The 55,099-nt window shown below is 68.1% G+C and carries 53 protein-coding genes and 1 tRNA gene (1 of these 54 cut by a window edge); 28 read left to right on the top strand and 26 right to left on the bottom strand.

The window, feature by feature from the left end; translation table 11 throughout:
* Positions 1–243: 243 nt before the first annotated feature.
* Positions 244–320: transfer RNA gene (locus tag OXQ95_RS11550), tRNA-Arg, on the bottom strand.
* 60 nt (positions 321–380) lie between these two features.
* Here OXQ95_RS11550 and OXQ95_RS11555 point away from each other — a divergent pair.
* Positions 381–1,124 (top strand): queuosine precursor transporter, encoded by a 744-nt coding sequence (locus OXQ95_RS11555; RefSeq protein WP_242096738.1) that lies wholly within the window; start codon positions 381–383, stop codon positions 1,122–1,124.
* Here the strand turns inward: OXQ95_RS11555 and purQ are convergent.
* From purQ to OXQ95_RS11575, 4 genes are all read right to left on the bottom strand, one after another.
* On the bottom strand, positions 1,121–1,789 hold the full coding sequence (purQ, locus tag OXQ95_RS11560) for a phosphoribosylformylglycinamidine synthase subunit PurQ (RefSeq protein WP_242096739.1): 669 nt from the start codon (positions 1,787–1,789) through the stop codon (positions 1,121–1,123). The genes OXQ95_RS11555 and purQ overlap by 4 nt on opposite strands.
* Positions 1,789–2,019, bottom strand: coding sequence for a phosphoribosylformylglycinamidine synthase subunit PurS (gene purS / locus OXQ95_RS11565; RefSeq protein WP_242096740.1), 231 nt, complete (start codon positions 2,017–2,019; stop codon positions 1,789–1,791). Before purS ends, purQ begins: the two co-directional genes overlap by 1 nt.
* Positions 2,019–2,798 carry a phosphoribosylaminoimidazolesuccinocarboxamide synthase gene (gene purC, locus OXQ95_RS11570; protein WP_267381663.1) on the bottom strand — a complete coding sequence of 260 codons (780 nt, stop codon included), beginning with the start codon at positions 2,796–2,798 and terminating at the stop codon, positions 2,019–2,021. The genes purS and purC overlap by 1 nt, the downstream gene beginning before the upstream one ends.
* Positions 2,799–2,946: 148 nt before the next feature.
* Entirely contained in the window at positions 2,947–3,321 is a 375-nt protein-coding gene (locus tag OXQ95_RS11575; protein ID WP_242096742.1) for a response regulator, read from the bottom strand.
* A gap of 190 nt (positions 3,322–3,511) precedes the next feature.
* Between OXQ95_RS11575 and OXQ95_RS11580 the strand changes: the two genes are divergently transcribed.
* Positions 3,512–4,060 carry an AAA family ATPase gene (locus tag OXQ95_RS11580; RefSeq protein ID WP_267381664.1) on the top strand — a complete coding sequence of 183 codons (549 nt, stop codon included), beginning with the start codon at positions 3,512–3,514 and terminating at the stop codon, positions 4,058–4,060.
* Between the two features lie 15 nt (positions 4,061–4,075).
* Here OXQ95_RS11580 and OXQ95_RS18820 read toward each other — a convergent pair whose 3' ends face one another.
* Positions 4,076–5,983, bottom strand: a complete 1,908-nt coding sequence (locus OXQ95_RS18820; protein WP_267381665.1) for a methyl-accepting chemotaxis protein — start codon at positions 5,981–5,983, stop codon at positions 4,076–4,078.
* Between the two features lie 179 nt (positions 5,984–6,162).
* Between OXQ95_RS18820 and OXQ95_RS11590 the strand changes: the two genes are divergently transcribed.
* The 4 genes from OXQ95_RS11590 to phaR all read left to right on the top strand — a co-directional run bounded on the left by OXQ95_RS11590 (position 6,163) and on the right by phaR (position 12,955).
* Positions 6,163–7,746: an MFS transporter gene (locus OXQ95_RS11590; protein ID WP_267381794.1), complete on the top strand. Its 1,584-nt coding sequence runs from the start codon at positions 6,163–6,165 to the stop codon at positions 7,744–7,746.
* 42 nt (positions 7,747–7,788) lie between these two features.
* Positions 7,789–8,847 carry an alanine racemase gene (alr, locus tag OXQ95_RS11595; RefSeq protein ID WP_267381666.1) on the top strand — a complete coding sequence of 353 codons (1,059 nt, stop codon included), beginning with the start codon at positions 7,789–7,791 and terminating at the stop codon, positions 8,845–8,847.
* A 109-nt stretch (positions 8,848–8,956) separates the two neighbouring features.
* The gene (locus OXQ95_RS11600) at positions 8,957–12,205 is read left to right on the top strand and encodes a TonB-dependent receptor (RefSeq protein WP_267381796.1); all 3,249 of its coding nucleotides are present in this window, start codon (positions 8,957–8,959) and stop codon (positions 12,203–12,205) included.
* Between the two features lie 162 nt (positions 12,206–12,367).
* Entirely contained in the window at positions 12,368–12,955 is a 588-nt protein-coding gene (gene phaR / locus OXQ95_RS11605) for a polyhydroxyalkanoate synthesis repressor PhaR (RefSeq protein WP_242096746.1), read from the top strand.
* Positions 12,956–12,959: 4 nt separating this feature from the next.
* On the opposite strand, the gene OXQ95_RS11610 is transcribed toward phaR, so the two are convergent.
* Genes OXQ95_RS11610 through OXQ95_RS11625 form a run of 4 tightly spaced genes read right to left on the bottom strand, consistent with a single transcriptional unit; the run spans position 12,960 to position 18,746 of the window.
* Positions 12,960–14,459: a hypothetical protein gene (locus OXQ95_RS11610; RefSeq protein WP_267381667.1), complete on the bottom strand. Its 1,500-nt coding sequence runs from the start codon at positions 14,457–14,459 to the stop codon at positions 12,960–12,962.
* Positions 14,456–15,628, bottom strand: coding sequence for a hypothetical protein (locus OXQ95_RS11615; RefSeq protein WP_267381668.1), 1,173 nt, complete (start codon positions 15,626–15,628; stop codon positions 14,456–14,458). The genes OXQ95_RS11610 and OXQ95_RS11615 overlap by 4 nt, the downstream gene beginning before the upstream one ends.
* 48 nt (positions 15,629–15,676) lie before the next feature.
* Positions 15,677–17,257, bottom strand: a complete 1,581-nt coding sequence (locus OXQ95_RS11620) for a hypothetical protein (protein WP_346731949.1) — start codon at positions 17,255–17,257, stop codon at positions 15,677–15,679.
* The gene (locus tag OXQ95_RS11625) at positions 17,220–18,746 is read right to left on the bottom strand and encodes a CpaF family protein (protein WP_242096751.1); all 1,527 of its coding nucleotides are present in this window, start codon (positions 18,744–18,746) and stop codon (positions 17,220–17,222) included. The genes OXQ95_RS11620 and OXQ95_RS11625 overlap by 38 nt, the downstream gene beginning before the upstream one ends.
* 100 nt (positions 18,747–18,846) lie before the next feature.
* On the opposite strand from OXQ95_RS11625, the gene OXQ95_RS11630 reads away from it, so the two are divergent.
* Positions 18,847–20,409, top strand: a complete 1,563-nt coding sequence (locus OXQ95_RS11630) for a serine protease (RefSeq protein WP_267381669.1) — start codon at positions 18,847–18,849, stop codon at positions 20,407–20,409.
* Here the strand turns inward: OXQ95_RS11630 and ada are convergent.
* The gene (ada, locus tag OXQ95_RS11635) at positions 20,388–21,416 is read right to left on the bottom strand and encodes a bifunctional DNA-binding transcriptional regulator/O6-methylguanine-DNA methyltransferase Ada (protein WP_267381670.1); all 1,029 of its coding nucleotides are present in this window, start codon (positions 21,414–21,416) and stop codon (positions 20,388–20,390) included. The two genes, OXQ95_RS11630 and ada, sit on opposite strands and share 22 nt — an antisense overlap.
* 70 nt (positions 21,417–21,486) lie before the next feature.
* Positions 21,487–22,758 carry an Nramp family divalent metal transporter gene (locus tag OXQ95_RS11640; protein ID WP_267381671.1) on the bottom strand — a complete coding sequence of 424 codons (1,272 nt, stop codon included), beginning with the start codon at positions 22,756–22,758 and terminating at the stop codon, positions 21,487–21,489.
* Positions 22,759–22,944: 186 nt separating this feature from the next.
* On the opposite strand from OXQ95_RS11640, the gene OXQ95_RS11645 reads away from it, so the two are divergent.
* The 5 genes from OXQ95_RS11645 to OXQ95_RS11665 all read left to right on the top strand — a co-directional run bounded on the left by OXQ95_RS11645 (position 22,945) and on the right by OXQ95_RS11665 (position 27,765).
* Positions 22,945–23,499 carry a F0F1 ATP synthase subunit delta gene (locus tag OXQ95_RS11645; RefSeq protein ID WP_242096755.1) on the top strand — a complete coding sequence of 185 codons (555 nt, stop codon included), beginning with the start codon at positions 22,945–22,947 and terminating at the stop codon, positions 23,497–23,499.
* Between the two features lie 3 nt (positions 23,500–23,502).
* Positions 23,503–25,032, top strand: a complete 1,530-nt coding sequence (gene atpA, locus OXQ95_RS11650; protein ID WP_242096756.1) for a F0F1 ATP synthase subunit alpha — start codon at positions 23,503–23,505, stop codon at positions 25,030–25,032.
* Positions 25,033–25,117: 85 nt separating this feature from the next.
* The gene (locus OXQ95_RS11655; RefSeq protein ID WP_267381672.1) at positions 25,118–25,996 is read left to right on the top strand and encodes a F0F1 ATP synthase subunit gamma; all 879 of its coding nucleotides are present in this window, start codon (positions 25,118–25,120) and stop codon (positions 25,994–25,996) included.
* Between the two features lie 24 nt (positions 25,997–26,020).
* A complete protein-coding gene (gene atpD / locus OXQ95_RS11660; RefSeq protein WP_242096758.1) occupies positions 26,021–27,502 on the top strand; it encodes a F0F1 ATP synthase subunit beta in 1,482 nt (493 codons plus the stop codon).
* Between the two features lie 11 nt (positions 27,503–27,513).
* Positions 27,514–27,765 (top strand): ATP synthase F1 subunit epsilon, encoded by a 252-nt coding sequence (locus OXQ95_RS11665; protein ID WP_242096759.1) that lies wholly within the window; start codon positions 27,514–27,516, stop codon positions 27,763–27,765.
* Between the two features lie 160 nt (positions 27,766–27,925).
* Here the strand turns inward: OXQ95_RS11665 and OXQ95_RS11670 are convergent, their stop codons facing one another.
* Positions 27,926–30,094 (bottom strand): primosomal protein N', encoded by a 2,169-nt coding sequence (locus OXQ95_RS11670; RefSeq protein WP_267381673.1) that lies wholly within the window; start codon positions 30,092–30,094, stop codon positions 27,926–27,928.
* A gap of 49 nt (positions 30,095–30,143) precedes the next feature.
* On the bottom strand, positions 30,144–31,553 hold the full coding sequence (locus OXQ95_RS11675; protein ID WP_267381674.1) for a diguanylate cyclase: 1,410 nt from the start codon (positions 31,551–31,553) through the stop codon (positions 30,144–30,146).
* 116 nt (positions 31,554–31,669) lie between these two features.
* On the opposite strand from OXQ95_RS11675, the gene OXQ95_RS11680 reads away from it, so the two are divergent.
* Together OXQ95_RS11680 and OXQ95_RS11685 are read left to right on the top strand one after the other, a co-directional pair.
* Complete coding sequence (locus OXQ95_RS11680) at positions 31,670–32,557, top strand: tyrosine recombinase XerC (RefSeq protein ID WP_267381675.1); 888 nt, start codon at positions 31,670–31,672, stop codon at positions 32,555–32,557.
* Positions 32,558–32,664: 107 nt separating this feature from the next.
* The gene (locus tag OXQ95_RS11685) at positions 32,665–32,958 is read left to right on the top strand and encodes a hypothetical protein (protein ID WP_242096763.1); all 294 of its coding nucleotides are present in this window, start codon (positions 32,665–32,667) and stop codon (positions 32,956–32,958) included.
* Between the two features lie 64 nt (positions 32,959–33,022).
* On the opposite strand, the gene OXQ95_RS11690 is transcribed toward OXQ95_RS11685, so the two are convergent.
* From OXQ95_RS11690 to rsmI, 4 genes are all read right to left on the bottom strand, one after another.
* The gene (locus tag OXQ95_RS11690) at positions 33,023–33,217 is read right to left on the bottom strand and encodes a hypothetical protein (protein ID WP_267381676.1); all 195 of its coding nucleotides are present in this window, start codon (positions 33,215–33,217) and stop codon (positions 33,023–33,025) included.
* Positions 33,218–33,361: 144 nt separating this feature from the next.
* The gene (gene gshB, locus OXQ95_RS11695) at positions 33,362–34,309 is read right to left on the bottom strand and encodes a glutathione synthase (RefSeq protein WP_267381677.1); all 948 of its coding nucleotides are present in this window, start codon (positions 34,307–34,309) and stop codon (positions 33,362–33,364) included.
* 49 nt (positions 34,310–34,358) lie between these two features.
* Positions 34,359–34,712, bottom strand: a complete 354-nt coding sequence (locus tag OXQ95_RS11700; protein ID WP_242096766.1) for a YraN family protein — start codon at positions 34,710–34,712, stop codon at positions 34,359–34,361.
* Positions 34,709–35,557, bottom strand: a complete 849-nt coding sequence (gene rsmI / locus OXQ95_RS11705; protein ID WP_267381678.1) for a 16S rRNA (cytidine(1402)-2'-O)-methyltransferase — start codon at positions 35,555–35,557, stop codon at positions 34,709–34,711. The genes OXQ95_RS11700 and rsmI overlap by 4 nt, the downstream gene beginning before the upstream one ends.
* A gap of 16 nt (positions 35,558–35,573) precedes the next feature.
* Here rsmI and OXQ95_RS11710 point away from each other — a divergent pair, with 16 nt between their 5' ends.
* Positions 35,574–36,758, top strand: coding sequence for a penicillin-binding protein activator (locus OXQ95_RS11710; protein WP_242097049.1), 1,185 nt, complete (start codon positions 35,574–35,576; stop codon positions 36,756–36,758).
* A gap of 5 nt (positions 36,759–36,763) precedes the next feature.
* On the opposite strand, the gene hemW is transcribed toward OXQ95_RS11710, so the two are convergent.
* A complete protein-coding gene (gene hemW / locus OXQ95_RS11715) occupies positions 36,764–37,936 on the bottom strand; it encodes a radical SAM family heme chaperone HemW (RefSeq protein ID WP_267381679.1) in 1,173 nt (390 codons plus the stop codon).
* Between the two features lie 142 nt (positions 37,937–38,078).
* Here hemW and OXQ95_RS11720 point away from each other — a divergent pair, with 142 nt between their 5' ends.
* Complete coding sequence (locus tag OXQ95_RS11720) at positions 38,079–38,531, top strand: VOC family protein (protein ID WP_267381680.1); 453 nt, start codon at positions 38,079–38,081, stop codon at positions 38,529–38,531.
* Positions 38,532–38,625: 94 nt separating this feature from the next.
* Here the strand turns inward: OXQ95_RS11720 and rdgB are convergent, their stop codons facing one another.
* Positions 38,626–39,252, bottom strand: a complete 627-nt coding sequence (gene rdgB / locus OXQ95_RS11725) for an RdgB/HAM1 family non-canonical purine NTP pyrophosphatase (RefSeq protein WP_267381681.1) — start codon at positions 39,250–39,252, stop codon at positions 38,626–38,628.
* Positions 39,249–39,965 carry a ribonuclease PH gene (rph, locus tag OXQ95_RS11730; RefSeq protein ID WP_267381682.1) on the bottom strand — a complete coding sequence of 239 codons (717 nt, stop codon included), beginning with the start codon at positions 39,963–39,965 and terminating at the stop codon, positions 39,249–39,251. Before rph ends, rdgB begins: the two co-directional genes overlap by 4 nt.
* 82 nt (positions 39,966–40,047) lie before the next feature.
* Between rph and hrcA the strand changes: the two genes are divergently transcribed.
* The 4 genes from hrcA to aac(6') are packed head-to-tail and all read left to right on the top strand — an operon-like array spanning position 40,048 to position 43,363.
* Entirely contained in the window at positions 40,048–41,091 is a 1,044-nt protein-coding gene (gene hrcA, locus OXQ95_RS11735; protein WP_242096772.1) for a heat-inducible transcriptional repressor HrcA, read from the top strand.
* A 26-nt stretch (positions 41,092–41,117) separates the two neighbouring features.
* On the top strand, positions 41,118–41,648 hold the full coding sequence (gene grpE / locus OXQ95_RS11740) for a nucleotide exchange factor GrpE (RefSeq protein WP_267381683.1): 531 nt from the start codon (positions 41,118–41,120) through the stop codon (positions 41,646–41,648).
* Between the two features lie 45 nt (positions 41,649–41,693).
* Positions 41,694–42,920, top strand: coding sequence for a threonine synthase (locus OXQ95_RS11745; RefSeq protein WP_267381684.1), 1,227 nt, complete (start codon positions 41,694–41,696; stop codon positions 42,918–42,920).
* The gene (gene aac(6'), locus OXQ95_RS11750; protein ID WP_267381685.1) at positions 42,917–43,363 is read left to right on the top strand and encodes an aminoglycoside 6'-N-acetyltransferase; all 447 of its coding nucleotides are present in this window, start codon (positions 42,917–42,919) and stop codon (positions 43,361–43,363) included. The genes OXQ95_RS11745 and aac(6') overlap by 4 nt, the downstream gene beginning before the upstream one ends.
* Positions 43,364–43,367: 4 nt before the next feature.
* Here aac(6') and OXQ95_RS11755 read toward each other — a convergent pair whose 3' ends face one another.
* Positions 43,368–43,820 carry a vgr related protein gene (locus tag OXQ95_RS11755; RefSeq protein ID WP_267381686.1) on the bottom strand — a complete coding sequence of 151 codons (453 nt, stop codon included), beginning with the start codon at positions 43,818–43,820 and terminating at the stop codon, positions 43,368–43,370.
* The gene (locus OXQ95_RS11760) at positions 43,817–44,254 is read right to left on the bottom strand and encodes a copper chaperone PCu(A)C (protein ID WP_267381687.1); all 438 of its coding nucleotides are present in this window, start codon (positions 44,252–44,254) and stop codon (positions 43,817–43,819) included. The genes OXQ95_RS11755 and OXQ95_RS11760 overlap by 4 nt, the downstream gene beginning before the upstream one ends.
* 169 nt (positions 44,255–44,423) lie before the next feature.
* Between OXQ95_RS11760 and dnaK the strand changes: the two genes are divergently transcribed.
* The 3 genes from dnaK (at position 44,424) to OXQ95_RS11775 (ending at position 47,997) form a co-directional block, all read left to right on the top strand.
* Positions 44,424–46,319, top strand: coding sequence for a molecular chaperone DnaK (gene dnaK / locus OXQ95_RS11765; RefSeq protein WP_267381688.1), 1,896 nt, complete (start codon positions 44,424–44,426; stop codon positions 46,317–46,319).
* Between the two features lie 74 nt (positions 46,320–46,393).
* Entirely contained in the window at positions 46,394–47,515 is a 1,122-nt protein-coding gene (dnaJ, locus tag OXQ95_RS11770) for a molecular chaperone DnaJ (RefSeq protein ID WP_242096778.1), read from the top strand.
* A gap of 41 nt (positions 47,516–47,556) precedes the next feature.
* Positions 47,557–47,997: a hypothetical protein gene (locus OXQ95_RS11775; protein ID WP_267381689.1), complete on the top strand. Its 441-nt coding sequence runs from the start codon at positions 47,557–47,559 to the stop codon at positions 47,995–47,997.
* Positions 47,998–48,050: 53 nt separating this feature from the next.
* Here OXQ95_RS11775 and OXQ95_RS11780 read toward each other — a convergent pair whose 3' ends face one another.
* Complete coding sequence (locus tag OXQ95_RS11780; RefSeq protein WP_267381690.1) at positions 48,051–48,224, bottom strand: hypothetical protein; 174 nt, start codon at positions 48,222–48,224, stop codon at positions 48,051–48,053.
* Positions 48,225–48,249: 25 nt separating this feature from the next.
* Complete coding sequence (purB, locus tag OXQ95_RS11785; RefSeq protein ID WP_267381691.1) at positions 48,250–49,560, bottom strand: adenylosuccinate lyase; 1,311 nt, start codon at positions 49,558–49,560, stop codon at positions 48,250–48,252.
* A gap of 206 nt (positions 49,561–49,766) precedes the next feature.
* Here purB and OXQ95_RS11790 point away from each other — a divergent pair, with 206 nt between their 5' ends.
* A complete protein-coding gene (locus OXQ95_RS11790; RefSeq protein WP_267381692.1) occupies positions 49,767–50,189 on the top strand; it encodes an EF-hand domain-containing protein in 423 nt (140 codons plus the stop codon).
* A gap of 55 nt (positions 50,190–50,244) precedes the next feature.
* Here the strand turns inward: OXQ95_RS11790 and radC are convergent, their stop codons facing one another.
* On the bottom strand, positions 50,245–50,937 hold the full coding sequence (gene radC / locus OXQ95_RS11795; protein WP_267381693.1) for a DNA repair protein RadC: 693 nt from the start codon (positions 50,935–50,937) through the stop codon (positions 50,245–50,247).
* A gap of 145 nt (positions 50,938–51,082) precedes the next feature.
* On the opposite strand from radC, the gene OXQ95_RS11800 reads away from it, so the two are divergent.
* The 4 genes from OXQ95_RS11800 to OXQ95_RS11815 all read left to right on the top strand — a co-directional run.
* Positions 51,083–54,154: a YdbH domain-containing protein gene (locus OXQ95_RS11800; RefSeq protein ID WP_267381694.1), complete on the top strand. Its 3,072-nt coding sequence runs from the start codon at positions 51,083–51,085 to the stop codon at positions 54,152–54,154.
* Between the two features lie 62 nt (positions 54,155–54,216).
* Positions 54,217–54,384, top strand: coding sequence for a YnbE family lipoprotein (locus tag OXQ95_RS11805; protein ID WP_267381695.1), 168 nt, complete (start codon positions 54,217–54,219; stop codon positions 54,382–54,384).
* Between the two features lie 8 nt (positions 54,385–54,392).
* Positions 54,393–54,761, top strand: a complete 369-nt coding sequence (locus OXQ95_RS11810) for a YdbL family protein (RefSeq protein ID WP_242097051.1) — start codon at positions 54,393–54,395, stop codon at positions 54,759–54,761.
* Between the two features lie 167 nt (positions 54,762–54,928).
* On the top strand, positions 54,929–55,099 hold the 5' portion of the coding sequence (locus OXQ95_RS11815) for an AtpZ/AtpI family protein (RefSeq protein ID WP_242096785.1). The gene runs 114 nt beyond the window's last position; the window shows 171 of its 285 coding nt (coding positions 1–171); it begins with the start codon at positions 54,929–54,931; its stop codon lies off the right edge, out of view.

Below are 55,099 nucleotides of genomic sequence, written 5' to 3' on the forward strand. Positions count from 1 at the left end.
CAGCCGGTAGTGATTTACGCGCCGGCCCTGAGCCAGGACGTTCATCAGCGTCCAGTCGATTTGTGTCGAACGACACGCTGTGCCCATGACCATGGTTGTGTCAGCCCACGTGCGGCGAGCGTGTGATGGCGAGTTGCTTGCAAGGCTCGTGATTAAGCCGCGCATCCTTCCTGACGAAGGACAGAGAGCCGCGGTGCGCGAAACGAAAAATCGGTGCAACCTTACTGCTGAAGGACAAACCGTTGGCGCGCCCGGCTGGATTCGAACCAGCGACCACAAGCTTAGAAGGCTCGTGCTCTATCCATCTGAGCTACGGGCGCGCGCGGACATGCGATTAGCGCGGATTGCGTGGGGACGGAACCGGGATCATACCGGCCCGCATGGATAGCGGGCAGGGAATGCGGGCGGTCGCCGCCGGCGAGGTGGCGGGGGGACGGTTCCGCTATTTCGAATTCGTCATGACCGCGTTCGTCGTCGTGTTGCTGCTCTCCAACGTGATCGGGGCGGGCAAGCGCGCGGTGATCGTGCTGCCCTGGATCGGGGCGTGGCCGTTCGGCGCGGGCATCCTGTTCTTTCCGGTCAGTTACGTCATCGGCGACATCCTCACCGAGGTCTATGGCTATGCCAATGCGCGGCGCTGCATCTGGGCGGGGTTCGCCGCGATGCTGTTCATGGTGCTGATGTCATGGGTGGTGGTCGCGTTGCCACCGGACGCGGGATGGACGGGGCAGGCCGCATATGAAAGCGTGTTCGGGCAGGTGCCGCGCATCGTGCTGGCCAGTGTCTGCGCCTTCTGGGCGGGCGAGTTCGCGAACAGCTTCGTGCTCGCCCGGATGAAGATCTGGACCGGGGGGCGGATGCTCTGGACGCGCACGATCGGCAGCACGGTGGTGGCGCAGGCGATCGACAGCGCCATCTTCTATCCGCTCGCCTTCTATGGTGCGGCCGACTGGCCGGTGGAGGCGCTCGCGATGGTGATGGCCAGCCAGTTCGTGCTGAAGGTGGGCTGGGAAGTGCTGCTCACCCCGTTCACCTATGCGGTGGTCGGCTTCCTCAAGCGGCGGGAGGGCGTGGACGTGTTCGACACCCACACCGATTTCAACCCGTTCCGTACGCGCGTCTAGGCGGCGACTGCCTCCAGCAGCCCCTCGAACAGGCGCCGGCCGTCGGTGCCGCCATGCGCGTCCTCGATCCGGCGCTCGGGATGCGGCATCATGCCGATTACGTTGCCCGCCGCGTTCAGCAGGCCGGCGATCTGCCGCGCCGAGCCGTTCACGTCCTCCGCATAGCGCAGCGCGACACGGCCTTCGCCTTCCAGCCGGTCGAGCGTGTCGGCATCGGCGAAATAATTGCCGTCATGATGCGCGACCGGGAAGACGATCCGCTCGTCCTCGTCATAGCGGCTGGTGAAGGCCGATTGCGCGTTGCCGACGGTGAGCGCCACGTCGCGGCAGACGAAGTTCAGCCCGGCGTTGCGCATCAACGCGCCCGGCAGCAGCCCCGCCTCGGTCAGCACCTGGAAGCCGTTGCAGACGCCGAGGACGGGCAGGCCCTTGCCCGCCTCCTCCACGATCGCGCGCATGATCGGGGAACGCGCCGCAATCGCGCCCGAGCGCAGATAGTCGCCATAGGAGAAGCCGCCCGGGACCGCGACCAGGCCGACGCCGTCCGGCAGGTCGCTGTCGCCGTGCCAGACCATGACGGGCTTCGTACCCGTGACCCGTTCGAGCGCGACGGCGATGTCGCGGTCGCAATTGGAGCCGGGAAAGACGACGACCGCGGTCTTCATCAGGCGCGCTCCACCCGGTAATTCTCGATCACGGTGTTGGCGAGCAGCTTGCGGCACATCGAATCGATCGTCGCGTCGTCGGTGCCGTCGGCGACCTCCAGCTCGATCAGCTTGCCCTGGCGCACGTCCGACACGCCCTCGAAGCCGAGATTGCCGAGCGCATGATGGATCGCGCGGCCCTGCGGATCGAGCACGCCGGGCTTGAGCGTCACGAAAACCTTCAGCTTCATCACTTACCCCGGGTCTTGCGGTGCTTTTCCAGATCGAGAACCGCGCCGTCCTCGCCCTCGGGCAGGAGCCCCAGGCGCCGTGCGACCTCCTGATAGGCCTCCGCCTCGCCGCCGAGATCGCGGCGGAAGCGGTCCTTGTCCATCTTCTCGTTGGTGTCCATGTCCCACAGCCGGCAACCGTCCGGGCTGATCTCGTCGGCCAGGATGATGCGGCCGTAGTCGTTATCCCAGATGCGGCCGAACTCGAGCTTGAAGTCGACCAGCCGGATGCCGAAGCCGGCGAACAGGCCGGTGAGGAAATCGTTCACGCGGATCGCCAGATCGGCGATGTCGTGCATCTCCTCCTGGCTGGCCCAGCCGAAGGCGGCGATATGCTCGTCGGAGATCATCGGATCGCCGAGCGCATCGTCCTTGTAATAATATTCGATGATCGTGCGCGGCAGCTTGGTGCCTTCCTCGATCCCGAGACGCTTCGACAGCGATCCGGCCGCGACGTTGCGCACCACGACCTCGATCGGCACGATCTCGACCTGGCGGATCAACTGTTCGCGCATGTTCAGCCGGCGGATGAAGTGCGTCGGCACGCCGATCATGTCGAGCAGCGTGAAGACATGTTCGCTGATCCGGTTGTTCAGCACGCCCTTGCCGTTGATCGTACCCTTTTTCTGGGCGTTGAACGCGGTCGCGTCGTCCTTGAAATACTGGATCAGCGTGCCGGGTTCGGGCCCCTCATAGAGGATCTTGGCCTTGCCCTCGTAGATCTGGCGGCGGCGAGCCATCAAGCGGTCCCCTGATAGGAATGAGCGGTCGCGTTCGCGCGGGCGCGGGCGACGGGATGGCCGCGGGCTATAAGGGAAGCCCGCAAGGGGTGCAATCGCGCGGAGAGCGAGAGGATGCGGCGTGCGCATCATTCTCTCCGCCGCGGTCTCAGGCCAGCCGCTCGATCTCGTCGAGCACGCGCCGCGGGTCGAACGGCTTGGCGATGAACATCGTGTGCGGCGGCAGTTCCGCAGCGGAGGGGCGAAGCGCCCCCGACGCGACAATCAGCAGCGAAGGCGGAAAGCGTTCGGCGATGAAATGGGCGAGCTTCACGCCGTCCATCGATCCCGGCATCTGGATATCGGTCAGCACGATCCGCACGCCGCTATTGGCCTGGAGGATGGCGATGGCGGCGTCGGCGTCGCTCGCCTCATAGACGGTATAACCCTCGTCCTCGAAAAAATCCGCGAGGTTCAGGCGGATCATCGGTTCGTCGTCGACCACCAGGATCGACCGTTCGAGTTGGGGTACGTCCGATGCCATGGTCGTGGCTCCTGCTGCAGCCCGGACGCGGCCGCAACGGCCGGGCGATGTTCGTGGAAAAGAGACGCGCGTTGGAAAGGCCGAACGGGCGTGGACCCGGTTCGATCCCGCAAAAGCGCGCGATCCCGCGGTTTCGGGCAGGCGAGCCGACATGTTTGTAGGAGGTAATGGAGCGCGGTAAGGGGCGCTTATGACCTTGGACCATCTCGGCCCGCGCATCTGCATCATGGGGCCATCCAACAGCGGCAAGTCCACGCTGGCGGCGGCGATCGCGCACGCACAGGCGCTGCCCGTGGTTCATCTCGATCAGTTTCACCATCTGCCGCATACCGATTGGGTGCCGCGACCGGCAGCCGAATTCGCGGCACTTCACGATGCGGCGATCACGGGCGCGCACTGGGTCATTGAAGGCAATTATTCGCGATTGCTTCCGCAGCGACTGGAACGTGCGACGGGTTTCATCCTGCTCGACATCGGCACCGTGGCGAGTCTGTGCCGGTATTTGCGGCGCTGCTGGATCGAGCATGACCGGCGCGGCGGGCTCGAGGGCGGCCGAGACAGCGTGAAATGGGGTATGATCCGCCATATCGCGGTCACCACAAGGACCAATCGACGGCGCTATGAGCAGCAATTCCGCGCGGTCGGCCTGCCGAAGGTGAGGCTCGCCTCCGCCCATGCGCTTGCCGACTTCTATCGTCTGAACGGCCTGAGCCCGCGTCGCCGTGGTTCCGCCTCCTGAGCCGCCGCCTAGCGCTCAGCCCAGTTCCGCTGCGCCCATCGTGGCGCGCAATTTCGCGATGATCCGGCCGCATTCCTGCTGCAGCCTCTCGGTGCGGGCGCGGATGTCGGAGCCGATCAGGCGGGTCTGGTTGGCCACGCTGGCGGTCTGGGCGAACCTGCCGTCGAGCGCGGTGAGGGCTTCGCGGGTTTCGAGCGTGGCACCCTCGAGCAGGGCGATCATGCCCTGAAGCTCGTCATTGGTGCTGTGCTGATGCCGGGTGATCTCGATCGTCTGCGTGGCCGACGTCCGTCCGGCTTCGAGTGCGCAGGCCAGGGTGTTGCTCACGCCCGCCGCCGAATCCGAGGCTTGGGTGATGTCGCGGATGCGTTCGGCGATCTGGTCGGTGGTGCGCGCGGCCTGCTGCGAAAAGCTCTTCACCTCCTGCGCCACCACCGCGAAGCCGCGCCCCATCTCGCCCGCGCGCGCCGCCTCGATCGTGGCGTTCAGCGCCAGCAGCTTGGTCGCGCGGCTGATCCCGCTGATATGAAGCGAGGCCTGCTGGATCGAGGCGACGCTGCGGCTCAGCGTCTCGCTCGCCGCCTGCGCGGTCGTCGAATGGCGCGCCGCTTCGATCATCATCTCGGCTGAATGACGCGCGGCATCGCCGACCGATTCGACGCTCGCCGCGATCGTGCGCAGCCGGTCCAGCATGGTGCACGTCACCTCGCTGGTATGCGCGGAGATCGTCTGCGCGGTCTCCGCCTGTTTCTGCTGCTCGACGATGTTGGACAGCGTCCGGTCGGCACTGGCATCCAGTTCGGTCGCCGACATGCGCAGGCTGTCGATCAACGAGGCAATATCGTCTTCAAGCCCGTCGGCCACCGCGCACGACGCCGCGATCATGGCCGCACGGTGCCGTTCCTCGGCCTCCACGCGCCGCAGCACCTGTTCCTCGCTTTCGCGGCGGGCGCGGCGCACTTCCGCCAGCGCGTTTTCGGCTTCGAGGCGCGCCGCCTGCTCTTCGCGAGCGGCGCGTTCGGCGGAGCGCGACTTGTCTTCCAACCGGGTGTTCAGGCCGAGCACGCGGCGGATCAGCAGGGCGGTGATCGCCAGAAAGATCAGGATGCAGCCGGCGATCAGCGGCAGGATCGCATAGAAGGATTCGAACCCGGGCGTCAGCCGGCTCCAGGTCAGCGTGGCGACGACGTGCCCGCTCCAATCGGTCAGGTCGGTCTGCGCGTCGGACGGGTCGGAATCGTCGGGCGCCAAGCGGCGAAGGTCGGGCAGGCCGAAGCCGCTCGACCATTCGTGCAGGAGGCTGGAATCGAGGAGGCGGATGTCGACGAAGATGCGATAGTTGTGGCGATCGAACTGCGCCGCTCCATCTTCGCGCACGATCGGCGAGAATGCGATCAACGCGGGCATTTTGCCGAACCGGGTGAGGAGCACCGTCGCGTCGTTCCTCTTGCGCACCGCCTGTTCGGTGGCGGGGATGCGCGCGAGCAACTGCGCCATCGTCGAAGGCGAGATCATCCGGTCGAGCGGCGGCACGTTCGGCTTCGGCAGATGGCCGAACAGCGTGTGGCCGCGGGCATCGAGAATATAGTTGCGCGCGATCGGCGTTCCGTAATTGGACTGGATCCACCTCTGGTCCATCGTCCCATAGACGTGGCTGGCGGCGTCGTTCCAATGGGAGTTGATGAAGGTCTCGTTGCTGATCCGCGATCGTTCGCGGTCGACCGCACCGTGGATCGTCGAGGCCGCGCGCATATTGGCGTCGAGGTTCGCATGCGTGATGAGGAACGCGATCACGACGGCGGAACTGAGCAGGGCGATCCCCGCCATCGCGAGCAACGGCATCGTGACCGCGAAGCGCGGTCCACGCAGATCGTGCAGGCCAGGCTTGAAGCGCCGGAGCAGGGCGGGAGACGAAACGGTCACGTACTCGGCCTAACATACCAGAGTTAATATATATTTTGCCGCAGCAGCGCCGGGTTCGGCGGTGGATCGATCGGGAACGGCTCCGCCCGAGCGGTGGCGCGCCGCGCTCCGCCTTGCCGGCCGGCGCGATGCCGCTAAACATCGACGCGGATAAGGAGACGGGCGTGGCGCAGGGGACGATGGCCGCACGGCAGGGCGGGGGGGCACCCACGCGGGCCGACATCCGTCTGGTCATCACCGCCTCCGCGCTCGGCACCGTGTTCGAATGGTATGATTTCTTCATCTACGGCACGCTGGCCGCCAGCGGCATCATCGGGCGGACCTTCTTTCCCGCCGGCAGCCCCATCGCGCAGACGCTGCTCGCCTGGGCGGGTTTTGCGGTGGGGTTCGGGTTCCGCCCCCTCGGCGCGGTGCTCTTCGGTTATCTGGGCGATCGGCTCGGGCGCAAATACACATTTCTCGTCACGATCGCGCTGATGGGGATCGCCACCGCATGCGTCGGGCTGGTGCCGTCTGCCGCGGCGATCGGCCTCGCGGCGCCCGCGATCGTGATCCTGCTGCGCATTGCGCAGGGGCTGGCGCTGGGCGGCGAATATGGCGGAGCTGCGATCTATGTCGCCGAACATTCGCCGCCGGGCAAGGCAGGCTTCTACACCAGCTTCATCCAGGCGGGCGTCGTCGGCGGATTCATCCTCAGCCTCGCGGTCGTGCTGGTTACCAAGGCCATGGCGCCGGTAGGGATGTGGGATGCGTGGGGATGGCGGATCCCGTTCCTCTTCTCGCTGCTGCTGCTGGCGGTGTCGCTCTGGATGCGGCTGAAGCTTTCCGAAAGCCCGGTGTTCGTCGCGATGCGCGCCGCGGGCGAGCGGGTGCGCAACCCGATCGCGGCGAGCTTCACGCATCCGGGCAATCTGAAGCGCATGCTGGTCGCGCTGTTCGGCATCGCGGCGGGACTGACGGTGATCTGGTACACCGCGATGTTCACCGTGCTGTCGTTCCTGCAGGGTACGATGCGCGTCGAGGAGACGACGGCGCAACTGATCGTCGGCGCGGGCGCGCTGATGGGGCTGGTGTGGTTCGTCGCGTTCGGGCGGCTGTCGGACCGGATCGGGCGCAAGCGGCCGATCGTCATCGGTTATGCGCTGACGATCGTGCTGCTCTTCCCGATCTTCTGGGCGATCGGCGCGGCCGCCAATCCCGCGCTGTCGCAAGCCGCGCGGGCCGCGCCCGTCGTGGTGTCGGGGCCGGCCTGCCGCTACAGCCCGTTCGCCGCGCAGCAAGCCGATGCCTGCGGGCGGCTGCTCGACTATTTCTCCAAGAAGGGCGTCGCCTATACCAAGCGCACCACCCCGGCGACCGTGGTGACGATCGGTGGCGTGCCCGTGGGCGACCTGTCGCCCGCGGGGCTGGACCGGGCGCTGGCCGGGGCGGGCTATGATCTGGCGAAAGTGACTCCGCCGCCGCGCAATCTGGTGGCGATCCTGATCGCGATCCTTGCGCTGGGCGCGCTGTCGGGCATCACCTACGGCCCGGTGGCGGCGCTCCTGGCGGAAATGTTCCCCCCCGCGATCCGCTACAGTTCGCTGTCGATTCCCTATCATATCGGCACCGGCTATTTCGGCGGCTTCCTGCCGCTGGTCAGCCAATATATCGTGGCGCGGACGGGCGATCCCTTCGCCGGGCTGTGGTACACGATCGCGGTGGTGGGAATGGCGCTGGTGGTGACGCTGTTCGGGCTCGACGAGCGCACGCACGGCCGATAGCCGCTCGACCGGGCGGCGCGCGGGGCCTACCGCGGCGCGGTGATGCCGATCTCCCTTGCCCCCATCTCCTCACCCCTGCGCCTGCGTCTCGATGGTGCCGCGCTGATCGACAATTGGCGCACGCTGGCGGCGATGAGCGGCCCGGCCGCGTGCGGCGCGGCGGTGAAGGCGGATGGTTATGGTCTCGGCGCTACCGCCGTCGCGGCGCGGCTGGCGGCGGCGGGCGCGCGCGATTTCTTCGTCGCCACCTGGGGCGAGGCGCAGGCGCTGGCGCCGCTCGGCCTGTCGGTCTCGGTACTGCACGGGGTCCGCGACGAGGACATGGCCGCTGCGCGTGCAGGGTTCGCGCGGCCGGTGCTGAACACCGCGCAGCAGGTCGCGCGGTGGCGTGCGGCGGGCGGCGGCGCGTGCGACGTGATGGTCGATACCGGCATGAACCGGCTCGGCGTGTCGGTCGAGGAGGTGCGCGGCGGCCTGATCGCGGGGCTCGCGGTCGAGACGCTGATGAGCCATCTCGCCTGCGCCGACGAGGATTCGGCGATGAACGAACGCCAGCGCACCGCCTTCGCCGCGCTGGCGGGCGTAACCGGCGCGCGGCGGATGAGCCTCGCCAATTCGGCCGGCATCGCGCTCGGCCCGCACTATGCCTTCGACCTGACGCGACCGGGCCTCGCGCTGTACGGCGGCGTGCCGCGGGCCGAATTCGCCGGACGCATTCGCCAAGTGGCCTATCCGCAGGCGCAAGTGCTGCAACGCCGTCGCGTCGCGCCGGGCGAGACGGTCGGCTACAACGCCACCTGGACGGCACCGGCGCCCACCGAAGTGGCGATCCTGAACATCGGCTATGCGGACGGCTATTTCCGCGGTTTCTCCGACCGCGGCGTCGCGCTGGCGGGGTGCGCCCCCTGTCCTGTGATCGGTCGCGTCTCGATGGACCTGCTGATGATCGACGTCGGCGCGGCCGCGGCCCTGGCAGAAGGCGACTGGGTCGATCTGGCCTTCGCGCTGCCAGAGGCGGCGACCGCGTCGGGTATGTCGCAATATGAGCTGATGACGTCTTTGGGGGGGAGATTGGAACGATCGTTCATCGAGCACGACTGATCCTGACGAATGTTGCTGCGATGCAACAGCGTGACGCGAAAATGAACAAAGTGTAATTTTTCTGTCGCATCCGTGAAATGGCAACCTTAATCCTTCTGACAGATTGTTCATGGGGGATACACAAATGCGTCACTCGCTGCGTTGCCGCGCGTCCGTTTTGGCCATCTTGACCGCTGCCGCGCCAATGGCCGTGGATGCGCAGACCGCTTCGCCGCTTTGCACGCCGTCCGCCACGGTGACGTGCAAGCCTGATGAAACCAATTCGGAGCCGCCGACGTCGTCCGGGGCGGCATCCGACGTCGCGGTCAACGCCGATGGTTCGACCCGCGCCAATGAGCGGGGCACGGATGATGTCGTCGTCACCGGCTCACGCATCCGCCGTCCTAATGTCAGTTCGACGACGCCGATCACCATAACCGGCCGTGAATATCTCGAAGAACGCGGCTTCACCAACGTGGCGGACGCGATCAACACGCAGCCCGGCGTTCGTGGATCGATCACGCCGAACGGTGCGCAGGGATCGTTCGGGCAGGGCGTGAACTTCATCAACAATTTCAACCTGGGTTCGAACCGGACGCTGACGCTCGTCAACGGCCGCCGCTTCGTCACATCCAATCCCAACACGCTGTTCAACCAGGGTTCGGCCGGTTCTCAGGTCGACGTGAACGCCATCCAGTCGATCCTCCTCGATCATGCCGAGAACGTTTCGATCAGCGGTGCGACGGTGTACGGCTCCGATGCGATCGGCGCCACGGTCAACTATATCCTTCGTGACCGCTACAAGGGGCTGACGGTCACCGGTTTGTCCGGCATCAACGAGGCGGGCGACGGATTTCGCTACAATGTTGCGGCTCTAGCGGGCCATGATTTTCTGGATGGCCGGCTGAACATTACAGCCGCCTACACCCATGATTCGCAAAAAGGGTTTCTGTATAGCGACCGCGATTTCCTTCGCGCGGGCGTCGGTTCGGTTACCAACCCAACGTCGGCACAGGCCGCTGCCTTCGGGCGAACCGCTGCAGGCATCACGTCTTTGAACGACGGCCGCATCAATACGGGATTCGGCTATAACGATTCGGCTACGGACGGATTTCCAGGCTCGCTGGTCGTCCGCGACCGTACTCTTTACACGCTGACGACGGGTGGCGTGGTTACGGACGCGTCGCGAGGCGCGACGTTCACGACGGCCAATCGTGTGGCGGCCGCGGTCAACAACTATCAGTTTGATGCGAGCGGTAACCTCGTCCCGTTCAACAAGGGCATCGTGTTCGCGTCGCCCTACGCCTCGGGCGGGGATGGCTATCGCCTGTTCCCCTATTCGCAGGTGACGAGCGATTTGCGCCGCGATACCGCCGATCTGTTCCTTCACTATGACGCCGCCGATGCGCTCAAATTCTATTTCGAGGGCAAGTATTTCCGCTCGCGCGGCGATCAGCTCGTTCGCCAGCCGACCTATAATGCAAGCCTCTTTGGCGGTACGAGCGCGCAGCTCACATTCCTATCCACCAACCCCTTCCTCAGCGCGCAGGCGAAGGCGCAACTCGCGGCGCTGGGTGTGACACGGTTCCAGCTCTCACGTGCCTCCGACGATCTTGCCGATACATCCGGCCGTTCGGACACCAACCTCGCCCGCGCGGTATTTGGGGCGAAGGGTGACTTCAAGGTCGGTGGCCACAGCTTCTATTATGACGCCTATGCCAATTACGGGCGTACGCAGGTGGACGATTATGGCCAGGATTTGAATGCGCAGCACTTCATCAATGCGGTGAACGTAACCACGAATGCGGCCGGACAGATCGTCTGCAATCCTACCCCCACCGTTCAGGCAGCGCCGGGTGGCACTGCGATGGCGGACCCGGGCTGCGTTCCGCTGAACCTCTTCGGCACGGGCGCGCCCAGTGCCGCGGCACGCGCGTACATCATCCAGAATACGCATACCGTCAGTCTGCTCCAGCAGAAGGATTTCGTCGCGAACGTCGGCGGCAGCCCGTTCACGCTGTTCGGCAACGATTACGGGTTCAACATTGGCTACGAGCATCGCGAGGAGGACGGCAAGTTCACGCCTGACGCCTTCCAGCAGGCTGGTCTTGGCCGTTCGGTGGCGATCGCGCCTACCCGGGGCAGCTATAATGTCGACGAATTATTCGGCGAAGTCAGTTTGCCGATCGTTCAGCCATCCAATGGTCTTCGATACCTCAATGTTCTCGAGATCGAGAGCAGCGCTCGCTATGTCGACAACACCGTCAATGGCGGATTTTTCGCTTGGTCGGCTGGTGGCCGGATCGGCTTCATCCCCGATCTGATCTTCCGCGGAGATTATACCAAATCGTTCCGCGGACCGGCAATCACCGAATTGTTCCTGCCGCGCTCCACATCGTTCGTGACGGTGCCCGATCTGTGCGCGCCCGGTGCGATCGGCGCGGGATCCGCTCCCGCCATTCGCACGCGCAACTGCACCGCCTTCCTGGCGGCATATCCGAACGCGACACCGCTGGATGCTGCGAACGCAACGGTTCCCGGCATCAACGGCGGCAACCCGACGCTGCAGAACGAGGTCTCGCGGAGCTACAGCTTCGGAGGCGTCTTCCAGCCGCGCTGGATTCCGGGTCTGACGGTCACGGTCGATTACGTCGATATCCGGATTGCCAATCCGATCACCAGCCTCACCGTCGCCCAGATCGCCTCGGCGTGCTTCGACAATACCACGTTCGACGTCACCAATCCTGCCAATGGCAACCAGTTCTGCTCGCAGCTCCGGCGCTATGCCACCGGGCAGGGCGGCACGGCAGCCAATGGCGGTGATCGTGGTGGGCAGATCATCGTGGATCAGGCCAACCCGGGCGTGAGCAGCGGCTATGTCAACGGCAACCGCATCTACTTCTCGGGAATTCAGAGCAAGATCACCTACAGCGTCCGTATGGATGGACTCCATCTTCCCGGTCGCTTCACGACGGACAACACGATCTTCTACGTCAACCGTCGTCTGGTCGATACTACGGGTGTGGTGCCGCAGCGGACCGACGGCATCTTCGGCGATCCCAAATTCCAGTTCCAAAGCAACAACTCCCTCTCGATCGATCGCGTGGGCGGTATCAGCGCCTCGGCCAATTACGTCGGCAAGCAGATCGCTACCCGCACCGCCCTGTCGACCGATCTTCGCGAGTTCAACCGGTTGAACCCCTATGTCACGGTGGACGGTTCGGTCTGGCTCAGCGTGGACGACAAGTTCCGGCTGACCTTTGCGGTGCTGAACATCGGCAACAAGCAGTACCAGAACTATCTGGGCTTCGCGAACCCGAACAGCTACATCGATCTTTATGGCCGCCGCTTCTCGGTGACGGCGACCGCGAAGTTCTGATCGCGATCCGATCCCGATTCGGGGGGGCCTCGTACGAAGGTGCGGGGCCCTTTTCGCATCAGCGGACGATGACGACGAACGACCGCGCACCACCCGATCATGTTGCGGTGCGGGATCGGAACGCCTAGCGTCGTCCCAAATCACCGTGGGGGGGGGGCTGCCATGAAGAAGCAGAATGCCGGAGTGGGGCCGGTCGTCATCAAGAAATACGCCAATCGCCGGCTCTACAACACCGAGACGTCGTCCTACATCACGCTCGAGCATCTGGCGGCGATGACGCGCGAGGGGCGCGACTTCAAGGTGGTCGACGCCAAGACCGACGAGGACATCACCCACACCATCCTCACCCAGATCATCATGGAGGAGGAAAGCCGCGGCGAGACGATGCTGCCGGTGAATTTCCTGCGCCAATTGATCGCGATGTACGGCGATTCCATGCAGGCGATGGTGCCGGGCTATCTCGAAGCGTCGATGGAAAGCTTTCGCCGCAACCAGGAACAGTTTAAGTCGGCCGTCGAGGGCGCGCTGGCGCAGGGGCCCTTCGCGGGCACGCCGCTGGCCGAGATGGCCAAGCGCAACATGGCGATGCTCGATGCCGCGACCAAGGCGTTCAAGCCCGAGGGCGGCGCGGCCGGGCATGCCGGCACGGGCATGGGGAGCGGCGCGGCGCCCGCTTCCAAGGATGCCGAGATCGCCGATCTCAAGGCCGAACTCGCCAGCCTGAAGGCCAAGGTCGACAAGCTCGGCTGAGCGTTCAGGGCCGCGGTGCGCGGTAGGGCCGGTCGCGGCGCAGATAGACGAGGGTGCGCCAGCCGGCGCGCGGCCGCGCGAACACCAGCCGGTAATCGCGCGCGAGCGCGGCCTTCACCGCGAACAGGCTGGCCGGGTTCCAGATCGACAGCACGCGTGTCGAGGTGACGATCACCGGCGGCCGCGTGGCGAGGATGCGGCGCACTTCGGCGCCCTCGTCGATCCCGGTCGCGCCGCGTTCGGTCGTATAGGCGAGCAGGTTGGGAAAGGCATAGGCGGTCGGCAGGCAGGCGTCGGCCAGCAGATAGGTCGCGGTGTCGCCGATGAAGACATAGGGGCAGTCGCCGCCCGAATTGGCCTTCACCACCGCCGCCACCGCGCGCGCGTTCGGTCCGTCGGCGGGCAGGAAGGCGCGCTCGACCGCGAAGAGCGTGAGCATCAGCCCGAGCGTCGCCACCAGCAGCCGCGGCGCGCGGCCGAGCGCGGGTGCGGCCGCGACCGCGAGCGGGGCGAGCAGCGGCAGCGCGTAATGATCGAAGAAGGTGCCGATCGCGAAAAAGCCGGCGAGCGCCGCGGCGAGCCACAGCAAGGCCAGCCGCGCCGCACCGGCCCGCGCGCCGGCGCGGGGCCGCCAGCGCCAGGCCAGCCCCGCCCCGATCATCAGCGGCGCAAGCTGCGCCCCGATGCCGAGCAGCCGCATCGCGAGCTCGCCCGCCGGATACCCCGCGCGCAGGCCGATCGAATCGACATTGGCGAAGCGCCACGCGGCATAGGCGCCGTGCGCGGCGTACCAGCCGATCGCGGCGATCGTCGGGCCGGCGCCCGCCAGCATCCACAGAAGCGCGGCCGGCACCATCACGCGCCACCGCGCCCCCGCACGGCGGAGCGCCCAGAGATGCGCGCAGCCGAAGAACGCGCCTTCGAAGCCGGGCGTGTATTTCATCTGGATCGCCACGCCGGCCAGCAGGCAGGTGGCCAGGCCGCTCGCCACGATCGCGCCGGTACGGTGCCGCTCGGCGAGGCGCGGCAGCCGCAACACCCACCAGCCGCCCAGTGCGATCAGCAGATTGTAGAACACCGGCGCCTGGCCGCCGCGTCCGCCGAGCAGCGACAGCCCGATCAGATACGCCGCGCCCGCCGCCACCGCGCCGACGTCGCGCGCGCCCAGCGTCCGGGCGGCCTGCCGCACCACGATCGCGGTCACCGCCGCAGCGGCGCAGGCGGCGAGCTGATAAGCCAGCACGCCGTCGCCCGGCAGCAGCCGGATCGCGGCGAACAGGAGGAACAGCCCGATCGGCTTGCGATCCCAGATGTCGACATAGGGCACCGCGCCGTGCAGCATGCGGTCGCCGACGAGCAGATAATATTGCTCGTCGACATGGATCACCGGATTGCCGAAATCCCACGCGCGCAGCAGCACCGCGAGCAGCAACAGCGCCGCCGCACCGCCGCGAAGATGATCCTGCGCACCGCGGCGCAGCAGGTGGGGACCCCGGCCGCTCAATAGAAATGCGCCAGCGTCAGCCCGCGTCGCGTACCGTCGCACAGCGTGAGCGCCACCCGGGTGCCGGGCGCGCCGACCGACCAGGCCGCCATCGGGCTCGTCGCATAATCCGCGGCGACCGGCTGGCCGTCGATCGCGCAGATCGTTTCGCCCGCTGCCCATCCGGCAGCGGCGGCGGGTCCGCCGCGCATGACGTGGAGGACCCTCAGCCGATCCTGTTCCAGCCCGAGCAACAGGCCGCTGGTCGATCGCAGGGGGGGCGGATCCACCGCCGTGTTGCGGCTCAGCACCATGCGTCCGGCGCCCGGATCGAGCAGCACGCGATAGCGCTGGAGAAACCCGGATCCGATCCGCCCGGCCACGCCGATCGCCTGCGAGAAACCGCCCTGCGGCTCGATCCGCACCTCGACGTCATGGGCGTCGCCGTCGCCGAGCGACACCTGGGGCACGATCGCCAGCCCGCTGACGATGGGGCCTGCCAGCCCGAACGAGATCGCGCTGGTGGTGGCCACGCCCGCCACCGCCGCGCGGCGCCAGGCCAGCGCGGAGAGCGTGATCGCGGACCCGTCGCCAGTGTCGACCACCATCGGCGCCAGCACGCGCCCGTCGATCGCGAGCGCGCTTTCATAGACATGACGCCCTGGCGAGATGGCGAGCGGCGCGCTGGCTCCGGTGAACGGCATCCGGCCCGACCGCAACAGGCGGAAGCGCTTGTTGGCATAATCGATGTCGAGCGCCGTGCCCGCGAGCACGTCGCGCCCGATCAGCATGTCGACCGGCTGTGCGCTGCCGGTGGCGATCGCGGGCAGCGCCGCGACGCTCGCGCCGCCGCCGGTGCGCACCAGCCCGCCAAAGGCGAGCCGATCGGTAGGCAGCCAGCCGACCGCCACCGCGCCGCCGATCGCGGTTGCGCTGCCGCCGCTCAGCACGCGCGCGGGATCGGCGGCGGGCGACGCCCTGGCCAGCACCGAATAGCTGACGCCGGTGTCGAGAATGCCGGTCAGCAGCCGGCCGTCGAGCGTCAGGCGAAAGCGGATCTGGTTGCCGGGGGTGAGATCGAATGGCACCCAGCGCTGCTCGCTGTCGATCGCCAGCCGCACCACGCCGTCCGATCCGCCGGGCGCCGCTCCCAGGAGCAACAGGCACAGCGGGAGGAACAGCCGGATCATCGCCGGTGTGCGTAGCCGGATCGGGCGGCGGCGGCTACTGCTGGTCGGTCAGATCGACAGGCGAGCGAGCACGTGGTTGGCCAAGGTCGGTGATCGCGGGGTATTCACGCATTCGCCCGCCCGCACGAACAGACACATGGGTTCGGTGGCGTCGGTCACGCATCGGATGCGGCTATACCCCGCCGGCATCGCGTGCGCCTGCGTAATGCCGGCAAGGATCATGTTATAGGACCGGTGGCCACGCGCGAGCGCCAGCGGCAGGCCGATCCTGGCAACCGTCCGGTCGCGGCGGGTGAAGAGATGGACGGCGCTGTTCGGCGGCAGCGCCACGCTGCCGGGCACTTCGACGAAGCTGGGATGCTCGTACAGCGCGACGCCGCAAGCGTCGCGTTCGGCGGCTTCGGCGAACAACAAGGTCCCCGCACGGCCGGATTCCCGAAAGCGCAGCATCGTTGCGTCCGAAAACAGGGCAAGCGAGGCGAGCATCCAGGCGGCGATAGCGACGGCGGGAAGCAGGGGCCCGGGCACGCGCCGCTGCGCGAGCCGCACCAGATCAGCCGTACCGAGCGCCGCCAGGATCACGAACACCGTACCCGACAGGAACACGAACCGGTATTCCTTGTGTCCGATGACCATGTGGATGGCGAGATTGACCAGCGCCATTGCGAGCAGCGGCGGGCTGTGACGCCAGCCCCAGCGAAGCGCGATCAGCATGGGGATTCCCCACCAGCTCCACATCTGCTCGAACCACGCCACATAGGTGAGAGGCGGGGCTATGCCGTAAGCGTCGGCGCGGTGCTCGACGATGTTGGCGTGGAAATTCGCGATCACCCACGCGAAGGGAGGCGCGCCGTTGGCGAGGTCGACCGTCGCACCGACCATGAAGGCGATGAGCGCGCCCGCGACCAGCGGCGGCGACCGATCGAAGAGGCGCCTTCCCATGGCCATGCCGACCAGGACGATACAGGCCGGCGCATAATGCGGCCGCAGCAGCACGGCGAAGCCCAGCAGCGCGCCGGCGGCGACCAGCGAAGGGGTGCGGGGCGCTTTGGCCGTGACCAGCACCGCCGCCGGCAGGATGGCCGCCGCCGCGAGCGGCTCGGACAGCGTGCGGCCGGCAAAATAGACGCATTCGAACCAAGTCGCGCCAACCAGCGCGGCGAGGAAGGCGTGCAGGGTCGAGGTCCGCAGGCCGATCGCCCAAGCCGCCAGGGGGATGGTGAGCGAGACGATCGCCACCAGCAGCCGCGGCAGCAGCAGCGCAGCGCCCGGCGCGATCCATCCGCCCAAGGCGAGGGCGGGGGCAAGCAGCGTGGGAAGCAGCCAGCTCCGCATGCCGAGCCGCCATTCCCAGGTGACGATCCCTTCGCCGGTAAGCAGGCGATGCGCGGGTTCGAGATATTGGTAGATTTCGTCGGGATGCGCGATCACGGGCATCGCCGCGCTCGCGATGCGCAACGCCAGCGCAAGCGCGATGATGAACGGTAGCGGATGCCGCGCTATTCCGGACAGCGTTCTGCGCGCCCGACGCGACCTTGGCGACGGCTGCATCTCCCGTCGGGTGGCAGCGGAAGCACGCATCCTCGCGCCCTTACAGGCACGCCTCGAGATACGCCTGGTCGAAGCCATATTGGCGCGCCTTGTCGAGCGTATAGGGGCGCAGGCCCATCGAGCGATATTCGCCGATGATCTTGCCGTCGGCACTCTCGTCGAGATATTCGAACTTGAACAGCTCCTGGGTGACGATCACCGGGCCCTCCATGCCGATCACCTCGGTCACGTTGGTGACGCGGCGCGAGCCGTCGCGCAGGCGCTTTACCTGGATGATGAGCTCGACCGAATCGGCGATCTGGCGGCTGATCGCTTCCTTGGGCACCTTGATGTCCGACATCATCACCATGTTTTCCATGCGGGCCAGCGCCTCGCGCGGGGAGTTGGCGTGGAGCGTGCACATCGATCCGTCGTGACCCGTGTTCATCGCGGCGAGCATGTCGAAACACTCGCTGCCGCGGATTTCGCCGAGGATGATGCGGTCTGGGCGCATACGCAGCGCGTTCTTCACGAGATCGCGGATGCTGATCTCGCCTTGCCCTTCAAGGTTGGCGGGGCGCGTCTCGAGCGGCAGCCAATGCGGCTGTTGCAGGCGAAGCTCGGCCGCGTCCTCGATCGTCAGCACGCGCTCGCCGGGGTCGATCATCTTGGAGAGTGCGTTCAGCATCGTCGTCTTGCCCGAGCCGGTGCCGCCCGAGATCACGACGTTGAAGCGGCTGGCGCCGGCGATCTTCAGCGCGGTCGCCATCTTGGGGCTCATCGATCCGCCGCCCGCCATCATGTCGAGCGTGATCGGCTTGGCGGAGAACTTACGGATCGAGATCGCGGTGCCGCGAAGCGACAGGGGCGGCACGATGACGTTGACGCGGCTGCCGTCCTTCAGGCGGGCATCGGCGAGCGGCGTGGTCTGGTCGACGCGCCGGCCGACCGAATTGACGATGCGCTGCGCGATCTGGAACAGATGCTCCTCGTCGCGGAACTGGACCTGCGCGAGCTCCAGCTTGCCCTTGCGCTCGACATAGGTCTGCTCGGGGCCGTTGACCATGATGTCGGTGATGTTGGGATCGGCGAGCAGCTCCTCGAGCGGCCCCAGGCCCAGCAGCTCGTCGACCAGCACCTTTTCCAGCGCGAACTGTTCACGCCGGTTGAGCGTCAGCTTCAGTTCGGCGAGCACCTCGCCGATGATCGGGCGGAATTCCTCGGCCAGCTCGTCCTTGCCGAGCGTCGCCGCGGCTTCCGGATCGACGCGTTCGAGCAGGCGGGGGAGGACCTGTTCCTTGATCTTGTGGATCGAGTTCTCGAAACCCTCGTTCTTGCTGCTGCCCGAGTCGGCGCTCGCGGCCTGACGATCGGCCAGCCGCTGCATCGCATCCATCGCGGTGCCGGGCATGTTGCCCATCGGCGCTTCGGTTTCGCCGGGCATCGGCAGCGTGTCGAGCGGCGGAAACTGGCTGCCACCCTCGGGCTCGGGCCGCGCCGGGGCGCCGCCCTGCATCGGCCGCGCCACGCCAAAGGCCGGCCGTACCGGCTGCCCACCCGCTCCATTTCGACGCCCGAACGCGCTCATGCCTTGTCCCTCATGGTCGCAGCCGGGTTAGGGCGTAAGTTTCAAGAATTGCCTAACCACAATGCTTGGCGCCGCGGCGTGCGAACGATAGGTCGGTGGGATGCGCCTGGCCTTGCTCATCCGATCCGCTTGCCCTGGGGCAGGCCCCCGCCGGGGAACATGGGCGAGCCTGGCGTTTCTCCTGCTCCTCGCGCTCCTTCCCGGGCCTGCCCATGCCGACGATATCGGCGCGACCGCGCGCGGGGTCGTGCGCGTGGTGACGATCGCGGTGGTGGATGGGCAGGTGGTGGGCTTCGGCCATGGCAGCGGCTTCGCGGTCGCGCCCAACCGTATCGTCACCAACGCGCATGTCGTCGAACTGGCGGAACGCTATCCGGCCAATGTCGTGATCGGCGTGGTGCCGTCCGAGGGCGCGAAATCCTATCAGGGCCATGTCGTCGCCTATGACGCGCATACCGATCTGGCGCTGATCGAGTTCAAGGGCGGCACGCTGCCGCCCGCGGCGCTCTATACCGGGCCGGTGGGCGAGGGCGATGCGGTGGTGGCGCTCGGCTATCCCGGCAATGTCGACGTCGCGACCGCGCAATCGGCGGCGGACTATATCCATCCCGTCTCGCCGGTGCGCTCCGAGGGCGGCTTTTCGGCGCGACGCAGCCTCAGCGGCGTCGACGTGCTGCTCCACACCGCCAGCATCGCGCGCGGCAATTCGGGTGGGCCGCTGCTCGATCGCTGCGGTCGGGTGATCGGTGTCAATTCGGCGATCACGCAGGGTGAACAGGGTGATTCGAATTTCGGTTTCGCGATCGCGGAGAGCGAGCTGGCGCGGTTCCTAGGCGCCGCCAAACAGCCTTATGCCGCGATCGGGACGGCCTGCACCTCGATCGAGGACCGGTTGCGCCAGGATGCGGAGGCCGATGCGCGCAGCATCGCCGATGCCACGACGGCGCGGCACGACGCGGCCACGCACGCGGCGATGGCGCGCGAGGATGCGCTGGCCAAGGCGCGCAATGCGGCGGAGCGCGGGCGGGAAAACGTGATGGCGCTGGCCGGGCTGTTGCTGGTGGCGGGGGCGCTGACGATCGGCGGCGCGGGGCTGCTCGAATTGCGGGGCCGGCGCCGTGCGGCGATCTGGACGGCGGTGGCGGGCGCGCTCGGCATGCTGGCGGCGGTGATCGTGTTCCTGGCACGCCCCTCGGGCGACGTCACCGTGCCGGCCGAGGCGCGCGCGTCGACGATCGGGTCGCCTGCGCCCGATACGGCGTTGGGCGCGATGACGTGCACGCTGATCCCCGAGCGCAGCCGGCTGACCGTCTCGCCCGGCACCGACGTCGCGCTGAGCTGGGGGCAGGGCGGGTGCGCGGACGGGCGCACCCAGTTCGCCGCCAACGGCACGCGCTGGGAGCGGCTGGTGGTGCCCGACGACGTCCAGACGATCTCCGCGCTGCGCTTCGATCCGGCGACGCGGATCTATTCCGACACGCGCTATCTGATGTCGGAGGCGGGGATGGCGGCGGCGCGCGCGGCAAGGGGGCCGGTGCAGGGCCGGGCGTGCAGCGCCGATCCGCAGGTCGCGAGCCGGATCGCGCAACAGCAGGAGGCGATCCGCGCCACGCTGCCGCCGCTCCCCAACGAAAAGCTGGTCTATTCCTGCTCGAAACGCTGACGCTCGCGCGCCAGCAATGCGGTCTTGCGCGCGACGCCCCAGGCATAGCCGCCGAGCGCACCGTCGCCGCGGCGGACGCGGTGGCAGGGGACGATCACCGCCACCGGGTTCGCGCCGCACGCGCTGCCCGCGGCGCGCACCGCGCGCGGGTTGCCCGCCAGAGCGGCGAGCTCGGCATAGCTGCGCGTCTCGCCCGCCGGTATGGTGGCGAGCGTGCGCCACACCGCCTCCTGGAACGCGGTGCCGCGGATATCGAGCGGCAGCGCGGCGCCGGGGGCCTGCCTTTCGACCACGGCCACGACGTCGGCGGCCAGCGTCGCGAGCGCTTCGTCGCCCGGCTCGATCGTGGCGGCGGGGAAGCGGGCGACGAGCGCATCGGCATCCTCGTCGAACGCCACGCGGCACAGGCCCTTCGCCGTGGCGGCGATTAGCAGTGGGCCCAGGCCGGTGGCCGCTATCGTCCAGCGGATGGCGACGCCGGCACCGCCGCGCACCCACAGGCTGGGGCTCATGCCCAGTCGCTTCGCGCCATCGTCGTAGAAGCGGCTGGGCGCGGCATAGCCGGCCGCCAGGATCGCATCGGTCACGTTCGTCTCCTCGGTGAGCGTCTCGGCCACCTGCGCGGCCCGCACGCCGCGCGCCCAGGCGGCGGGGCTGACGCCGGTCGCGCGCGTGAACAGCCGCTGGAAATGATGCGGCGCATAGCCGACGCGCGCGGCCAGCGCATCGAGCGGGATCGGGCCGTCCGCCAGGGCCGCGACCGCCTCGGCCACCGCACGCGCGTCCCTTGCCAAGGTATCGGGCGTGCAGCGGCGGCAGGCGCGGAACCCGGCGGCTTCGGCGGCGGCGGGATCGGGATGGAACACGACGTTCGCGCGCAGCGGCCGGCGCGCGGGGCAGCTCGCGCGGCAATAGATGCCGGTGGTCGTCACCGCGACGACGAAGCGGCCGTCCGCGCTCCGGTCGCGGGCGGCGAAGGCGGTCCAGGCGGTATCGGCGTCGATCATGTACGGCGGTGTACGCGCTCCCGCCGCTTACCGCATCCCGCGGCTTGCGTTCGAACTCTGCGGGCGCCCGTCAGCGGCACCAGCTCACCACCAGGCACGCCGTCGCCGCGAACGCCGCCAGCACCGTCGCGCCGCCCAGCAGGTTCGTCACCCAGCCATTGGTCTGCGCGCCCATCACCGCGCGATCGTTGGTCATCAGCATCATCATGAGCAGCAGCGGCGGCACCGAAAATCCCTGCACGATTCCCGACCAGACGAGCGCGCGCATCGGATTGAAGCCGAGGAAGTTCAGCCCCACCGCCAGCACCGTCACGCCCACGATCGTACCGTAGAAGAGCTTCGCGCCCGGCACCGGGGTGTTGAGGTCGCCGGTGCGCCCCAGGCCCTGCACCAGATCATAGGCCGCGCCCGTCGTCATCACCGGCACGGCGAGAAAGCCGACGCCGACGACGCCCAGCGCGAACAGATATTTGGCGGCCGGCCCCGCCAGCGGCTGGAGCGCCTGCGCCGCCTGCGCCGCGCTCGCGATATCGGTCTGGCCGTTCGCGTGGAGCGTGGCGCCGGTCGACAGGATGATGAAATAGAGGATGACGTTCGAAAAGATCATGCCGGTGAGCACGTCGCGCCGCACATGGCGAAGCTCGGCCCGCGTCGCGCCCTTGCGCTGTTCGGGCGTGGTGCGGCCCGCTTCGATCTGCTCTTCCACCTCCTGGTTCGATTGCCAGGTATAGACATAGGCGGACAGCGACGTGCCGATGCACGCCACCACCATCGCCAGCATGTCGCTGGTGAACGCGACGTGCGGCACGAAGGTGGCGTGCAGCACCGCGCCCCAATCGGGCTTCGCCAGCAGCGCGGCAGCGACATAGGCGAACAGCGCGAGCGTCAGCCCCTGGAAGATCGTGCGGATCAGCGCATAGGAACCGAGCAGCTGGAACAGCGCGATGCCTGTGGCCGCGGCCACCACGATCAGCGGGATCGGGATCGGCACCAGCAGCCCCATCGCCGCGCCCATGCCGCCCAGATTGGCCGCCGCCTCGATGATGTTGCCGACGAACGCGCCCGCCATCAGCGGGAACAGCAGCCCGCGCGGATAGCGATCGCGGATGATCGCGAAGAGCCCCTTGCCGTAGACCTGCCCGAGCTTTGCCGACAGATAGGTGACGACATACATCATCGGCAGCAGCAGGGGCGCGATCCAGAGGAATCCCAGGCCGAACTTCCCGCCGGCGCTCGCATAGGTGCCGATCGCGGACGGATCGTCGTCCGCGGCGCCGGTGATGATCCCGGTGCCGAGCCGCCGGAGCAGGCCGCCGTGCGACGAAGGAAGGGGATCGCTCATGCTCTTCCTTTAACCGGATCAGGCGCGTGCCGCCTTGGCCTCGATCAGCCGCGCGGCAGCGATATGGCCGATCCGCTTGCATCCCCGCGGGGCCGATGCTAACCGCCGGCCACCATTCGACAAGCGCGGTTTCGCGCCATCCCGTCGCTTGGCCCGGCAATGTTGAGCAACGAGGAAACGAATCGCGTGGAGGCATCCGGCGGTATTCAGGCGAGCTTAGGCGGGCGCTATGCGCTGGCGCTGTTCGAGCTCGCACGCGACGCGAACGCGATCGACCGGGTCGAGGCGAGCCTCGCGACGGTTCGCGACGCGCTTTCCGCTTCGGACGATTTCCGCACGCTGACGACGAGCCCGCTCGTCTCGCGCGCCAACGCCGCCAAGGCGGTGTCGCAGACGGCCGACCAGCTCGGCCTCGACCCGACGACGCGCAGCTTTCTCGGCGTGCTGGCCGAAAACCGCCGGCTCGACCAACTGCCCAAGATCATGCGCGCCTTCCGCACGCTGGCCGCCACGCATCGCGGCGAGGTCGCGGCCGAGGTGACGTCGGCGCATCCGCTCGACGAAGGCCAGGTCGACGCGCTGAAGCAGCAGCTGCGCACCCGCGTCGGCCGCGAGGTCTCGGTCGATCTCTCGGTCGATCCCGATCTCCTCGGCGGGCTCGTCGTCCGCATCGGCTCCCAGATGATCGACAGCTCGATCCGCACCCGTTTGAACGCTCTCGCGCACGCGATGAAAGGCTAATTCATGGATATCCGCGCCGCAGAAATCTCGAAGGTCATCCGTGACCAGATCAGCAATTTCGGCGACCAGGCCCAGGTCTCCGAGACCGGCCAGGTGCTGAGCGTCGGCGACGGCATCGCGCGCATCTACGGGCTCGACAACGTCCAGGCGGGCGAGATGGTCGAATTCGCGAACGGCGTGCAAGGCATGGCGCTCAACCTGGAGGCCGACAATGTCGGCGTCGTGATCTTCGGCTCGGATGCCGAGATCAAGGAAGGCGACGTCGTCAAGCGCACCGGCACGATCGTGGACGTGCCGATCGGCAAGGGGCTGCTCGGCCGCGTGGTCGACGGCCTCGGCAATCCGATCGACGGCAAGGGCCCGATCGAGACGACCGAGCGCAGCCGCGTCGAGGTGAAGGCGCCGGGCATCATCCCGCGCCAGTCGGTCAGCGAGCCGATGCAGTCGGGGCTGAAGGCGATCGACGCGCTCGTGCCCGTCGGCCGCGGCCAGCGCGAACTCATCATCGGCGATCGCCAGACCGGCAAGTCCGCCGTCGCGATCGACGCCTTCATCAACCAGAAGGGCGTCAACGCCGGCACCGACGAGAGCAAGAAGCTCTATTGCGTCTATGTCGCCGTCGGCCAGAAGCGCTCGACCGTGGCGCAGCTCGTCCGCACGCTGACCGAGCAGGGCGCGATGGAATATTCGATCGTGGTCGCCGCGACCGCGTCGGACCCTGCGCCGCTCCAGTTCCTGGCGCCCTATACGGGCACCGCGATGGGCGAATATTTCCGCGATCGCGGGATGCACGCGCTGATCGTGTTCGACGATCTGTCGAAGCAGGCGGTCGCCTATCGCCAGATGTCGCTGCTGCTGCGCCGCCCGCCGGGCCGCGAAGCCTATCCCGGCGACGTGTTCTATCTCCACAGCCGTCTGCTGGAGCGCGCCGCCAAGATGTCGGACGCCAATGGCGGCGGCTCGCTGACCGCGCTGCCGATCATCGAGACGCAGGCGGGCGACGTCTCGGCCTACATCCCGACCAATGTGATCTCGATCACCGACGGCCAGATCTTCCTCGAGACCGATCTGTTCTTCGCGGGCATCCGCCCGGCGATCAACGTCGGCCTGTCGGTCAGCCGCGTCGGCTCCGCCGCGCAGACCAAGGCGATGAAGAAGGTGTCCGGCTCGATCAAGCTGGAGCTGGCGCAGTATCGCGAGATGGCGGCGTTCGCGCAGTTCGGCTCGGACCTCGACGCCTCGACTCAGCGGCTGCTGGCGCGCGGCGCTCGCCTGACCGAACTGCTGAAGCAGAAGCAGTTCTCGCCGATGCCCTTCGAGGAGCAGACCGCGTCGATCTTCGCCGGCACCGCAGGCTATCTCGATGCGGTGAAGGTCGAGGACGTGGTGCGCTACGAGGCGGCGATGATCGCCGATCTGCGCGCCAACCACGCCGATGTGCTGACCAAGATCCGCGACACGCGCGATCTGGGAGACGAAGCCAAGACCGGGCTGAAATCGGCGCTGGACGCATTCGCGAAGACGTTCGCGTAATCATGGACTGATCCCCGGCCGAGGCGGGGGACCAGGCTTTCTTCTGGACTGGACTCCGGCCTTCGCCGGGGAACGAAGGCGCTAAATGGCATCTCTCAAGGCCCTCAAGATCCGCATCGGCTCGGTGAAGTCGACGCAGAAGATCACCAAGGCGATGAAGATGGTCGCCGCCGCCAAGCTGCGCCGCGCGCAGGAGGCGGCGGTCGCCGGCCGTCCCTATGCCGAGCGGCTGGAGCAGGTGATGGCCAGCCTCGCCTCCAAGGTGAGCGTCAGCGAATCCTCGCCGAAGCTGCTGGCGGGCACCGGCAAGGATCAGGTCCATCTGATCGTCGTCGCCACGTCGGAGCGCGGCCTGGCTGGCGCGTTCAACACCAACATCGTCCGCGCCGCGCGCAAGCAGGCCGAGGCGCTGGAGGCGGCGGGCAAGACGGTGCATTTCTACCTCGCCGGCAAGAAGGGCCGCGTTCTGCGCCGCTTCTACCCGACGCAGATCGTCGCCGATTACGAGCTGGGCGGGATCAAGCGCGTCGGTTTCGGCGATGCGCAGGGCCTGGCGCAGGATCTGATCCGCCGCTTCGAGGCGGGCGAGTTCGACGTCGCGCATCTGTTCTACGCCAAGTTCGTCTCGGCGCTGGTGCAGGAGCCGACCGGCATGCAGATCATCCCGGTCGCCATCCCCAAGGATGCGGCGGCGCCCGGCGGCAACGTCGCCGCGGTCGAATATGAGCCCGACGAGGAGGCGATCCTCGCCGACCTGCTGCCGCGCAACGTCGCCATCCAGATCTTCCGCGCCATGCTGGAGAACGCCGCCTCCGAACAGGGCAGCCGGATGAACGCGATGGAGAATGCGACCAAGAACGCGGGCGACATGATCAACCGCCTCTCGATCCAGTATAACCGCACCCGCCAGGCCGCGATCACGACCGAGCTGGTGGAAATCATCTCGGGCGCCGAAGCGCTCTAAGAATCGCAAGCAGGAAGAACCGCAATGGCCACCGCCGCTGAAGACATCCGCCCGACCCAGGATACGGGCCGCACCAACAATGTCGGCACGATCGCCCAGGTGATCGGCGCCGTCGTGGACGTGCATTTCCCCGAGAACCTGCCCGCGATCCTCTCCGCGCTCGAGACGGACAACAACGGCAACCGGCTCGTGCTCGAGGTGGCGCAGCATCTGGGCGAGAACACGGTGCGCACGATCGCGATGGACGCGACCGAGGGTCTGACCCGCGGCCAGACGGTGCGCGACACCGGCAGCCAGATCATGGTGCCGGTCGGCCCCGCGACGCTCGGCCGCATCCTGAACGTGATCGGCGAGCCGATCGACGAGCGCGGCCCCGTCGGCACCGACATGCGCGCGCCGATCCATGCCGAGGCGCCCCCCTTCATCGACCAGTCGACCGAGAGCGCGATCCTCGTCACCGGCATCAAGGTGATCGACCTGCTCGCGCCCTATGCGCGCGGCGGTAAGATCGGCCTGTTCGGCGGCGCCGGCGTCGGCAAGACCGTGTTGATCCAGGAGCTCATCAACAACATCGCCAAGGGCCATGGCGGCGTGTCGGTGTTCGCCGGCGTCGGCGAGCGCACCCGCGAGGGCAACGATCTCTATCACGAATTCCTCGACGCGGGCGTCATCGCCAAGGATGCGGACGGCAATCCGACGCCCGACGGCTCCAAGGTGGCGCTGGTGTTCGGCCAGATGAACGAGCCGCCGGGCGCACGTGCGCGCGTCGCGCTGTCAGGTCTGACGATCGCCGAATATTTCCGCGATACCGAAGGGCAGGACGTGCTGTTCTTCGTCGACAACATCTTCCGCTTCACCCAGGCGGGCGCGGAAGTGTCGGCGCTGCTCGGCCGCATCCCCTCGGCGGTGGGCTATCAGCCGACGCTGTCGACCGACATGGGTGCGCTGCAGGAGCGGATCACCTCGACCAACAAGGGCTCGATCACCTCGGTCCAGGCGATCTACGTTCCCGCGGACGATCTCACCGATCCGGCGCCGGCCACCTCGTTCGCGCATCTGGATGCGACGACGACGCTGAACCGCGCGATCTCGGAACTCGGCATCTATCCGGCGGTCGATCCGCTCGATTCGACCAGCCGCGTGCTGGAGCCGCGCGTGGTCGGGCAGGAGCATTACGAGACGGCACGCGCCGTTCAGTCGCTGCTCCAGCGTTACAAGTCGCTGCAGGACATCATCGCCATCCTCGGAATGGACGAGCTGTCCGAAGAGGACAAGCTGACCGTGCAGCGCGCTCGCAAGATCCAGCGCTTCCTGTCGCAGCCCTTCCACGTCGCAGAGGTCTTCACCGGCATCCCCGGCAAGTTCGTGCAGATCGAGGACACGATCCGCTCGTTCAAGGCGGTGGTCGACGGCGAATACGACCATCTGCCCGAGAGTGCGTTCTACATGGTCGGCGGTATCGACGAAGCCGTCGCCAAGGCCGAGAAGATGGCGCAGGAAGCGTAAGGGAAAGCCCGATGCTCCATTTCGAACTCGTCACCCCCGAAAAGCTGATCCGCTCGGAGGAGGTGTATATGGTCACGGTGCCGGGCACCGAGGGTGACTTCGGCGTGCTGGAGGGCCATGCCCCCGTCATGTCGACGATCCGCGACGGTGCGCTGGTGATCCAGCGCACCCAGGGCGCCGCGCCCGAGACGATCGTGATCGAGGGCGGTTTCGCCGAAGTGAACGATCGCGGACTGACCGTGCTGGCCGAACGCGCGCTGTAAGGAGACTATCGAGCGATAGCCGATATTCTCCTACACTGTTCCCCGGCGAAGGCCGGGGTCCAGTTGCAAAGGCTTTTCTGAAAGCCACGGAGGTTCCCAACTGGGCCCCGGTCTTCGCCGGCGAACGGATGGGTCGTGTTGATCGCCGAACCGCCCCCGGTCATAAAAAGCTATATGGGTCCACGTCCACGCTGACCCGCACCTTCGCCGACCATTCGACACCGCCGAGCCAATCGCGGATCACGTCCTGCACGTCGAGCGCACGGCGAGCGTGCACCAGCAGCCGGTGGCGATGGCGGCCGCGCAGCATCGAAAGCGGCGCGGGCGCGGGGCCATAGACGTGCATGCCCTCCACGTCGGGCGCGGCGCGGCCGATCCGGGTGGCGGCGTCCTGCGCGGCGGCGGCCTCTTCGGACGACACCACGATCGCGGCATAGCGGCCGAAGGGCGGGGCGCCCGCGTCTCGCCGCGCCTCGGTCTCGGCATGGTAGAAGGCGTCCGCGTCGCCCGTCACCAGCGCCTGCATCACGCGCGCGCGCGGGCTGTGCGTCTGGATGAACACGCGGCCGGGCTTGGCGCCACGCCCGGCGCGGCCGGACACCTGGCGGATCTGCTGGAAGGTGCGCTCCGCCGCACGCAGGTCGCCGCCTTCCAGCCCCAGGTCGGCATCGATCACGCCGACGAGCGTCAAATTGGGGAAATGATAGCCCTTGGTCACGAGCTGCGTACCGACGACGATGTCAATGTCGCCCGCCTCCATCCGCCCGACGAACTCGGCCGCCTTGGCGGGGGACCAGATCGTGTCCGACGTGACCACCGCGACCTTCGCCTCGGGGAACAGCGCGGTCACCTCGTCGGCGATCCGCTCCACGCCGGGGCCGCAGGCGACGAGCGTGTCCTCGCCCTGGCATTCGGGGCAGGCGCGCGGCGTCGGCATGACATGGCCGCAATGATGGCAGGCAAGGCGGCGGACGAGGCGATGCTCCACCATCCACGCGGTGCAATTGGGACATTGGAAGCGGTGGCCGCAGGTGCGGCACAGCGTGAGCGGCGCATAGCCGCGGCGATTGAGGAACAGCAGCGACTGTTCGCGCCGGGCGAACGTCTCCTCCAGCGCCTTCACCAGCGGCGGTGCGATCCAGGTGCCGCGCTGGGGCGGCTGCTCGATCAGGTCGATCGCTTCGATGGTCGGCATCTCCGCGACGCCATAGCGGCCTGGCAGCTTCAGCTCGGCATAGCGGCCGAGCGCCACCTGCTGGCGCGTCTCGATCGCGGGCGTGGCGGAGGCGAGGATGACGGGGCAATGCTCGAACTTGCCACGCATCACCGCCACGTCGCGGGCGTGATAATGCACGCCCTCTTCTTGCTTGAAGCTCGTCTCGTGCGCCTCGTCCACCACGATCAGCCCGAGATCGGCATAGGGCAGGAACAGCGCCGACCGTGCGCCGACCGTGACCAGCGCCTGCCCGTCCGCGATCGCGCGCCACGCGCGGCGGCGCTGCGTCGAGCGCAGGCCCGAATGCCAGGCGACGGGTTCGCAGCCGAAGCGATCGTGGAAGCGCTTCAGGAACGGCTCGGTCAGCGCGATCTCGGGAAGCAGGACGAGCGTCTGGCGGCCGGCGCGGATCGCGGCGGCGACCGCTTCGAAATATACCTCGGTCTTGCCCGAACCGGTCACGCCGTCGAGCAGCGTGGGGGCGAAGGCATGCGCCTCGACGCCAGCCACCAGCGTGTCCGCGGCGGCCTGCTGGTCGGGCGAGAGGATGGGCACGGCATGGCCGGGATCGGGCCGGGGAAAGGGGCTGTCGATCGCCACCGTCACCGCCTCGATCGCGCCCGATTTCACCAGGCCGCGGATCACCCCGTCCGAAACCTCCGCGATCGTCGCCAGTTCGCGGATCAGCCCCTGGCGGTCGCCGATCCGGGCCAGCGCCTGTTCGCGCTGTGGCGTGAGGCGGGGCGGGATGGTGCCGGTGGCGCGGTATTCGGTCGCGGTGCGCGCGCCCTCCAGCGCGGAGGTGGAGGCGAGCGTCATGCGCAGCACCGCGGCGGGCGGGCTGAGATAATAGGCCGCGGTCCATTCGACGAGCCGGCGCAGCGGGGCGCGCAGCGGCGGCACGTCCGCGACGCCCAGCAGCGGGCGCAGGCGGTTGTCGCCCACCTCTGCGTCGGACGGCATCCGCTCCGGTTCCCACGCCACGCCCAGCAACTGCCGGGGCCCGAGCGGCGCGATCACCACCGATCCGGGCTGGACCGTCATGCCGTGCGGCACGCGGTAGTCGAGCGGCCCGAGAGCGGCGTTGAGGAGCAGGACGCGGGCGCGGGACATCGGCGCGGTATATGGGGCGCCCCGCCTGCAAGGTGAAGCCTTCGGACCGTCAGGCGGCGTGCTGGATGCCGCGGCGGCGCTCGTCGCGGCGGCGCTCGCCGATCCGGATCCGCTTGGCCGCGTAGAGGCGCGTATCGACCAGATGGACGAAGTCGCGCACCGCCTCCACATCGCCCGGCAGCAGGGCAGCGCCGACTGTTGCCGAAGCGGCCATCGTCAGCCCGTTCGCGGTGACGGGCATGTGCAAGGCGGCTTCGACTCGAGCGGCCAGCGCGTTCGGGTCTGCGGCAAGACGGGGATCGTCCACGATCAACGCGAATTCGTCGCCGCCGAGCCGCGCCGCGAAGCTGCCGCCAAGCCAGGCTTCGCCGAGCTGCTGCCCGATGCCGCGCAGCACGTCGTCGCCCGCCAGATGGCCGAGCGTGTCGTTGATCTGCTTGAAGCCGTCGAGATCGATCAGCACGAGCGCGAGCGGGGTGTCCTCGGCATGCGCGGCCGCGATCCGCTCGGCGAGCGTGCGGTCGAACGCGGCGCGATTCGCGATGCCGGTCAGTTCGTCGCGGTCGGCGCGGCGGCGCAGCCCCTCCTCCATCGCATGGCGGTCGGTGATGTCCTGGAACACGCCCACCAGCGCCTCGGGCTCGCCGCCTGCGGTTTCCAGTTCGCCTATGATCCGCACCCGGCGCGCTTCGCCGGCGGTATTCAGGAAATCCGTTTCCAGGTCGAACGGCGTGCCGGTTTCGATCGTGTGCGCCAGCGCGCCGGTCACCAGGGCGCGGGCGTGCGGCGGATATTGCTGGAGCGCACCGCCCAGCGGCGGCGTATCGCCCACCGGCAGACCGTGGATCCGGTAGACATTCTCGGACCATTCGATCGCCTCGTCGGCCAGGCGTAGCCGCCACGATCCGATCATCGCCAACCGCTGGGCCTGCTGCAACTGGCGTTCGCGCCGCTCGCTCAGGCGCGTCATCGCCACCGCTTCGGAAGCCATGGCGCGCGCGGCGATCAGGGCATCGACCAGCACCGCCAGCCGCGTCAGCGCCTCGGCCTGCGCGTCGGTGAAGGTGCCGGGTTCGCATGCTGCCACGCACAGCGCGCCGATCCGTTCGCCTCCCGGAGCATGGAGCGGCGTGCCGGCATAGAAGCGCAGCCCATGGCTGCCATAATGATGCAACCGTCCCTCGCATCGCGGATCGACCGCGGCGTCCGGAAAAATGGTCATCCCCTCGGTCGTGATCGTCCAGTTGCAAAAGGCGATGGAGCGGGGTTCTGCGAAGCATTCGGCGCCTTCGACGGCCTTCGTCCACGCTCGGTCGCGATCGACCAGCGTGATGGCGGCGATCGGCAGGCCGGTCAGCCGCGTGGCGATCGCCACGACCGAGTCGAACTCGCGCTCGGGCAGGCTGTCCATGAGGTCGAGCGCGTGGAGCGCCGCCAGCCGTCCAGTCTCGTCGGCCATGGCGTCGGAAGATGATTCGGGAATGACCATAGTTCCGGGGCTTAGCCGGATATACGTTAAGGAAATTATGTAGTTGCGCTTGCCCGCCGGTGCCGGGGCGGGCATCCATCTCGGCGATGGACACCCCGCTGCCGATCCTGTGGAGCGAGCATCTGGCGCGCGATCGCCGCCGTTCGCCGCACACCGTGCGCGCCTATGGAGCGACCGTGGAACGGCTGATCGGCTTTCTGTCGGCGCATTGGGGCGAGCGCGTCGATCGGGCTGCACTCGCCCGAGTCACCGCGGCCGATCTGCGCGCCTTTCTGGCGCATCGGCGGGGCGAGGGGCTGGGCAACGCCTCGGCGGCGCGCGAACTTTCGGCGGTGCGCGGATTGCTCGCCTGGGCCAATGGCGAGGGCACCACGCCGCGATTGAAGGGGCCGCGGGTGAAGCCGGGCGTGCCGCGCCCCATCTCCCCGGCGGAAGCGGTGGCGCTGGCGGAGGAGGTGGCGGACGATGCCGCCGAAGACTGGATCGGTGCGCGTGATTGGGCAATCCTCCTTCTTCTCTACGGCGCCGGGCTGCGCATCGGGGAGGCGCTGGCGCTGACCGGGCGGATCCTGCCGCTCGGCGACACGCTCGTCGTCACCGGCAAGCGCGACAAGATGCGAACGGTGCCGCTGTTGCCGCAGGTGCGCGCCGCGATCGAGGCCTATGTGGCACGCGTGCCCTGGGAATGCCCGCGCGATGCGCCGCTGTTTCGCGGCGCGAAGGGCGGGCCGCTGTCGCCGGGGGTGCTGCGCCAGGCGGTGCGCGCGGCGCGGGGGCGGCTGGGGCTGGCGGCGCGAACCACGCCGCACGCGCTGCGCCACAGCTTCGCCACGCACCTGCTCGGCCGCGGCGCCGATCTGCGCGCGCTCCAGGAATTGCTGGGGCATGCGAGTTTGCGCTCGACGCAGATCTACACCGCGGTGGACGCCGCGCACCTGCTCGACGTGTACCGGAACGCGCATCCCCGGGCGTGAACCGCGCCTCGATGGAGCGAATGGCGCGCTGGGGGATTGTGGCTCGTAACGCCCCCGTACCGAGGCGGCGTTCGATGGGAGCTTCCTCCCGCTGAAAGGATAGAATGATGACGCTTTTCCGCACCGCCGCCCCGATCCTCGCCGCGCTGGCTATGACCGCGGCGATGCCCGCCACGGCGCAGACCACGAACGAGGTGAAGGTGAGCCACGACACCGGCATGCACGACGGCATGCGCACCCACACGACGAAGGTCGTGCATGTCCGCAAGCACAAGACCCGCCGCGCCAAGCGCATCCTGGGCGTGAAGGTGGGCCACAAGACGCGCACGACCAAGGTCGTCCGCGAAACGACGCGCTCCGCCAACGGCGACGTGTCGACGTCGGTGAAGACGTCGCATTGATCCTTAGGTAGCGTGAAGGGGAGGGCATCGCCGATCGGCGGCGCCCCCCCGATCGCCCGCGGCCTCAGGCCTTGGTCGAGTGGGAGAAGCTCGGGTCGATCGCATCCCCGTTCGCGGGACGGGACATCAGCAGCTTCGCGACCCCCAGAATGAACAGCGCGACGGGCACCACGATGGTGTAATTGGGTGCGTTGAGCATGTGCAGGGCCGAAAGCAGGACGAGCGACGCCCCCACGGCAAAGATTCCAGTGCGATCCATGATGATCCTCTCCCTTTTATTTTTCCCGAAGCTGCGATGGATGGCAGCGGCCGTCAATGGGAAAAGCGAGGGAGGATCGGCCGGCGTGTCGCGACGCCGACGAATGCTTGAATTTGCTTGTCGTCTTTACCGCGCGCTGCGCCCTCAACCCAGCCGCGCCTCGATCGCGTCCCAGATCATGCCCGCGACATCGGTGCCGTCGAAGCGTTCGATCGCGACGATGCCGGTGGGGGAGGTGACGTTGATCTCGGTCAGCCACTTGCCGCCGATGACGTCGATGCCGACGAAGATCAGCCCGCGGCGTTTCAGTTCGGGGCCGAGCTCCGCGCAGATCGCGCGTTCGGTGTCGGTCAGTTCGGTCTTCACCGCCGAGCCGCCGACCGCGAGGTTCGAACGGATCTCGCCTTCGCCGGGCAAGCGGTTGATCGCGCCCGCGATTTCGCCGTCGACCAGCACGATGCGCTTGTCGCCCTTCGCCACATCGGGGAGGAAGGCCTGGATCATGTGCGGCTCGCGCCACGTCATGTTGAACACCTCGACCAGCGCCGAGAGGTTGGCGCCGTCACGCTCCACCTTGAAGATGGCCTTGCCGCCATTGCCGTGGAGCGGCTTCACCACGATCGCGCCGTGCGTGTCGAGAAAGGCGCGCGCCTCCTCCAGGCTGCGCGTGACGAGCGTCGGCGGCATGAAGTGCGCATAATCGAGCACGAACACCTTTTCCGGCGCGTTGCGGACACTGGCGGGGTCGTTGACGACGAGCGTGCGGTCGGCGATCCGCTCCAGAAGATGGGTCGCGGTGATGTAGCCCAGGTCGAACGGCGGATCCTGCCGCATCAGCACGACATCGGCCTCGTCGCCCAGGTCGAGCGTCACGGGTTCGCCGAACCGGAAGTGATCGCCGGCGACGCGCTGCACGGTCACCGGGTGCGCCTTGGCCCAGAGGTGGCCGTCCGAATAGGTCAGGTCCTCCGCCAGATAGTGGAACAGCCGGTGCCCGCGCGCCTGCGCCGACAGCATCAGCGCGAAGGTGGAATCGCCGGCGATGTTCAGGCCGGCGAGCGGGTCCATCTGGACGGCGACGGTGAGTGGCATGGAAGACCTTTCGTGAATGGCCGGCAGGTAGGTCGGGGCGGCGCGAATGTCACGGCATCCACGCATTCTCGATGTGTCGGGGCCGCATGCCGGGCGCGATGAGGATCACGTCGACGCGGATATCGTCGCCCGCGCCGGCATAGCGCGGCATGAGGATCTCGGCCGCCGCCGCGACTCGCGCGAGGCGGCGTTCGTCGATCGCGAAATCGAGCTCGGCGGGGGTGGCGCGCAGCTTTACCTCGACAAAGGCGACCAGCGCGCCGCGCCGCGCGACCAGATCGACTTCGCCCGCCGGGGTGCGCACGCGCCGATCGAGAATCCGCCAGCCCTTCAGCCGCAGCCACCATCCCGCGAGCCGCTCGCCACGACGGCCCGCGGCCTCGGCGATGCGGCGGTCCCTCACGCCTTCATCGCCAGTGCGCGGGCATAGAGCGTCTTGCGGTCCAGCCCCAGCGCCTTGGCCACCTCGCCCGCGGCTTGCCCCGGGGAGAGGCGGGTGAGCGCCTCGGCGAGCGCGGCGTCGCCATCCGCTTCGCTGGCGGGCACCGGCTCGCCGGGCGGCGCGACGACGATCACGATCTCGCCCTTGGGCGGCGCGTCGGCATAGCGCGCGGCGAGGGCGGCGAGCGTTCCCGTCACCGCCTCCTCGAATCGCTTGGTGATCTCGCGCGTCACCGCCGCTTCGCGGTCGCCCAGCCGCTCGGCGAGCAGCGCGAGCGTGGCGGCGAGGCGCGGCCCCGATTCGTACAGCACCAGCGTCGCGCGGACGCCGCCGATCTCGTCGATCGCGTCTGTCTTGGCCTGTGCTTTCGGCGGCAGGAAGCCGACGAAGAGGAACCGGTCCGTCGGCAATCCGGCCAGCGTCAGCGCGGCGACCGCGGCGCACGGCCCCGGAATGGTGACGACCAGATGCCCCGCCGCGCGCGCATCGCGCACCAGCTTGAAGCCGGGATCGGAGATGAGCGGCGTGCCCGCATCCGAGACGAGCGCGATCGCCTCGGTCCCCATGCGCGCGACGAGGCCGGGGCGGACGGCCTCGGCATTGTGATCGTGGTACGGCGTCATCGGGCGTTTGGTGCCGATGTGGCGGAGCAGGCCGGCGGTGACCCGGCTGTCCTCCACCGCGATCGCGTCGGCATGCGCCAGGACGTGCGCCGCGCGGGGGGAAAGGTCGCCGAGATTGCCGATCGGCGTCGCGACGATGTAGAGACCGGGGGAGAGAACAGAAGAATCCATGGGGACGATCATGCCAGAGGCGGGAACGATGGGACAGACGCGGATGGCATGGCGGCGCTGGAGCGCGATCGGCGCGGCGTGTCTGCTGGCCGCATGCCAGACGCTGGTGCCGCGCGCACCGGTCGAGGCGCCGCCACCGCGCGCCACCACCCGCGCCGCGCCGCGTGCCCAGCCGCGCGTCGAGACGAACGTGACTCAGGATGCGCAGCGCAACCGCGTCGCGCTGCTCGTGCCGCTGTCCGGCGGCAATGCGGGCGTGGGGCAGTCGATCGCGAACGCGACGATGCTGGCGCTGCTCGACACGCAGAACGACCGCGTGCGGATCACCAATTACGACACCGCGACCGGGGCCGCCGCGGCGGCGCAGCGGGCCATCGCGGACGGCGCGCAACTGATCCTGGGGCCGCTGCTCGCCGAGGATGCACGCGCGGTGGGGCCGATCGCGCACGCGGCGAACGTCCCCGTCATCAGCTTTTCCAACGACACCGGTGTGGCGGGGAACGGCACCTATGTGATGGGCTATGCGCCCGCGCAGTCGATCCAGCGCGTGGTCGATTTCGCCAAGGGACGCGGTGTCACCACCTTTGCCGGGCTCGTCCCCAACGGCCTCTATGGCGAGCGCGCGTCGACCGCGTTCCTGCGCGCGGTGGAGGGCAGCGGCGGCCAGGTCGTCTCGCTCCAGACCTATGGTCGCACGCCTGGCGCGATCGGTGCGGCGGCGAATCGGCTGGTGGCGAAGGCCCCCTATGGCGCGGTGCTGATCGCCGATTCGGGCGCGACCGCGGCAGCCGCCACGCCGCTGGTGAAGAAGGGCAGCGGTGCCTCGACCCGGATCCTCGGCACCGAATTGTGGAATTCGGACGGCGCGCTCGGCAGCCGCGCGGCGCTGACCGGAGCGTGGTTCGCGAGCGTGTCGGACACGCTCTACCGGCAATATGCGGGCAAATACCGCGCGCGCTTCGCCAGCGGGCCGTATCGCCTGTCGAGCCTCGGCTATGACGCGGTGCTGCTGACGGTGCGGATCGCGCGCGACTGGCGGGTGGGAACGCCTTTTCCGGAAAGCCGCCTGCGCGATGCGGACGGATTTTCGGGGATCGACGGCGCGTTCCGCTTCGGCCGCGACGGCGTCGCCGAACGCGCGCTGGAGGTGCAGGAGGTGCATCCCGGCGGCGCGACGATCGTCTCGCCCGCGCCGAGCGGGTTCGGGCGGTGATGCCGTTACGCGATCGATAGGCCCGGGGCGGGGGCGCCGGTCACGATCTCCGGCAGGATCGCGTCGAGCAGCAGCGCGCCCGCTTCGGTCACGCGCAGCCGGTCGCCTTCGTGGTGGACGAGACCCTGTGCTTCCATCCGCCCGATCGCCGGCCAGTCGAGCGGCGCGGTGCCGCCCGCCAGCGCCGCCACCCGCGCGACGCCGATCCCCTCGCGCAGCCGGAGCCCCATCAGCAACGCCTCGCTCGCGCGCTCGTGCGGGGTGAGGGGATCCTCGATCTCGATGCCGTGTCCATTGCGCGCCACCGCGGCGATCCAATTCTCGGGCTTGCGGCGGCGCATCGTCGCCATTCCGCCGCGCCGGCCATGCGCGCCGGGGCCGATCCCGGCATAATCGGTGTAGCGCCAATAAGCGAGATTGTGGCGGCTCTCCCCGCCCGGCCGCGCATGGTTGGAGGTTTCGTAGGCGGGAAGCCCCGCCGCCGCCGTCATCGCGCGAGTCATCTCGAACAGGTCGGCGGCGGTGTCGCCGTCGGGCACCACGATCCGCCCCGCCGCCGCCTCGGTCGCGAAGCGCGTGCCGGGTTCGATCGTGAGCTGGTAGAGCGAGAGATGCTCGGTGCCGAAGCCGATCGCGCGAGCGAGTTCGGCGTTCCATTCCGCCAGCCGATGGCCGGGGCGCGCATAGATCAGGTCGAAGCTGACGCGCGGGAACACGGCCTGCGCGATCCCGAGCGCGGCGAGGCCTTCCTCCACGCCGTGCGCGCGGCCCAGAAAGGCGAGCGTCGCGTCGTCGAGCGCCTGCAACCCCAGCGATACCCGGTTCACCCCCGCCGCCGCCAGATCGGTGAACCGCGCGGCCTCGACCGAGGAGGGGTTCGCCTCCAGCGTGATCTCGATCCCGGCATCGAAGCCCCAGGCGCGCTCGGCCGCGTCCAGCACGGCGGCGACGGTCGCGGGCGGCATCAGCGATGGCGTGCCGCCGCCGAAGAAGATCGAGCCCAGCCGCCGCCCCGGCAGCATCGCCGCCTCGTGGCGAAGGTCGGCGAGCAGAGCGGCGGCCCAAGCGGCCTGATCCACTTCATCGCGCACATGGCTGTTGAAGTCGCAATAAGGGCATTTGGAGACGCAGAACGGCCAGTGGACGTAGAGCGCGAGCGGGGGTTCGGCGGCGTTCATGGTGCGCGCGCTATGGGCCGAAGCAAGGCCAGATCAAAGCGCGTTACAATGGATGCGCGTTCGCGCATTTTCCTCCACCAAAGACTGGCCTATGCTGTCCACCGGACGCACCGCCGGTCGGGCATCAAACAGGGGACGGGTCATGCTCAAGCAACTTGCCCGGATCGCGCTGGTTCTCGCGGTCACGCTCACGTATCAGGAACACGCAATGGCTGAGCAAGCAGGTCACGTCACCGGCATCGGCGGCATATTCGTCAAGAGCAAGGATCCGAAGGCGCTCGCGAACTGGTATCGCGACATGCTCGGCCTCGATGTCAAAGCATGGGGCGGGGCGGCATTGCCGTTCGATACGCCGGGCCATCCTCCGAAAGTTTCGTGGACGGCGTTCCCGGACACCAGCGACTATCTGGCCCCGTCGAACCGCGATTTCATGGTGAACTTCGCGGTCGACGACATGGATGCGATGGTCGCGCGGCTGACTGCACACGGCGTTGCGATCCTCAAGCGCGACGACGATGATGCGTTCGGCCGGTTTGCCTGGATCCAAGACCCGGACGGGACCAAGGTCGAGCTCTGGCAACCGAAGCGGGGCTGAGGCGAGACGCTGAAAACCGTGCCGCCAACCTCACCTTCGCAATCGCGCTCGAGCGGCCAGTCACGCCCGCGGCATTGAGCCTACGCCCGGTGCTTTAGAACACCGCCGCCACCAGTTGCCCGAACGCATCGGCGCGGTGGCTGATCGCGTGTTTGGCATCCGGATCCATTTCGCCGAAGGTGTCGTCGCGGCCATCGGCCTGGAACATCGCGTCATAGCCGAAGCCCTTGTCCCCGCGCGGCGGCCAGACGAGCGTGCCGTCGACGCGCCCCTCGAACCATTCGACATGGCCGTCGGGCCAGGCGAGCGCGAGCGCGCAGACGAAATGGGCGGAGCGCGCCATGTCCGGCTCTTCGTTCAACCGGTCTTCGACCAGCCGCATCGCGAGGTCGAAATCCTTGTCCGGCCCGCCCCAGCGCGCCGAGAAGATGCCGGGATCGCCGTTCAGCGCATCGACGCACAGCCCGCTGTCGTCCGCCAGCGCCGGCAGGCCCGACAGGTCGGCCGCCTGAAGCGCCTTCAGCTCGGCATTGGCGACGAAGGTGACCCCCGTCTCTTCGGGCTCGGGTAGGTCGAGCTCGGCGGCCGACACGACGTCCATTCCGTGTCCGGCCAGCAGGGCGCCGATCTCGCGCACCTTGCCGGGATTGTGGCTGGCGATCACCAGCCGGCCCGGCTTCAGCTTGCGGATCGCCTGCGGCTCCCGACCTTCCCCGCTCACCGTGCGACCGCGTTGGCTTGCGCGGCGAAGATGTCGGTGCAGCCGATCCGGGCGAGGCGGAGCAGGCGAAGCAGCGCCTCCTCGTCATAGGTGGCATGTTCGGCGGTGGCCTGCGCCTCGGCGATGTTGCCGTTTTCGAGCAGCACGAAATTGCCGTCGGCGTCCGCGTTCGAATCCTCGTCATAATCGAGATCGAGCACCGGCGTGCCCTGGTAGATGCCGCAACTGACCGCGGCGACCTTCTGCCGGATCGGATCGACCGTGAGCTTGCCGCTCGCCATCAGCCCGTCGACCGCGAGACGCAGCGCGACCCACGCGCCCGAGATCGAGGCGGTCCGCGTGCCGCCATCGGCCTGGATCACGTCGCAATCGAGCACGATCTGGCGTTCGCCGAGCGCTTTCATGTCCACCACCGAACGCAGCGAGCGGCCGATCAGCCGCTGGATCTCCTGTGTGCGGCCCGATTGCTTGCCCTTGGCGGCCTCGCGGTTGCCGCGGGTGTGCGTGGCGCGGGGCAGCATGCCATATTCCGCCGTCACCCAGCCTTCGCCCTTGCCGCGCAGGAAGGGCGGCACGCGCTCCTCGATCGAGGCGGTGACGAGCACCTTGGTGTCGCCGAAGCCGATGAGCACCGAGCCTTCCGCATGGCGGGTGAAGCGGGGTTCGATGCTGATCGCCCGCATCTGGTCTGGGGCGCGGCCGGATGGGCGCATGGGCATGATCCTGTTGCAACGGTGAATAATGTCGCCGCGGCCTAGCCTTTCACATCGGCGCTCGCCAGCCTAGATCGGGGGCATGGCCGCGCTTCCCGTCACCGAGCTCACCGATCGTGCGCGCGCGATCTTCCGCGCGGTGGTCGACAGTTATCTGGCGAACGGCGCCCCCGTGGGGTCGCGCACCATCCAGCAGATTTCCGGGATCAGCCTGTCGCCCGCCTCGATCCGCGGCGTGATGCAGGAACTGGAGGAGTTGGGCCTCCTCGCCAGTCCGCATACCAGCGCGGGCCGGCTGCCAACCGACCGCGGCCTGCGGCTGTTCGTCGACGGCATGATGCAGGCGCTGGAGCCGACCGCCGAGGAACAGGCCGCGATCGAACGGCGCGCGGGTGGCGGCGGCCCGGTCGAGGAGGCGCTCGCCGCCACCACCGCGGCGCTGTCGGGCCTGTCGGCCTGCGCGGGGCTGGTGATGGTGCCGCGGCGCGAGATCGTGCTCCGCTCGATCGGTTTCGTGCCCCTGTCCGCCGAACAGGCGATGGCGGTGCTCGTCAGCCAGGACGGATCGGTCGAGAACCGGATGATCGCGCTGCCGCCGGGCATGAACCCCTCCGCGCTGGTCGAGGCGGGCAATTACATGAGCGCGACGCTCGGCGGACTGACGCTGGCCGAGGCGCGGGCGCGGCTCGAGCGCGAACTGGCGGATGGCCGCGCCGCGATCGATGGCGCCGCGCGCACGCTGGTGGAACGCGGGATCGCGGTGTGGAGCGAGGATGCCGGTCGCCGCCCGGTGCTGATCGTGCGCGGGCAGGGGCGGCTGATCGACGCGGCGGATGCCGCGGACCTGCAACGCGTCAGCGACCTGCTCGACGATCTGGAGGGCAAGCAGGAGGTGGCCGGCCTGCTCGACAGCGCGCGCGCCGGCAACGCCACGCGAATCTTCATCGGCGCGGAGAACAATCTGTTCGCATTGTCGGGATCGTCCGTCATCGCACGGCCGTTCTGTGGGCCGGGCGGGCGCGTGCTCGGTGTGGTGGGCGTGATCGGGCCGGTGCGGTTGAACTATGCGCGCGTCGTGCCCATGGTGGATTTTACGGCCGGCGCGCTCGCCCGGCTCATGGGCTGATGCCTTCGATATTACAGGGAAATGCAGTGACCGATACCGAGAACACCGACCTGCGCGATGCGACGGCCGAGGCCGCACCCGAAGTAGCCGAGCACGATCGCGTGGCCGAGCTGGAGAACCAGCTGGCCGAAGCGAAGCAGAATGTCCTCTACGCCCAGGCCGAGGTGCAGAATGTACGCCGCCGCGCCGAGAAGGAGGCGCAGGACGCCCGCGCCTATGCCACCACGAACTTCGCGCGCGACATCCTGTCCGTCGCCGACAATCTGGAGCGCGGACTGGCCGCGATCCCGGCCGAGCTGCGCGCCGACGACAAGATGAAGGGCCTCGTCGCGGGGCTGGAAGCGACGGGTCGCGAGCTCGCCTCGGTGTTCCAGCGTAACGGCATCACCCGGATCGCCGCGATGGGCGAGCCGCTCGATCCCAACAAGCACCAGGCGATGATGGAGATGCCGAGCGACGCGACGCCCGGCACGATCGTCCAGGAAATGCAGCCCGGCTATATGCTGAAGGACCGCCTGCTGCGCCCTGCGCTGGTGGCGGTAGCGAAGGCGGGTTGACGAAGGTGCCTTCGGGCGGAGCTCGAAGAGCATGAAGGACGCCGCATGAACGCCAATCTCACTGCCGATCGCCCGACCTTCGTCACGCATCTCGAATGTTCGCTGACAGGCGAGCGGTACGAGGCGGATACGCTTCACGGCCTCTCGCGCGCCGGGCGGCCGTTGCTCGTCCGCTATGATCTGGCGGCGGCCGCGGCAAGTCTGTCGCGCGATGCGCTGGAGGCGCGGGCGACCGATCTGTGGCGGTGGCGGGAGCTGCTGCCGGTGCGCGACACCGCGGACGTGGTGAGCCTCGGCGAGATCGAGACCCCGCTGATCCCCATTCCCCGATCCTCGGGCAGCCCCAACGTGCTCGTGAAGGACGAGGGGCGCCTGCCCACCGGCAGCTTCAAGGCGCGCGGGCTCGTCATGGCGGTGGCGATGGCCAAGGAACTGGGCGTCACCCGGATCGCCATGCCGACCAACGGCAATGCGGGCGCGGCGCTCGCCGCCTATGCGACGCGCGTCGGCATCGAGACGATCGTCTTCTGCCCGGCGGACACGCCCGAGATCAACGTGCGCGAGATCGCCGTTCAGGGCGCGCGCGTCTGGCGGGTCAACGGCCTGATCGACGATTGCGGTGCGATCGTCGGCAAGGGCGCGGCGGAGGGTCGCTGGTTCGACTTCTCGACGCTGAAGGAGCCCTATCGGATCGAGGGCAAGAAGACGATGGGGCTGGAACTCGCCGCGCAGTTCGGCTGGGAATTGCCCGACGCCATCTTTTATCCAACGGGTGGCGGCACCGGCCTGATCGGCATGTGGAAGGCGTTCGACGAGCTGGAGGCGTTGGGGTGGATCAGCGCGAAGCGCCCGCGCATGTATGCGGTGCAGGCGAGCGGCTGCGCGCCGATCGTCCGCGCGTTCGAAGAGGGCGTGGAGCATGCCGAGCGCTGGGAGGATGCGCATACCGTCGCCGCCGGCATCCGCGTGCCCCGGGCGGTCGGCGATTTCCTGATGCTGCGGGCGGTGCGCGAAAGTGGCGGCAAGGCGCTGGGCGTCGGCGACCCCGCGATCCTGAAGGCGGTGAGCGATTGTGCGACGAAGGACGGGCTGTTGCTCTGCCCAGAGGGCGGCGCGACGCTCGCCGCATACCGCGAGGCGCTGAACACCGGCGAGGTGGACGAGGACGAGCGCGTCGTGCTGTTCAACTGCGCGACGGGCCTGAAATACCCGATGCCCGCGGCGGACCAGTCGCTCGATCGCCACGCAGCGATCGATTTCGACACGCTGTGACGATCACGGTCGTTCGCGCGACCGAGGCGCATGTCGCGCGCTGGGCGATGCTTCGCGACATGCTTTGGCCCGGCGACGGTATCGCCGAGCAGTGCCGTCAGATCGCCGACGCGTTGGCGGCGGGGGAGGACCACGTCGCCTTCGTCGCGGTCGATGGCAATGTCGTTCTCGGCTTCGCGGAGGCGAGCATCCGGCGCGATTTGGTCAACGGCTGCGACACCTCGCCCGTCGCCTTCCTTGAGGCGATCGCGGTCGACGCCGCCCATCGGCGGCGCGGCGTCGCGGCCATGCTCGGCCGCGCGGTGGAGGATTGGGGCCGCGGTCGAGGCTGCACCGAACTCGGCTCCGATGCCGACGAAGAGAATGCCGAGGGTCACGCGCTGCACCGCGCGATCGGCTTCGAGGAACGCGAGCGTGTGGTCTTCTACCGCAAGTGGCTTTGATCGGTTACGTGAAAGGCAGCACGCTCTCATATTGCGCGATCGGCGGCGCGCCAGCCACCGTCGCGCCCCGCCGCAGCAGGAAGGCGTGGCGGACGATTTCCGCCTGTTGCTCGATCCCGTAGCGGTGCAGCGGCCATCCGGGGCGGAAGGCGTAATCATAGCGGCAGAAGGGATGGCGCGCGATCGGGAGCATGACGCCGCGCTGATGCTGCCAAACATGAGTCATCTCGTGGACGAACAGCCCCTGCGCGCCGAGATGGCCGGCGGAGAAATCGTCGGACCAGCCGGTCCCGGCGGGGTGGAAATGGATATGGCCGCGCGGTGCCATCACCACGTCGCGCGGCTGGAAGAACGCCCATTTGCGCCGCACCAGCGTGACGGTGCCGTAATCGATCGCGCTGCCGAACACCGTGCGGGCGAGCGCCACCTCGCCCTCGGTCAGCGCGCGCACCGTCATTTGGGATCGGGTGCGCCAGCGCCGATCACGCCGGCATCCTGCTCGATGCGCGTGCCGTCGGCGAAGGAAAAGGTGAGGTGCATCGTGCCGCCCGGCTTGACGACCGGATTGACGTCCGAGAGCATCACATGGAGCCCGCCCGGCGCGAAGCGCACGGTCGATCGTGCGGGGATCGGCAGCCGGTCGATCGGTGCCATCGCCGACACGCCGCCCGACTGCATCGATCGGTGCATCTGCGCCAGCACCGCAGTGTCGGCCGAAACCGCGATCAGCATGGCCGGGGCTTTGCCGCCATGAACCGTGAAATAGGCCGCGGCCGGCCGGCCCGGCACCGCGGCCAGGCGCACCCAGGCGTGATCGACATAAAGCGGCTTGGCCTGGTTGCAGGCAGTGAGCGCGAGCGGCGCGATGAACAGGGGGATGGCACGGCGCATGGCAAAACCTCGTCCCGATCGGCGGAAAACTGGTTGCATCCTAGGTTCCCGGCAATCTTGCGGCAAGCGCGGGCCCACCTATATCGCGCTCATCGGACAAGCGGTTGCGCGCCCGTAACGGCGCGGTTCCGTGATGGTTTTAATATCTGCGAGGGGCTGAAACAGACTCATGGCTAAAGTAATCGGTATCGATCTGGGCACCACCAACAGCTGCGTTTCCGTGATGGAAGCGGGCAAGCCCAAGGTGATCGAGAATGCGGAAGGCGCGCGCACGACGCCGTCGATCGTCGCCTTCGCCAAGGATGGCGAGCGGCTGGTCGGCCAGCCGGCCAAGCGCCAGGCCGTCACCAACGGCGACAACACGATCTTTGCGGTGAAGCGCCTGATCGGCCGCCGCTTCGACGATCCCGTCACCAAGAAGGACACCGAGCTGGTGCCCTACAAGATCGTGCGCGGCCAAAATGGCGATGCGTGGGTGAGCGCGGGCGGCAAGGATTACAGCCCGTCGCAGATCAGTGCCTTCACGCTCCAGAAGATGAAGGAAACCGCCGAGTCCTATCTTGGCGAGACGGTCACGCAGGCGGTCATCACCGTGCCGGCATACTTCAATGACGCCCAGCGCCAGGCGACCAAGGACGCGGGCCAGATCGCAGGGCTCGAAGTGCTGCGCATCATCAACGAGCCGACGGCTGCGGCGCTGGCCTATGGTCTCGAGAAGCAGGACGGCAAGACGATCGCGGTCTATGACCTCGGCGGCGGCACGTTCGACGTCTCGATCCTGGAGATCGGCGACGGCGTGTTCGAGGTGAAGGCGACCAACGGCGACACCTTCCTCGGTGGCGAGGATTTCGACAACAAGATCGTCGATTATCTGGCGCAGGGCTTCCAGAAGGACGAGGGCATCGACCTCACCAAGGACAAGCTCGCGCTGCAGCGCCTGAAGGAGGCCGCGGAAAAGGCGAAGATCGAGCTCAGCTCGGCGCAGTCGACCGAGGTGAACCTGCCCTTCATCACCGCCGATCAGAATGGCCCGAAGCATCTCGTGCGCACCATCACCCGCGCCGATCTCGAAAAGCTGGTCGAGGATCTCGTCAAGCGCACGCTCGATCCCTGCAAGAAGGCGCTGGCGGATGCCGGCCTGAAGGCGGCGGATATCAGCGAGGTCGTGCTCGTCGGCGGCATGACCCGCATGCCGCGCGTGCGTGAGGTCGTGAAGGACTTTTTCGGCAAGGAGCCGCACACCGGCGTGAATCCCGACGAGGTCGTCGCCATGGGCGCCGCGATCCAGGCGGGCGTGCTGCAGGGCGACGTGAAGGACGTGCTGCTGCTCGACGTGACGCCGCTGTCGCTCGGTATTGAGACGCTGGGTGGCGTGTTCACGCGGATGATCGATCGCAACACGACGATCCCGACGAAGAAGTCGCAGACCTATTCGACCGCGGACGACAACCAGGGCGCGGTGACGATCCGGGTGTTCCAGGGCGAGCGCGAAATGGCCGCGGACAACAAGATCCTCGGCCAGTTTGATCTCGTCGGCATCCCGCCGGCGCCGCGCGGCGTGCCGCAGATCGAGGTGACGTTCGACATCGACGCGAACGGCTTGGTCAGCGTGTCCGCGAAGGACAAGGGCACGGGCAAGGAGCAGCAGATTCGCATCCAGGCCTCGGGCGGCCTGTCGGACAGCGACATCGACCAGATGGTGCGCGATGCCGAGCAGTTCGCCGAGGAAGACAAGAAGCGCCGTGCGGGCGCCGAGGCGAAGAACAACGCCGAGAGCCTGATCCACACGACCGAACGCCAGCTTGCCGACAATGGCGACAAGGTGGACGACAGCTTGAAGTCCGAGATCCAGTCGGCGATCGACGACGCCAAGAAGGCGGTCGAGGGTGGCGACCCGGATGCGATGAACGACAAGGCGCAGGCGCTGGCGCAGGTCGCGATGAAGCTCGGCCAGGCGATCTACGAGAAGCAGGCGCAGGCGGATGCCGGCCCCGCGGCCGAAGGCGAAGCGCCCAAGGAGGACGTGGTCGACGCCGAGTTCTCCGAAGTCGACGACCACAAGTAAGTGTAGATGATGCACACCCCCCGTCATTCCCGCAGCCGCGAGAGTGACGGGGTGGCTTGTGGCAAGGGCCCGGTATGAGCACCACGATCGACTATTACGAACTGCTCGAATGCGAGCGGACCGCAGATGCCGGGACGATCAAATCGTCCTATCGCAAGCTCGCGATGAAATACCATCCGGACAAGAACGCGGGATGCAAAGACAGCGAATCCAAGTTCAAGGCCGTTAGCGAAGCCTATGACGTGCTGAAGGACCCGCAGAAGCGCGCGGCCTATGATCGTTACGGCCATGCCGCGTTCCAGAATGGCGGCGGCGGCGGTGCCCAGGATTTCGGTGGCGGCTTTTCCGATATCTTCGAAAGCGTGTTCGGCGAGTTCATGGGCGGGCAGCGCGGCGGCGGTCGCCAGCAGCAGCGCCGCGGCGCCGATCTGCGCTACGACATGGAGATCGGCCTCGAAGAGGCCTATCACGGCAAGGCGACCGAGATCACGGTTGACGTTTCCGCCCCGTGCGACACCTGCGACGGATCGGGCGCACGCCCCGGCACGCACGCCAAGACCTGCGCGCATTGCGGCGGCCACGGCAAGGTGCGCGCGCAACAGGGATTCTTCGTGGTGGAGCGCGCCTGCGCGGTCTGCCAGGGATCGGGCCAGGTGATCGCCGATCCGTGCCCCGATTGCCGCGGCGAGGGCCGGGTCGAAAAGACCAAGACGCTGAGCGTCAACGTGCCGCCCGGTGTGGACGAGGGCACGCGCGTGCGGCTGACGGGCGAGGGCGAGGCGGGTCCGCGTGGCGCACCCGCGGGCGACCTCTACATCTTCCTGCATGTCGCGCGGCATCCGCTGTTCGAGCGAGAGGGCACGACGCTGTTCGCGCGCGCGCCGATCAGCTTCACCACCGCGTCGCTGGGTGGCAGCATCGCCATTCCAGGGCTCGACGGCCACAAGCACGACATCAAGATCCCGGCGGGCATCCAGTCGGGCAAGCAGATCCGCCAGCGCGGCGCCGGCATGCCGGTGCTCCAGGGCCGCGGTCATGGCGATCTCGTGATCCAGATCGACGTCGAGACGCCGACGAAGCTGTCGCTTCGCCAGAAGGAGCTGCTCGAGATGTTCCGCGAAACCGAGACGGGGGACGAATGCCCGGCCAGCCAGGGCTTCTTTGCCAAGCTGAAGGGCGTGTTCGCGGGGGAGTGAGGCGTCCGGTGGCGTCGCCACCATGATCGGGGGGAAAGCGGATGGGCGCGTTGCTGTTGATCTGGGCGGCGATGGTGGCTGCAGGCGATACCCCGACCGGGCGGCTCCTGCACGCCGCTTTCGTCGAGCGCCCTGCTTCGTGGTGCGCGCGGGTGCGCCGCGGCCATGTCGCACTGGCGGTCCTGCTCGTCACGATCGCCGCTGCCGCGATGTGGGCGGGCGGGAGGGACGCGATCAGCGTTCTCGGCATGGCGACGCCCGATCTGGCGATCTGGCTGACCAGCTTCGAGATCGCGACCTATCTCGACATGGCGGTGACCGTGGTGTTGGTGGCCTCAACCCTGCGCGGGCGGATCGTCGCAGCGCGGCTGGGCACCGCCGTCGCACATTTCACGCGATCGGCCGGGCGCCGGCGGCGGGTTCGATCGCAAGCCCGACGCTCCGATCCCGAGCCCGATGGGCTCAGCGTTTCGTTCGCTTGAATAGGGTCCCCCGGCCCTGTCCGCCCCTTCGTGAAGGGGCGGGGGCCGATGGATCAGAAGGTGGCGATGACCACCCCGACCACCAGCGCCTGAGCCGCGATCACCAGCATCGAGCTGGTCACGGTTTCGAACATGCGCATGGGAAGGTCTCCGATGCCGGAGAAATATCCGGCAAGGGCGATATGATGTTGATTGCGCATCCCCGCAACTTTATTGCGCGCAATCATGGTTGCAGAAAGTGCAAGTGGAACGTCAGCCGAACACCCGCGCGAAGATCGTGTCCACATGGCGGAGATGATAGCCAAGATCGAACTTCTCGCCGATCGTGTCCACCGAAAGCGCGGCAGTCACTTCGGGATCGGCCTTGAGCAGCTCTTCCAGGCTCAACGCACCGTCCGAATCCCACACCTTCATCGCGTTGCGCTGCACGAGACGGTAGGCGTCCTCGCGGCTGACCCCCGCCTGCGTGAGCGCCAGCAGCACGCGCTGCGAATGGACGAGACCGCCCATCTTGTTCAGGTTCTTCGCCATCCGCTCAGGGTAGACGACGAGTTTGTCCATCACGCCGGTGAGGCGGGCGAGCGCGAAGTCGAGCGTGATCGTGGCGTCCGGCCCGATATAGCGTTCCACCGACGAATGGCTGATGTCGCGCTCATGCCATAGCGCGACGTTTTCGAGCGCTGGCGTGACATAGCCGCGCACCATGCGGGCCAAGCCCGTGAGATTTTCGGTCAGCACCGGGTTGCGTTTGTGCGGCATCGCCGACGAGCCCTTCTGGCCGGGCGAGAAATATTCCTCCGCCTCCAGCACCTCGGTGCGCTGGAGATGGCGTATCTCGGTCGCGAGCCGCTCGATAGAGCTGGCGATCACGCCCAGCGTGGCGAAGAACATCGCGTGGCGGTCGCGCGGGATCACCTGGGTCGACACCGGCTCGACCGACAGGCCCATCTTTTCAGCGACATGCTCCTCCACGCGTGGATCGATATTGGCAAACGTGCCCACCGCACCCGAGATCGCGCAGGTCGCGACATCGGCGCGCGCCGCCACCAGCCGCGCACGGTTCCGGGCGAATTCGGCATGCGCCTGCGCCATTTTCAGGCCGAAGGTGACGGGTTCGGCATGGATCCCGTGACTTCGGCCGATCGTCGGCGTCAACTTATGCTCGTGCGCGCGGCGTTCGAGCACGACGAGCAGCGCGTCGATATCGGCGATCAGCAGGTCGCTCGCCTGCGCCAACTGCACCGCGAGGCAGGTGTCGAGCACGTCGGACGAGGTCATGCCCTGGTGCATGAAGCGCGCTTCGTCGCCCACCTGTTCGGCCACCCAGGTGAGAAAGGCGATCACGTCATGCTTGGTGACCGCCTCGATCGCGTCGATCGCGGCGACATCGATCGCCGGTTCGGTCGCCCACCAGGTCCACAGGGCCGTCGCGGCGGATTTTGGGACGACGCCCAACTCGGCGAGCGCTTCGGTCGCATGCGCCTCGATCTCGAACCAGATGCGGAAACGCGCTTCCGGCGTCCAGATCGCGGTCATCTGCGGGCGGGAATAGCGGGGGACCATAGGGCGCTCTCGATCTCGGGATTGGCACGGTTCGCCGCGCCTCAAGGAGGGCGGGCGTTACCGAGCCGTTAGCAGGCCGCTCGCCGCCCTACAAATCGATCGGCGATTTCCTATATCCGATGACGAACGCTCGATGACTTCAAGTCCATGGGGACCACCTGTGGATGTCTTGGAGTTTCGCGTTCGATGATGATTGGAGACAAACGATGATGAAACCCTTTATTGTCGCCGGCGCCATGATCGTTGCTGGCCCTACATTGGCGCAGACCGTTCCGGCAGCTCCGCAAACCGCCGCCCCGCAGACGGCACCTGTCACGACCCCTGCCGATGCTGCACCGCAAGCGGCCGATCCCGCCTCCGCCACTCCGGCGCCGGCGACCGAACAGGTCGCGAGCGCCGTCGACCAGCAATTCGCCACCTATGACAAAAATGGCGACGGCAAGCTGAGCAAGGCCGAGTTCGGCGAATGGATGGTTACGCTGAAGACCGCGAGCGATCCCGCCACCAAGGCGACCAGCCCGGCGACCAAGGCCTGGGTGACCGCCGCGTTCGCGCAGGCCGATACCGACAAGAACGGCGTGCTGAGCAAGACCGAGGTCACCGGCTTTCTCGACAAGGGCAAATCGTGAGCGACACACGTCGCAAGTAAGGGGGGGCGTCCGCGAGGACGGCCCCTTCGCCGTGTCAGATCAGGCCCTGCGCCCGCATCGACACATGGCCCTTCGTGCCGACGATGATGTGATCGTGAAGCGCGATGCCGAGCGCTTTGCCGGCATTCTCGATCTGCCGCGTGATCTGGATGTCCGCGCGGCTGGGCGCCGGGTCGCCGCTCGGGTGATTGTGAACGAGGATGATCGCCGCGGCGTTCAGGTCGATCGCGCGGCGGATTACCTCGCGGACGTGCACCGCGGTCTGGTCGAGCGTCCCTTGGCTCATCACTTCGTCGCGGATCAGCATGTTGCGCGTGTTGAGGTGGAGCACGCGGAAGCGCTCGACGCCGTGATGCACCATGTCGGCGCGCAGATAATCGAGCAACGCCTGCCAGTTGGCGAGCACGGGCCGCTCGAACGCCTCGGCACGAAGCAGGCGGATGGCGGCGGCCTGCGCGATCTTGATTGCGGCGACCGAGGTTTCGCCCATGCCGTCGATTCGCGCCAGCGCTTCGCCGTCCGCGATCAGCACGCCGCCGATGCCGCCGAACTCGCGCAGCAGCGCCTTGGCCAGCGGCTTGGTGTCGCGCCGCAGGATGGCAAGCGCGAGCAGATATTCGATGAGTTCGTGATCGAGCAGCGCGTCGCCGCCGCCTTCGAACAGCCGCTGGCGCAGTCGGGCACGGTGGCCGATGCCGTCCTGCGGCGGGGGATCGTCCTCGGCCATCGGGCGGCAGGTTAGGATGCCCGTCCGCGTCGTGCAATTGCCAGTGGCGGGTGGCCGCGCCTATGATCGCGGCTGGTCGGCGTAGCGGAGTGTATCAGGGTTGAGCGACACGCGCGACGAGCCGCCAACTGCCCGATCGCGTCCGTTGCGCCTCTTGGCGGGGGGCACGGCGCTGCTCGCGATCGCGCTGGCGGTGGTGTGGGGTGTGCGCAAGCCGATCGCCGAACATGTGATCGATCGCACCTTCGCGGCGCGGCATGTGCCCGTGCGCTACACGCTCACCGATCTGGGTCTTGGGCGGCAGCGGCTGACCGGCATCGTCATCGGCGATCCCGCGCATCCCGATCTCGTCGCCGACTGGATCGAAACCGAAACCGGCATCAGCCTGTCCGGACCCGAACTCGCGGGTTTGCGGATCGGCCATGCGCGCCTCCGCGGGCGGCTGGTGAACGGCCGTCTATCGTTCGGCAGCCTCGACCGGCTGCTTCCCGCCTCGTCCGGCAAGCCTTCCGCGCTGCCGGCGATCGACGCGCGGATCGCCGACCTTCGCGTTCGGCTGGAGACGGTGTCCGGGCTCGTCGGGCTGCGCATTTCGGGCGCCGGGCGGCTCGATAACGGCTTTCGTGGCAGCATCGCCGCGGCGAGCGACGAACTGCGCGCCGGCGGCTGTTCGGGGGCGGGGGCCTCGGCGGTGATGGCCATCCATGTCGCGAAAGCCGGCCCCACCCTCACCGGGCCGGTGAGGCTTGCGTCGATCGCCTGCAAAGGGGTGAGCGCGCGGACAGCGGCGGCCGACGTCTCGGTGACGCTTACGCCGGGCTTCGACCGCTGGCAGGGCCAGGCACGCGCCCATGTCGCGCAAATCCGAAGCGTCGGCCTTGCCACGCGCGACGTCGCCGGCGAGATCGGCTTTGCCGGCGACGCACGCCGCACCACGGGCACGATCGCGGCGCACAGCGGCGGCTTCACGAGCCGCGGCGTCGCGGGCGCGGCGCTCACGCTGGCGGGCCGCTATGCCGTGGCCGGCGGCGCCGTCCGCTATGATGGCCAGGCGGGTGGCCATGGCATCGCCATGGCGCCCGATCGTCTCGCGCCGATCGCCCGGATCGCGGGACGCGCCGCCGGAACGCCGGTGGGACCGCTGCTCAACCGGCTGACGGCAGCGGCGGTCGCGGCGGGCAAGCGCTTCGATCTCGACGCGACGCTCGCCGCCACGACCGCGGGTGGCACGCCGCACGTCGGCGTGTCGCAGGTGGCGCTGAACGCCGCCTCGGGGGCGCGGGTCGCGCTTGCAGGCAGCGGGATCGGCTATGATGGAATCCAATTCACGCTTGGCCGGGCTCACGCCCGGATCGGCGGCGGCAGCCTTCCCGACGGGGTGGCGACCATCGCCTCGGGCGCGAGCGGAATCGTGGCGAACGTGGTCATCCAGCCCTACACGGCGGGCGCGGCGCGGCTGGCGCTGGCGCCGGTGCGCATCGGGATGGCGGGCGGTGCCGTTCGGATCGTCACTCGCGCGACGCTGTCGGGGCCGCTGGGCGATGGCCGGGTGGAGGGGCTGGCCGTGCCGCTCGATCTGCGCTGGAACGGCGGCCTTCTGGTCAACCCGGCCTGTACGCCGGTGGCGTTCGCGCGGCTGGCGCTGTCCGGCCTCGTGCTTGCGCCATCGCGGATCACGCTGTGTCCCACAGGACCCGCGTTGCTGCGCGCCACGGCCGCTGGCGTCTCGGTGGCGGTACGCACCGGGCCGGTGGCTCTCGACGGCACGCTCGGCCGCACGCCGCTCACGCTGACGGCCGCGGGGGGCGGCATCGACCGAAGCGGCTTTACGCTGACGACGGTGGCGGCAAGCATCGGCGCCGCCGATCGCGCGACGCGCATCGATGTCGGGCGGCTCGCCGGGCGCTTCGCGGGCGGCATGGCAGGCGGGACGTTCGCGGGCGCGGGCGGGCGGATCGGCACGGTGCCGCTCGTCCTCTCCGACGCCGCGGGCGATTGGCGTTTGGCGGAGGGGCGTCTCACGCTCGGCGGGCGGCTGGCGGTGAGCGACACGCAGACGCCCGCGCGGTTCAAGCCGTTGCGCGCGGAATCCGTCGCCTTCACGCTCGCCGGCGGCGCGATCACCGCGAACGCAAGCCTCCACGAACCGGCGAGCGGTGTCCGGGTCGCCGACGTCACGATCGTCCATGCGCTGGGCAGCGGGGCAGGCCATGCCGATCTGCGGGTGGCGGCCCTTGCCTTCACCCCCGGTTTCCAGCCCGATCGGCTCACCCCGCTGACGCTCGGTGTGATCGCCGATGTGCGCGGCACCATCGACGGCGCCGCGCAGATCGCCTGGGATCCGCGCGGCGTGACGAGCGGCGGCGACTTCCACACCGGCGCGATCGATCTCGCCGCCGCGGTCGGCCCGGTCACGGGGATCGCGGGGACGATTCACTTCACCGACCTGCTCGCGCTCCAGAGCGCACCGGGGCAGATGGCCACGGTGAAGACGATCAACCCCGGCATACCGGTGAGCGACGGCATCATCCGCTACCAGACGCTGCCAGGTGCGCGCGTGCAGGTGGAGGGCGCGGCATGGCCCTTTGCCGGCGGCACGCTGCGGCTCGACCCTACCTTGCTCGATTTCGCGCAGGCGGGCGAACGGCGCATGACCTTCCACGTCGCGCATGTCGCGGCCGACCAGTTCCTCCAGCAGTTCGATTTCAAGAATCTCGACGCGAGCGGCGTGTTCGACGGGGTGCTGCCAATGATCTTCGATGCGAGCGGCGGCCGGATCGAGGGTGGCGCGCTCAAGGTGCGCGACGGCGGCGGCACGCTCGCCTATGTCGGCGAGATCAGCCAGAAGGATCTCGGCACCTGGGGCAATATCGCATTCCAGGCGCTTAAATCACTGCGCTATCGCAGCTTGGAGATTGCGCTGAACGGGCCGCTGGCGGGCGAGATGGTGACGGAGGTGCGGTTCGCCGGGATCAGCCAGGGGCAGGGGGCGAAATCCAATTTCCTCATCCGGCGGCTGCAGCGGCTGCCGTTCGTGTTCAACATCCGGATCAAGGCACCGTTTCGCGGGCTGCTCGATTCGGCACAGTCCTTCTACGATCCCAAGCGGCTGGTGCAGCGCAACCTGCCGCAGTTGCTCGAAGAACAGGACAAGCGCGCCGCGCCGCCCGCACCCGCGCCCATCGTTCAGCCCCCCGCAAGCAGGATCGTGCCATGACCGAAACAGGATTGACGATGGAGCCGGGGACCACGACCTTCGTGCGCAGGATGCGGGATGGAATGACGATCGCGCTGGCGGCACCGGCGATGCTGACGGGCTGCGTCAACGTATCGGCGCCGGACAAGCCGATCGTCATCAATCTGAACATCAACGTCACGCAGGAAGTGGTGTACCGTCTGGACGGCCAGGCGAAATCGCTGATCCAGCAGAATCCGGGGATTTTCTGATGAAGACCATGACGATCATCACCGCGGCGACACTCGGCATCGCGGGCCTGTGCGGCATCGCCTCGGCACAGCGCGACCCGGCCTATGCCGCCGCACGCGCGAGCGGGCAGGTGGGTGAGCAGCCCGACGGCTATCTCGGCCTCGTCGGCGCGGGCAGCGGCGAATATCGCGCGCTGGTCAACAACATCAATATCCAGCGCAAGGCGGCCTATACGCAAAAGGCCACCGCGACCGGCGCCACGGTGGAGCAGCTCGCCTTCACCAGCGGCTGCAACCTGATCGCGCAGACCGCGCCGGGCGAGAAATACCGCACCCCCGATGGCGTGTGGAAGACGCGCACCGCCGCCGCGCCGGAGCGCGATTCGCGCTGCGTGTAACGTCCTGCGCGGCCAGCATTGCGGGGCGGCGCCGACGGGCCGCCGCCCCGGTTGACTTGATCCCACCCCTTTTCTAAACGGGCCATGCAGCGGGAGGGCCTGGCCTTCGCCGCGCGTGTCCGTCGCCATCCGCAAGGCTGGCGACGTTTTCTTATCGGGATGCTTTGTTGGCCGACGACCGCCAGATCGACGACCTTGACCACCGTATCGCGCAGGCGCGTGCGGGTGGCGCGGTGCGTGACGGCGGTCCGAAGCGGCCGGCGAAGGGCTATTCGCAAGGCTCGCGCGTGCTCGCCGAGCTGATCGGCGCGCCCATTGGTGGCGGGGTGATCGGCTGG

This window comes from Sphingomonas sp. GC_Shp_6 (assembly GCF_026540835.1).
In the GTDB taxonomy this organism is placed as follows: Bacteria; Pseudomonadota; Alphaproteobacteria; order Sphingomonadales; family Sphingomonadaceae; genus Sphingomonas.

What these genes read in the sequence shown, in the direction of transcription:
- OXQ95_RS11555 (WP_242096738.1), top strand. Translation starts at nt 381, where the DNA reads ATGGATAGCGGGCAGGGAATGCGGGCGGTCGCCGCCGGCGAGGTGGCG.
- purQ (WP_242096739.1), bottom strand. Translation starts at nt 1,789, where the DNA reads ATGAAGACCGCGGTCGTCGTCTTTCCCGGCTCCAATTGCGACCGCGAC.
- purS (WP_242096740.1), bottom strand. Translation starts at nt 2,019, where the DNA reads ATGAAGCTGAAGGTTTTCGTGACGCTCAAGCCCGGCGTGCTCGATCCG.
- purC (WP_267381663.1), bottom strand. Translation starts at nt 2,798, where the DNA reads ATGGCTCGCCGCCGCCAGATCTACGAGGGCAAGGCCAAGATCCTCTAT.
- OXQ95_RS11575 (WP_242096742.1), bottom strand. Translation starts at nt 3,321, where the DNA reads ATGGCATCGGACGTACCCCAACTCGAACGGTCGATCCTGGTGGTCGAC.
- OXQ95_RS11580 (WP_267381664.1), top strand. Translation starts at nt 3,512, where the DNA reads ATGACCTTGGACCATCTCGGCCCGCGCATCTGCATCATGGGGCCATCC.
- OXQ95_RS11590 (WP_267381794.1), top strand. Translation starts at nt 6,163, where the DNA reads ATGGCCGCACGGCAGGGCGGGGGGGCACCCACGCGGGCCGACATCCGT.
- alr (WP_267381666.1), top strand. Translation starts at nt 7,789, where the DNA reads ATGCCGATCTCCCTTGCCCCCATCTCCTCACCCCTGCGCCTGCGTCTC.
- OXQ95_RS11600 (WP_267381796.1), top strand. Translation starts at nt 8,957, where the DNA reads ATGGGGGATACACAAATGCGTCACTCGCTGCGTTGCCGCGCGTCCGTT.
- phaR (WP_242096746.1), top strand. Translation starts at nt 12,368, where the DNA reads ATGAAGAAGCAGAATGCCGGAGTGGGGCCGGTCGTCATCAAGAAATAC.
- OXQ95_RS11615 (WP_267381668.1), bottom strand. Translation starts at nt 15,628, where the DNA reads ATGATCCGGCTGTTCCTCCCGCTGTGCCTGTTGCTCCTGGGAGCGGCG.
- OXQ95_RS11620 (WP_346731949.1), bottom strand. Translation starts at nt 17,257, where the DNA reads ATGGCTTCGACCAGGCGTATCTCGAGGCGTGCCTGTAAGGGCGCGAGG.
- OXQ95_RS11625 (WP_242096751.1), bottom strand. Translation starts at nt 18,746, where the DNA reads ATGAGCGCGTTCGGGCGTCGAAATGGAGCGGGTGGGCAGCCGGTACGG.
- OXQ95_RS11630 (WP_267381669.1), top strand. Translation starts at nt 18,847, where the DNA reads ATGCGCCTGGCCTTGCTCATCCGATCCGCTTGCCCTGGGGCAGGCCCC.
- ada (WP_267381670.1), bottom strand. Translation starts at nt 21,416, where the DNA reads ATGATCGACGCCGATACCGCCTGGACCGCCTTCGCCGCCCGCGACCGG.
- OXQ95_RS11640 (WP_267381671.1), bottom strand. Translation starts at nt 22,758, where the DNA reads ATGAGCGATCCCCTTCCTTCGTCGCACGGCGGCCTGCTCCGGCGGCTC.
- atpA (WP_242096756.1), top strand. Translation starts at nt 23,503, where the DNA reads ATGGATATCCGCGCCGCAGAAATCTCGAAGGTCATCCGTGACCAGATC.
- OXQ95_RS11655 (WP_267381672.1), top strand. Translation starts at nt 25,118, where the DNA reads ATGGCATCTCTCAAGGCCCTCAAGATCCGCATCGGCTCGGTGAAGTCG.
- atpD (WP_242096758.1), top strand. Translation starts at nt 26,021, where the DNA reads ATGGCCACCGCCGCTGAAGACATCCGCCCGACCCAGGATACGGGCCGC.
- OXQ95_RS11665 (WP_242096759.1), top strand. Translation starts at nt 27,514, where the DNA reads ATGCTCCATTTCGAACTCGTCACCCCCGAAAAGCTGATCCGCTCGGAG.
- OXQ95_RS11670 (WP_267381673.1), bottom strand. Translation starts at nt 30,094, where the DNA reads ATGTCCCGCGCCCGCGTCCTGCTCCTCAACGCCGCTCTCGGGCCGCTC.
- OXQ95_RS11675 (WP_267381674.1), bottom strand. Translation starts at nt 31,553, where the DNA reads ATGGCCGACGAGACTGGACGGCTGGCGGCGCTCCACGCGCTCGACCTC.
- OXQ95_RS11680 (WP_267381675.1), top strand. Translation starts at nt 31,670, where the DNA reads ATGGACACCCCGCTGCCGATCCTGTGGAGCGAGCATCTGGCGCGCGAT.
- OXQ95_RS11685 (WP_242096763.1), top strand. Translation starts at nt 32,665, where the DNA reads ATGACGCTTTTCCGCACCGCCGCCCCGATCCTCGCCGCGCTGGCTATG.
- OXQ95_RS11690 (WP_267381676.1), bottom strand. Translation starts at nt 33,217, where the DNA reads ATGGATCGCACTGGAATCTTTGCCGTGGGGGCGTCGCTCGTCCTGCTT.
- gshB (WP_267381677.1), bottom strand. Translation starts at nt 34,309, where the DNA reads ATGCCACTCACCGTCGCCGTCCAGATGGACCCGCTCGCCGGCCTGAAC.
- rsmI (WP_267381678.1), bottom strand. Translation starts at nt 35,557, where the DNA reads ATGATCGTCCCCATGGATTCTTCTGTTCTCTCCCCCGGTCTCTACATC.
- OXQ95_RS11710 (WP_242097049.1), top strand. Translation starts at nt 35,574, where the DNA reads ATGGGACAGACGCGGATGGCATGGCGGCGCTGGAGCGCGATCGGCGCG.
- hemW (WP_267381679.1), bottom strand. Translation starts at nt 37,936, where the DNA reads ATGAACGCCGCCGAACCCCCGCTCGCGCTCTACGTCCACTGGCCGTTC.
- OXQ95_RS11720 (WP_267381680.1), top strand. Translation starts at nt 38,079, where the DNA reads ATGCTCAAGCAACTTGCCCGGATCGCGCTGGTTCTCGCGGTCACGCTC.
- rph (WP_267381682.1), bottom strand. Translation starts at nt 39,965, where the DNA reads ATGCGCCCATCCGGCCGCGCCCCAGACCAGATGCGGGCGATCAGCATC.
- hrcA (WP_242096772.1), top strand. Translation starts at nt 40,048, where the DNA reads ATGGCCGCGCTTCCCGTCACCGAGCTCACCGATCGTGCGCGCGCGATC.
- OXQ95_RS11745 (WP_267381684.1), top strand. Translation starts at nt 41,694, where the DNA reads ATGAACGCCAATCTCACTGCCGATCGCCCGACCTTCGTCACGCATCTC.
- OXQ95_RS11755 (WP_267381686.1), bottom strand. Translation starts at nt 43,820, where the DNA reads ATGACGGTGCGCGCGCTGACCGAGGGCGAGGTGGCGCTCGCCCGCACG.
- OXQ95_RS11760 (WP_267381687.1), bottom strand. Translation starts at nt 44,254, where the DNA reads ATGCGCCGTGCCATCCCCCTGTTCATCGCGCCGCTCGCGCTCACTGCC.
- dnaK (WP_267381688.1), top strand. Translation starts at nt 44,424, where the DNA reads ATGGCTAAAGTAATCGGTATCGATCTGGGCACCACCAACAGCTGCGTT.
- dnaJ (WP_242096778.1), top strand. Translation starts at nt 46,394, where the DNA reads ATGAGCACCACGATCGACTATTACGAACTGCTCGAATGCGAGCGGACC.
- OXQ95_RS11775 (WP_267381689.1), top strand. Translation starts at nt 47,557, where the DNA reads ATGGGCGCGTTGCTGTTGATCTGGGCGGCGATGGTGGCTGCAGGCGAT.
- OXQ95_RS11780 (WP_267381690.1), bottom strand. Translation starts at nt 48,224, where the DNA reads ATGATTGCGCGCAATAAAGTTGCGGGGATGCGCAATCAACATCATATC.
- purB (WP_267381691.1), bottom strand. Translation starts at nt 49,560, where the DNA reads ATGGTCCCCCGCTATTCCCGCCCGCAGATGACCGCGATCTGGACGCCG.
- OXQ95_RS11790 (WP_267381692.1), top strand. Translation starts at nt 49,767, where the DNA reads ATGATGAAACCCTTTATTGTCGCCGGCGCCATGATCGTTGCTGGCCCT.
- radC (WP_267381693.1), bottom strand. Translation starts at nt 50,937, where the DNA reads ATGGCCGAGGACGATCCCCCGCCGCAGGACGGCATCGGCCACCGTGCC.
- OXQ95_RS11805 (WP_267381695.1), top strand. Translation starts at nt 54,217, where the DNA reads ATGACGATCGCGCTGGCGGCACCGGCGATGCTGACGGGCTGCGTCAAC.
- OXQ95_RS11810 (WP_242097051.1), top strand. Translation starts at nt 54,393, where the DNA reads ATGACGATCATCACCGCGGCGACACTCGGCATCGCGGGCCTGTGCGGC.